The 43067-nt window shown below is 69.5% G+C and carries 42 protein-coding genes and 3 pseudogenes (1 of these 45 only partly in view); 26 read left to right on the plus strand and 19 right to left on the minus strand.

Annotation, left to right across the window (positions count from 1 at the left end; translation table 11 throughout):
* Positions 1 to 2619, plus strand: the 3' portion of a protein-coding gene (locus AB0333_RS13895) for an FAD-binding and (Fe-S)-binding domain-containing protein (protein WP_366219271.1). Its footprint begins 315 nt before the window's first position; only the last 2619 of its 2934 coding nucleotides appear in the window; the start codon falls outside the window, past its left edge; its stop codon occupies positions 2617 to 2619.
* Between the two features lie 22 nt (positions 2620 to 2641).
* Here AB0333_RS13895 and AB0333_RS13900 read toward each other — a convergent pair whose 3' ends face one another.
* The 4 genes from AB0333_RS13900 to AB0333_RS13915 form a co-directional block, all read right to left on the minus strand.
* On the minus strand, positions 2642 to 3685 hold the full coding sequence (locus AB0333_RS13900) for an LLM class flavin-dependent oxidoreductase (protein ID WP_366219320.1): 1044 nt from the start codon (positions 3683 to 3685) through the stop codon (positions 2642 to 2644).
* A 336-nt stretch (positions 3686 to 4021) separates the two neighbouring features.
* Positions 4022 to 5170 carry an NAD(P)/FAD-dependent oxidoreductase gene (locus AB0333_RS13905; protein WP_366219272.1) on the minus strand — a complete coding sequence of 383 codons (1149 nt, stop codon included), beginning with the start codon at positions 5168 to 5170 and terminating at the stop codon, positions 4022 to 4024.
* Positions 5163 to 5474, minus strand: a complete 312-nt coding sequence (locus tag AB0333_RS13910; protein ID WP_366219273.1) for a helix-turn-helix transcriptional regulator — start codon at positions 5472 to 5474, stop codon at positions 5163 to 5165. The genes AB0333_RS13905 and AB0333_RS13910 overlap by 8 nt, the downstream gene beginning before the upstream one ends.
* The gene (locus tag AB0333_RS13915; RefSeq protein WP_366219274.1) at positions 5474 to 5971 is read right to left on the minus strand and encodes a DUF2975 domain-containing protein; all 498 of its coding nucleotides are present in this window, start codon (positions 5969 to 5971) and stop codon (positions 5474 to 5476) included. The genes AB0333_RS13910 and AB0333_RS13915 overlap by 1 nt, the downstream gene beginning before the upstream one ends.
* 309 nt (positions 5972 to 6280) lie before the next feature.
* On the opposite strand from AB0333_RS13915, the gene AB0333_RS13920 reads away from it, so the two are divergent.
* Positions 6281 to 7087, plus strand: a complete 807-nt coding sequence (locus AB0333_RS13920; RefSeq protein WP_366219276.1) for an IclR family transcriptional regulator — start codon at positions 6281 to 6283, stop codon at positions 7085 to 7087.
* 34 nt (positions 7088 to 7121) lie between these two features.
* On the opposite strand, the gene AB0333_RS13925 is transcribed toward AB0333_RS13920, so the two are convergent.
* On the minus strand, positions 7122 to 9218 hold the full coding sequence (locus AB0333_RS13925) for an acetoacetate--CoA ligase (RefSeq protein WP_366219277.1): 2097 nt from the start codon (positions 9216 to 9218) through the stop codon (positions 7122 to 7124).
* A 401-nt stretch (positions 9219 to 9619) separates the two neighbouring features.
* On the opposite strand from AB0333_RS13925, the gene AB0333_RS13930 reads away from it, so the two are divergent.
* Genes AB0333_RS13930 through AB0333_RS13955 form a run of 6 tightly spaced genes read left to right on the plus strand, consistent with a single transcriptional unit; the run spans position 9620 to position 16933 of the window.
* Positions 9620 to 10171: a biotin/lipoyl-containing protein gene (locus AB0333_RS13930; RefSeq protein WP_366219278.1), complete on the plus strand. Its 552-nt coding sequence runs from the start codon at positions 9620 to 9622 to the stop codon at positions 10169 to 10171.
* Positions 10168 to 11586 (plus strand): biotin carboxylase N-terminal domain-containing protein, encoded by a 1419-nt coding sequence (locus AB0333_RS13935; RefSeq protein WP_366219280.1) that lies wholly within the window; start codon positions 10168 to 10170, stop codon positions 11584 to 11586. The genes AB0333_RS13930 and AB0333_RS13935 overlap by 4 nt, the downstream gene beginning before the upstream one ends.
* The gene (locus AB0333_RS13940; RefSeq protein ID WP_366219281.1) at positions 11583 to 13058 is read left to right on the plus strand and encodes a pyruvate/oxaloacetate carboxyltransferase; all 1476 of its coding nucleotides are present in this window, start codon (positions 11583 to 11585) and stop codon (positions 13056 to 13058) included. The genes AB0333_RS13935 and AB0333_RS13940 overlap by 4 nt, the downstream gene beginning before the upstream one ends.
* Complete coding sequence (locus AB0333_RS13945; protein ID WP_366219282.1) at positions 13055 to 13990, plus strand: HAD hydrolase-like protein; 936 nt, start codon at positions 13055 to 13057, stop codon at positions 13988 to 13990. The genes AB0333_RS13940 and AB0333_RS13945 overlap by 4 nt, the downstream gene beginning before the upstream one ends.
* Entirely contained in the window at positions 13987 to 15843 is a 1857-nt protein-coding gene (locus tag AB0333_RS13950) for a PEP-utilizing enzyme (protein ID WP_366219283.1), read from the plus strand. The genes AB0333_RS13945 and AB0333_RS13950 overlap by 4 nt, the downstream gene beginning before the upstream one ends.
* A gap of 10 nt (positions 15844 to 15853) precedes the next feature.
* Positions 15854 to 16933, plus strand: coding sequence for a PEP/pyruvate-binding domain-containing protein (locus AB0333_RS13955; RefSeq protein ID WP_366219284.1), 1080 nt, complete (start codon positions 15854 to 15856; stop codon positions 16931 to 16933).
* A gap of 88 nt (positions 16934 to 17021) precedes the next feature.
* Here AB0333_RS13955 and AB0333_RS13960 read toward each other — a convergent pair whose 3' ends face one another.
* From AB0333_RS13960 to AB0333_RS13970, 3 genes are read right to left on the minus strand one after another with little or no spacing between them, the layout of a single operon-like run.
* Positions 17022 to 18488 carry a permease gene (locus AB0333_RS13960; RefSeq protein WP_366219286.1) on the minus strand — a complete coding sequence of 489 codons (1467 nt, stop codon included), beginning with the start codon at positions 18486 to 18488 and terminating at the stop codon, positions 17022 to 17024.
* A complete protein-coding gene (locus AB0333_RS13965; RefSeq protein ID WP_366219287.1) occupies positions 18485 to 19255 on the minus strand; it encodes an ABC transporter ATP-binding protein in 771 nt (256 codons plus the stop codon). Before AB0333_RS13965 ends, AB0333_RS13960 begins: the two co-directional genes overlap by 4 nt.
* A gap of 53 nt (positions 19256 to 19308) precedes the next feature.
* A complete protein-coding gene (locus tag AB0333_RS13970; RefSeq protein ID WP_366219288.1) occupies positions 19309 to 20442 on the minus strand; it encodes an endonuclease/exonuclease/phosphatase family protein in 1134 nt (377 codons plus the stop codon).
* An 84-nt stretch (positions 20443 to 20526) separates the two neighbouring features.
* Between AB0333_RS13970 and AB0333_RS13975 the strand changes: the two genes are divergently transcribed.
* Entirely contained in the window at positions 20527 to 20973 is a 447-nt protein-coding gene (locus AB0333_RS13975; RefSeq protein ID WP_366219289.1) for a MarR family transcriptional regulator, read from the plus strand.
* Positions 20974 to 21013: 40 nt separating this feature from the next.
* Here AB0333_RS13975 and AB0333_RS13980 read toward each other — a convergent pair whose 3' ends face one another.
* The 3 genes from AB0333_RS13980 to AB0333_RS13990 all read right to left on the minus strand — a co-directional run bounded on the left by AB0333_RS13980 (position 21014) and on the right by AB0333_RS13990 (position 22602).
* Complete coding sequence (locus AB0333_RS13980; protein WP_366219290.1) at positions 21014 to 21286, minus strand: hypothetical protein; 273 nt, start codon at positions 21284 to 21286, stop codon at positions 21014 to 21016.
* 84 nt (positions 21287 to 21370) lie between these two features.
* Positions 21371 to 21772: a hypothetical protein gene (locus tag AB0333_RS13985; protein WP_211309035.1), complete on the minus strand. Its 402-nt coding sequence runs from the start codon at positions 21770 to 21772 to the stop codon at positions 21371 to 21373.
* Between the two features lie 101 nt (positions 21773 to 21873).
* Complete coding sequence (locus AB0333_RS13990; protein WP_366219292.1) at positions 21874 to 22602, minus strand: ubiquinone/menaquinone biosynthesis methyltransferase; 729 nt, start codon at positions 22600 to 22602, stop codon at positions 21874 to 21876.
* Between AB0333_RS13990 and AB0333_RS13995 the strand changes: the two genes are divergently transcribed.
* The 8 genes from AB0333_RS13995 (at position 22585) to AB0333_RS14030 (ending at position 29492) form a co-directional block, all read left to right on the plus strand.
* Positions 22585 to 23031, plus strand: coding sequence for a hypothetical protein (locus AB0333_RS13995; protein WP_366219293.1), 447 nt, complete (start codon positions 22585 to 22587; stop codon positions 23029 to 23031). The genes AB0333_RS13990 and AB0333_RS13995 overlap by 18 nt on opposite strands.
* Before the next feature lie 220 nt (positions 23032 to 23251).
* The gene (locus AB0333_RS14000; protein ID WP_366219294.1) at positions 23252 to 24364 is read left to right on the plus strand and encodes an iron-siderophore ABC transporter substrate-binding protein; all 1113 of its coding nucleotides are present in this window, start codon (positions 23252 to 23254) and stop codon (positions 24362 to 24364) included.
* A 47-nt stretch (positions 24365 to 24411) separates the two neighbouring features.
* Positions 24412 to 25560 carry an iron ABC transporter permease gene (locus AB0333_RS14005; protein ID WP_366219296.1) on the plus strand — a complete coding sequence of 383 codons (1149 nt, stop codon included), beginning with the start codon at positions 24412 to 24414 and terminating at the stop codon, positions 25558 to 25560.
* The gene (locus tag AB0333_RS14010; RefSeq protein ID WP_366219297.1) at positions 25557 to 26681 is read left to right on the plus strand and encodes an iron ABC transporter permease; all 1125 of its coding nucleotides are present in this window, start codon (positions 25557 to 25559) and stop codon (positions 26679 to 26681) included. The genes AB0333_RS14005 and AB0333_RS14010 overlap by 4 nt, the downstream gene beginning before the upstream one ends.
* A gap of 1 nt (position 26682) precedes the next feature.
* Positions 26683 to 27555 carry an ABC transporter ATP-binding protein gene (locus AB0333_RS14015; protein ID WP_366219298.1) on the plus strand — a complete coding sequence of 291 codons (873 nt, stop codon included), beginning with the start codon at positions 26683 to 26685 and terminating at the stop codon, positions 27553 to 27555.
* A gap of 78 nt (positions 27556 to 27633) precedes the next feature.
* Positions 27634 to 28311, plus strand: a complete 678-nt coding sequence (locus tag AB0333_RS14020) for a GNAT family protein (RefSeq protein WP_366219299.1) — start codon at positions 27634 to 27636, stop codon at positions 28309 to 28311.
* Between the two features lie 4 nt (positions 28312 to 28315).
* Complete coding sequence (locus AB0333_RS14025; RefSeq protein WP_366219300.1) at positions 28316 to 28687, plus strand: VOC family protein; 372 nt, start codon at positions 28316 to 28318, stop codon at positions 28685 to 28687.
* 145 nt (positions 28688 to 28832) lie between these two features.
* Entirely contained in the window at positions 28833 to 29492 is a 660-nt protein-coding gene (locus tag AB0333_RS14030; RefSeq protein ID WP_366219301.1) for an SDR family oxidoreductase, read from the plus strand.
* Between the two features lie 155 nt (positions 29493 to 29647).
* On the opposite strand, the gene AB0333_RS14035 is transcribed toward AB0333_RS14030, so the two are convergent.
* Positions 29648 to 31000, minus strand: coding sequence for an aromatic amino acid transport family protein (locus AB0333_RS14035; RefSeq protein WP_366219302.1), 1353 nt, complete (start codon positions 30998 to 31000; stop codon positions 29648 to 29650).
* A 237-nt stretch (positions 31001 to 31237) separates the two neighbouring features.
* Here AB0333_RS14035 and AB0333_RS14040 point away from each other — a divergent pair, with 237 nt between their 5' ends.
* The gene (locus tag AB0333_RS14040; RefSeq protein WP_115932412.1) at positions 31238 to 31603 is read left to right on the plus strand and encodes a YciI family protein; all 366 of its coding nucleotides are present in this window, start codon (positions 31238 to 31240) and stop codon (positions 31601 to 31603) included.
* Between the two features lie 51 nt (positions 31604 to 31654).
* Here AB0333_RS14040 and AB0333_RS14045 read toward each other — a convergent pair whose 3' ends face one another.
* Together AB0333_RS14045 and AB0333_RS14050 are read right to left on the minus strand one after the other, a co-directional pair.
* A complete protein-coding gene (locus AB0333_RS14045) occupies positions 31655 to 32413 on the minus strand; it encodes a Pr6Pr family membrane protein (RefSeq protein ID WP_366219303.1) in 759 nt (252 codons plus the stop codon).
* 5 nt (positions 32414 to 32418) lie between these two features.
* Positions 32419 to 32802, minus strand: coding sequence for a VOC family protein (locus AB0333_RS14050; RefSeq protein ID WP_366219304.1), 384 nt, complete (start codon positions 32800 to 32802; stop codon positions 32419 to 32421).
* A 168-nt stretch (positions 32803 to 32970) separates the two neighbouring features.
* On the opposite strand from AB0333_RS14050, the gene AB0333_RS14055 reads away from it, so the two are divergent.
* The gene (locus tag AB0333_RS14055; protein ID WP_366219305.1) at positions 32971 to 33555 is read left to right on the plus strand and encodes an NAD(P)H-dependent oxidoreductase; all 585 of its coding nucleotides are present in this window, start codon (positions 32971 to 32973) and stop codon (positions 33553 to 33555) included.
* A gap of 42 nt (positions 33556 to 33597) precedes the next feature.
* Here the strand turns inward: AB0333_RS14055 and AB0333_RS14060 are convergent, their stop codons facing one another.
* Complete coding sequence (locus AB0333_RS14060; RefSeq protein ID WP_366219307.1) at positions 33598 to 35514, minus strand: ABC-F family ATP-binding cassette domain-containing protein; 1917 nt, start codon at positions 35512 to 35514, stop codon at positions 33598 to 33600.
* 160 nt (positions 35515 to 35674) lie between these two features.
* On the opposite strand from AB0333_RS14060, the gene AB0333_RS14065 reads away from it, so the two are divergent.
* Positions 35675 to 36322 carry an NAD(P)H-dependent oxidoreductase gene (locus AB0333_RS14065; RefSeq protein ID WP_366219308.1) on the plus strand — a complete coding sequence of 216 codons (648 nt, stop codon included), beginning with the start codon at positions 35675 to 35677 and terminating at the stop codon, positions 36320 to 36322.
* Positions 36323 to 36418: 96 nt separating this feature from the next.
* Here AB0333_RS14065 and AB0333_RS14070 read toward each other — a convergent pair whose 3' ends face one another.
* From AB0333_RS14070 to AB0333_RS14080, 3 genes are all read right to left on the minus strand, one after another.
* Positions 36419 to 36664 carry a hypothetical protein gene (locus AB0333_RS14070; protein WP_366219309.1) on the minus strand — a complete coding sequence of 82 codons (246 nt, stop codon included), beginning with the start codon at positions 36662 to 36664 and terminating at the stop codon, positions 36419 to 36421.
* A 144-nt stretch (positions 36665 to 36808) separates the two neighbouring features.
* Positions 36809 to 37576, minus strand: coding sequence for an ATP-binding protein (locus tag AB0333_RS14075; RefSeq protein ID WP_366219310.1), 768 nt, complete (start codon positions 37574 to 37576; stop codon positions 36809 to 36811).
* Entirely contained in the window at positions 37576 to 37740 is a 165-nt protein-coding gene (locus AB0333_RS14080) for a hypothetical protein (RefSeq protein ID WP_366219311.1), read from the minus strand. Before AB0333_RS14080 ends, AB0333_RS14075 begins: the two co-directional genes overlap by 1 nt.
* 73 nt (positions 37741 to 37813) lie before the next feature.
* Here AB0333_RS14080 and AB0333_RS14085 point away from each other — a divergent pair.
* Positions 37814 to 38074: pseudogene (locus tag AB0333_RS14085) on the plus strand (transposase); the annotation flags it as partial.
* Positions 38075 to 38091: 17 nt separating this feature from the next.
* Here AB0333_RS14085 and AB0333_RS14090 read toward each other — a convergent pair.
* Entirely contained in the window at positions 38092 to 39243 is a 1152-nt protein-coding gene (locus AB0333_RS14090) for an IS30 family transposase (protein WP_366219312.1), read from the minus strand.
* Positions 39244 to 39299: 56 nt separating this feature from the next.
* Between AB0333_RS14090 and AB0333_RS14095 the strand changes: the two are divergent.
* The 5 genes and pseudogenes from AB0333_RS14095 to AB0333_RS14115 form a co-directional block, all read left to right on the plus strand.
* Positions 39300 to 40220, plus strand: a pseudogene (locus AB0333_RS14095) (IS3 family transposase); the annotation flags it as partial.
* Positions 40221 to 40313: 93 nt separating this feature from the next.
* The gene (locus AB0333_RS14100; RefSeq protein WP_366219314.1) at positions 40314 to 40709 is read left to right on the plus strand and encodes a transposase; all 396 of its coding nucleotides are present in this window, start codon (positions 40314 to 40316) and stop codon (positions 40707 to 40709) included.
* A 134-nt stretch (positions 40710 to 40843) separates the two neighbouring features.
* Positions 40844 to 41758, plus strand: a complete 915-nt coding sequence (locus tag AB0333_RS14105; protein ID WP_366219315.1) for an integrase core domain-containing protein — start codon at positions 40844 to 40846, stop codon at positions 41756 to 41758.
* Between the two features lie 37 nt (positions 41759 to 41795).
* Positions 41796 to 42874, plus strand: a pseudogene (locus AB0333_RS14110) (IS21 family transposase); the annotation flags it as partial.
* A complete protein-coding gene (locus AB0333_RS14115) occupies positions 42871 to 43011 on the plus strand; it encodes a hypothetical protein (RefSeq protein WP_366219316.1) in 141 nt (46 codons plus the stop codon). The pseudogene AB0333_RS14110 and the gene AB0333_RS14115, both read left to right, overlap by 4 nt.
* Positions 43012 to 43067 lie beyond the last annotated feature (56 nt).

Genomic DNA, 43067 nt, shown 5'->3' on the forward strand with positions numbered 1-43067 from the left:
GGCACCTCCATCGCGGGCAATGCCGTCGGCCCCGGGCTGGTCCTGGATGTGGGGAAGCATCTGCATCGGATCGTGGGGATCGACGCTCAGGCCCGCTCCGCCGTCGTGCAACCGGGGGTGGTGCTGACTGACCTGCAGGCCGCCGCGGCGCCACACGGACTGCGGTTCGGGCCGGATCCGTCCTCGGCGAGCCGCTGCACCATCGGCGGGATGATCGGCAACAACGCGTGCGGCCCCCACGGACTCGCCTACGGGCGGACCGCGGACAATGTCCGCCGCCTGCGCTGGCTGCTGCCGAACGGGCGGATCCTGGACGTGGTGCCGGGGCGCGATGCGGTGGAGCAGGTGCCCGGGCTGGAATCCTTCATCCAGCAGCATCTCGAGCTGCTGCGCACCGAGCTGGGCCGGTTCAACCGCCAGATCTCCGGCTACAGCCTCGAACACCTGTTGCCGGAGAACGGCCGCAACCTGGCCGCGGCGCTCGCCGGGACGGAGGGCACGTGCGGGGTGCTGCTCGAGGCGGAGGTGGGACTGGTGCCCCGGGCCCCGGCGCCCGCGCTGGCGGTGATCGGCTACCCGGACATGCCCGCGGCGGCCGACGACGTCCCCTCCCTGCTGCCCCATCGGCCGCTGGCGCTGGAGGGCCTGTCCGGCGAGATGGTCGAGGTGGTGCGGCGGTCCCCCGGCGGTGACGACGTGCCGGAGCTGCCGGCTGGCGGTGGCTGGCTGATGGTCGAGGTCGGCGGGGCGGACACGGCCGCGGCGGTGGCCGCCGCGGAGGCGATGGTCCGTGCCGCCCACGGCCTGGAGGCGGTGGTGCTGCCCTCCGGCCCGGAGGCCGCCCGGCTGTGGCAGATCCGCGCTGACGGCTCCGGGCTGGCGGTGCGGACGGCCGCGGGCGCCCACGCTTGGCCCGGCTGGGAGGACGCCGCCGTGCCCCCGGAGCACCTCGGCTCCTACCTGCGGGATCTGAAAGAACTCATGGACGGCCGCGGCCTCTCCGGCCTGGCCTACGGGCATTTCGGCGACGGCTGCATCCACATGCGCATCGACTTCCCCTTCGCCTCCGGCTCCTCCGAGTTCCGGGAGTTCATGGAGTCCGCCGCCACCCTGGTGGCCCGCTACGGCGGGTCCCTGGCCGGGGAGCACGGGGACGGCCGGGCGCGCAGCGAATTGCTGCCGGCCATGTACTCGCCGCAGGCCCTGGACGCCTTTGCCCAGTTCAAGGCGCTGTTCGACCCGGCGGGGCTGATGAACCCGGGGGTGCTGGTGGACCCGGACCCGATCGACGCGGCCCTGCGCCGCCCCGCCTCCTCCGAGGAGCGGGCCGCGGACGGCTTCGCCTTCGCCGACGACGACGGCTCGGTCGCCGACGCCGTGCACCGCTGCGTGGGCATCGGCAAGTGCCGGGCGGACCTGCGCGAGCAGGGCACTTTCATGTGCCCGTCCTACCTGGCGACCGGGGATGACAAGGACTCGACGCGCGGGCGCGCCCGGGTGCTCCAGGAGATGCTCAACGGCGGGGTCGTCACGCTCGGGTGGGAGTCCCCCGAGGTCCATGAGGCCCTGGACCTGTGCCTGTCCTGCAAGGCCTGCGCCAGCGACTGCCCCACCGGCGTGGACATGGCCACCTACAAGTCCGAGACCCTGCACCGGACCTACCGCGGAAAAGTGCGTCCGCTGGCCCACTACACCCTGGGGCGCCTGCCGTTCTGGCTGCGGCTCGCGGCACCCATGGCCCCCCTGGTCAACGCCGCCGGCCGGGTGCCGGTGCTGCGCCGGACCATGATGAGGCTGATGGGTGCGGACGCCCGCCGGTCCCTGCCGCTGTTGCCGCGTGCACCGTTCCGGTGGTCGGAGGCGGCCCGGCCGGCTCCGGGACACGACGACGGCCGGCGTCAGGTGGTGCTGTGGGTGGACTCCTTCTCGGACGCCCTCTCCCCGGAGATCCCCGCGGATGCCCTCAAGGTGCTGGACGCCGCCGGGTGCGAGGTGCGGGTGGTCGGGCAGTCCACCGGCGAGCAGGCCTGTTGCGGGTTGACGCTGATCTCGACCGGGCAGCTCACGGCGGCCAAGGAGACGTTGCGCCGGACCGTGGAGATCCTGCTGCCGCACGTGCGGGCCGGGCGGGCCGTCGTCGGGCTGGAGCCCAGCTGCATCGCCGCGCTGCGCTCGGACCTCGTGGAACTGCTGCCCGAGCACCCCGGCGCCCGAGAGGTGGCGACGGCCGTACGGACGGTGGCCGAGCTGCTGACCGACCTTGACTGGACGCCGCCCCGGGCCCAGGGTGCGGACGGCAGGCTCCTGGTCCAGCCGCACTGCCACCACCACGCGGTCATGGGCTATTCAGCCGACGAGGCGATCCTGGAGGCCCTGGGCTGTGACGTGGAGACCTCCAACGGCTGCTGTGGCCTGGCCGGGAACTTCGGCATGGAGCAGGGACACTACGAGATCTCGGAGACGATCGCCCGTCAGGGCATCCTGGCCAAGGCGGAGGCTAACCCGGACCGGGCCGTGCTGGCCGACGGCTTCTCCTGCCGCACGCAGGTGAAGGATCTGGCGGGTCTCGACAGCCGTCATCTGGTCCAGGTCATCGCGGCCGCGCTGCGGGGCTACTGACCCAAGCTGTCTACGGTCTCGGTCAGGAGCCGGCGAGCATGTCCAGGACCATCGGCTTGACCTTCGAGCCATAGAGCTCGATCGACTCCAGCATGTACTCGTGGGGCAGGTGACCGTTGCCGTACTTCATGCCGAAGCGGCCGGCGTCGAGCGTCCGGATGCTCAGGGCCACCTTGCGGGCCACCGTCTCCGGGGAGCCGAGGTGCAAGGCGCCATGAGTGATCTCCTGGCGGAACTGAGTGGGAGTCGGCGCAGGCCACCCACGCTCGGCGGCCATCTTGGTCATAGCGGCCTCCCAGTACGGGAAGTACCGCTCGGCGGCTTCCTCATCCGTGGCGGCGACGAAGCCGTGGGAGTGCAGGGCCACCCGGCGCGGTTCGAAGCCGCGGGCCTCGATCTCGCGGCGGTAGAGCTGCGCGAAGGGCCTGAACCGATCGGGGGTGCCGCCGATGATCGCCAACTCGAGCCCCAGCGCGTAGGTGGCCGCGCGCACCACCGAGGTCGGGGTGCCGCCCACCGCCACCCAGGCGGGCAGACCGAACTCGTGGGCCGTCGTCGGGAACACGGACTGGCGCTGCAGCGCGGCCCGGGTGTTGCCCTGCCACGTCACCGGCTTCTCGGTACGCAGGCGGGCGAAGAGATCCAGCTTCTCCTCGTAGAGCATCTCGTAGTCGGAGAGCTCATAGCCGAACAGCGGGAAGGACTCGATGAAGGAGCCGCGGCCCAGGGAGACCTCGGCGCGGCCGTTCGAGACGGCATCCAGAGTCGCGAAGCGCTGGTAGACCCGGACCGGGTCATCCGAGGACAGCACGGTGACGGCGGAGATCAGCTTGATGTGCTCGGTCTGTCCGGCGATCGCGGACAGGACCATCTCCGGCGAGGACACCGAGTAGTCGGGGCGGTGGTGTTCGCCGATGCCGATGACGTCCACACCGGCCTGATCCGCCAGCACGGCCTCGGCCACGACGTTGCGGAGTACCTGGGGGTGCTCAAGCCGCTGACCGTCAAGGTCTTGGGTGACGTCGCCGAAGGTGTGCAGGCCGAACTCGACCGTACCGGCGGGCACGGAGTCGGCGCGCTCGGTGGACGGGTTGGGCCGCGGGGCGGAGACTGCTCCAGAGTGTGCGGCGGGGTGTGCGGCGGGGTGTGCGGCGGGGTGTGCGGCAGGAGTGGGCTCGGGCTGGGGGCTGGGGTTCTCGGTCACATCAGGGTGAACACTGGACCCGACCAGTTACATTCCTTGAGATTTCAATGAACCTGCTCTGCCTCGGCAGCCCTGCATCGAGTCGGGAGTTGTGGTGGCGGTCCGGGACTGGATCGGCACCACAACTCCCGACTCAATTGGCCGGACACCGGATACGGGACACCGGCCACCGAACCATGGCAGGGGGCCAGGCAGGAGCTACGGCAGCGGGAAGGAGCCGTTGCCGAAGAGGATTCGCCGCGCCAGCGCCTGGCCCGGCGGGGTCCTCAACACGGCGAAGGCGCTCGAGGCGAGGGCCGGCGTGCGCAGCCCGTCCAGGCCCTTGCGCAGGAGCAGTCTCTTGCGGAATCGGGCCCGCAAGGCGTGACCGTCATAGGCCTTCAGCGCCGCCGGCCGGCTGGCTCGGAGGGCACCATCCAGGATCTCAGCGGCATGCCCGGACAGCCGCAGGCACGGATCGAGCCCTCCGGCGGTGAGCGGGGACACCGCACCGGCGGCGTCGCCCACGAGCAGTCCGGCCGGGGACGCGATCCGGGGCAGCACCCCGCCCACGGGGATCGGCCCGGCGCGCTTCTCCACCTGCTCCGGCCTTCCGACGCCTTCCAGCCCCGGCGCCCGCTCGCGGAATGAGCGCAGGGCGCTGTACAGGCCTCGTGGGAAACGGTGGGCATGGCCGGCGGTGCCCACGTGGACGTGTTCGCCGTCCCGCAGCACCCACGCGAGGTAGCCGGGCGCTAGCCTCGGATCGATCACGCAGTGAAAGGCGGGGTCCGAGCCGTCGGGGCGGTCGGCGAAGACCTCCTCGGCCCCGACCAGCAGGTGGCGGTTGCGGCTCAGCCCGAGTTCCCGCGCCACCCTGGACCGAGCGCCATCGGCACCGACCACAAAGCGGGCTCGGACCAGGAGTGGGCCCGCGGCGTCCTCGAGAAGGTATGTGCCCTTCCGCTCCAGGAGGCAACCGCCCTCCCCCTGGCCGGTGAAGCGCATGGACAGCCGCAGGTCGACGCCGGCGCGCACGGCATCGCGGGCGGCCGCCACATAGAGCGGCCCCATGTCCCCGACCCGGTACTCGTCCCGATCGCTGGTCAGTTCCACCGGGCCCGTCAGCCCGGGCGGATAGAGCACCATGCGGCGGATGGCCGGCCCCAGATGCTCCTCGGGCAGCGCGAAGTCCTCGAGGGTCCGGCGCACGAAGATGCCGGTGGTCCGGACGGTGCCCGTCAGTGTGGGGCGGCGCTCCGCCAGCAGCACCTGATGACCGGCGCGTGCCAACTGGGTGGCGCAATACAGTCCGGCCAGGCCCGCCCCGACCACCAGGACGTCTACGTCAGCGCTCCGTTCAGTCACCGCCATAGCCGTCCTCCCGCCGACCCTCGCGGCCCTCGCGGCCCTCACGGTCCCCGTCCTCCCCGCGGCCCTCGTGGTCGCCCTCCGGAGCATCCTGCCCAGCAGCCTCCCAGCGCAGGAGGTCACCGGGCTGGCACTCCAGCACGCGGCACAAGGCTGCCAGCGTGGTGAACCGGACGGCCTTGGCCCGGCCGTTCTTCAACACGGCCAGGTTCGCCGGGGTGATCCCGACGGCCTCCGCCAACTCGCCGGCCGCCATCTTCCGGCGGGCCATCATCACGTCCACGTCCACGATGATCGGCATCAGATCACGTCCGAGAGCTCGTCTTCGAGCCGCCTGGCCTGAGTGTCACGCTCCACCGCCTGGGCCAGCAGCCGCCGGGCGACGTTCACTGTCAGGGCCGCCGCGAACGCCAGCAGTGCCGCACCGCCGATCAGCAGGACGAGTCCGGGGGCGGCCGTTCCCCCGCTCAGGACCACGCCGATGACCACCAGGAGGACACCGCCGGCTGCCACGGCTCCCGTGATGACGTCGACATAACGGAACGCGGAGCGGGAGAAGATCCGACCGCGCAGCACCAGTGTCAACAGGCGCCAGATGCAGACCCCCACCACCTGGAGGCATGCCACACTCAGGGCCAGCGCGGCAATCAGAGGGATGGCATAGGCCATGGAGACGCCATGGAGGTCGATCCACAGCAGCGGCAGGATCACCGCCAGGACAACCAGGGAGCCAGCGGCGGCCAGGAGCAGCATGGTCCGCAGGATGACCACGAGTGATCGGGGGACGGCAGCGGGCAAGACGAACCTCCATCGATTGCGTTTCGATGCCAATCTATCGTTAAACGATAGCTAAGGCTATCGGTGGGCCGACGGTGAACCGATGACCTGGACCCAAGTGAGCATTGCCAAGGCACCGTCCACCTCGGAGGCGGGCAGGCCCGCCATTGCGGCCCCGAACGGGCCGAGATCCAGGTCGCCCTCGCACTGGTCGGCGTGACTTCGGTGTCCGAATTCGGCCCCGAACACGTCCGCCTGCTTCAGGGGCCGGCGGAGCCGTCAATGCCGCATCGGGCGCCTCCCCTGGAGCCACTCCTCTACCCTGAAAACGTGAATCACGCCGCGCCTGGACCTGACCCTGTCGGAGGGTCGGTCGCCGGGGACCGCTCCCCCGTCGAGTCGGTGGACCGCGCCCTGGTGCTCCTCGGCCTGCTACGCAGTCAGGGCTCCGTCTCCGTCACCACGGCCGCCGCCTATCTGGACGTGGCGCCCTCCACCGCACACCGGTTGCTCAACGCCCTGGCCTTCCGCGACTACGCCATCCAGGACCACCTGCGCAGGTACCGGATCGGGCCGGCGTTCTCGGATTCCCGGTCCCGGCCACCGGCAGTGGGCGGACTGCTCGCCGCAGCACAGCCGGCCCTGGAGCACGTGGTGGACAAGCTGGGGGAGACCACCCAGGTGATGGTGCTGCGCGGTGGGGACATCCAGTTCCTGGACGGGATCGAGTCCCCCCGCGGACTCCGGGTGGCCATGCGCCGCGGAGACACCATGCCCGCCTTCACCTCCGCTGGCGGCAAGGCCCTGCTCTCCCGGCTGCCCAACCAGGAGCTGGAGGAGGTCTACCGGGCCGGCGTGCCGGACTGGCCCACCGCGAAGATCCACTCCCTGTCCACGCTCAAGCGCCGGATGACGCGCATCCGCCATGATGGCTACGCCACCAACATCGAGGAGACGGAGCAGGGCGTGGTGGGCGTGGGCATCGCCGTAGTCAACTACCTCGGCCGGCCGCTGGCCGGACTCACGACGGCGACCCCCTCCCTACGGTTCAGCCACGCCGAGGTGCCCCGCCACGTTGAGGTGCTCCGGTCCGCCGCTAGGATCCTGGAGTCCCGGCTGGCCCGGAGCGAGAACTAGCCCCGATCGGCGACTGACTCCCTGACCGTCCCAGTTACCGCCCCAGCGCCTCCTTGACGCGGGCCACGGTGTCGTCCACCTGTTCGGGCCGGGCCACCACGCCCACGTCCATGACCTCGCCGCGCACGGCACCCTGGATGATGCGCTTGAGCGGGATCTCCAGGCGCTTGCCGGTGGGGTTGCGGGGGATGGAGGGCACGAACACCACGTGGTCCGGCACGTGGCGCGGGGACAACTCGGAGCGCAGGGTGGTCCGGATGGTTTTCTCCAGCGCCTCCCGGCGGGCCGCATCCTGGGCGGCCTCCCCGGCGGCGAAGTCCTCCCCCGCGTCCACGAGCAGCACGAGCTTGCCCATGCCGCTGGAGTCCTCGAAGTGCAGCACCATGGTGTCCTGGACCGACGGCAGCGCATCCAGCACCGCGTAGAACTCGGCCGTACCCAGCCGCACGCCGCCGCGGTTCAGGGTGGCATCCGAGCGTCCGGTGATGACCCAGCTGCCCCGCTCGGTCTCCACCAGCCAGTCGCCATGGCGCCAGGCGCCGGGGTAGGCGCCGAAGTAGCTTTCCTCGTACCGTTCGTTGTTCTCATCGCCCCAGAAGAATGCGGGCATGGAGGGCATGGGCTCCGTGCAGACCAGCTCACCGGCCTCGCCGTGCAGCGTCTGCCCCTCCGGGTCCCAGGCCGCCACAGCCACACCGAGCGGCCGGCAGGACATCTCGCCGGCCCACACCGGGGACAGCGGGCTGGCGCCCACGAATGCGGCGCAGATGTCCGTGCCGCCGGAGGTGGGGGCCAGCAGCAGGTCGGGATTGACCTCCTCCAGCACCCAGCCGGCCACGTCCGCGGCCAGCGGGGACCCGGAGCACTGGATTTCCCGCAACCGGGACAGGTCCCACGTCTTCCCCGGGGTCAGCCCGGCGTGCGCGCAGGCGCCCAGGTAGGCGGCGCCAGTACCCATGTAGGTCGCCCCCGTCTCGGCCATGGCGGCCCACTGGGACCATTCGCCGTCCGCGCTCGGGTAGTTCGGGTCGCCGTCCATCAGCACCACGGAGGCCCCCAGCAGCAGGGAGGACATGCCCATGGTCCATACCATCCAGCCAGTGGTGGTGAACCAGAAGGCGTTGTCCGCGTCGCTCATCCCGAAGTGCAGCCCGTGGGCCTTGAGGTGCTCGAGCAAGATCCCGCCGTGGCAGTGCACGATCGCCTTGGGGCGGCCGGTGGTCCCGGAGGAGAACAGCACCGTCAGCGGGTGATCGAAGGGCACCGGTTCCACGTGGATTTCCGGAAGTTGCCCGACGCCGGCCGGTTCCGTTCCCTGCGCGGCGGCCGGGCCGGCGTCGTGCGCCGTGGTGTCAGCCGCGGAACCGGTGCGGCCGGTGAACTCGGCCCAGGTCTCAGCGCCTTCGGGCGCGGTGGCCTCGGGGTCTAGATAGGGCAGCAGCACGGTCTCCGCCTCGGGCAGGAACCGGCGGATCCGGGCAAGGTCATCCGCGCGGGAGAGGTCCCGTTTGCCGTAGGTGTAGCCGTCGATGGCGAGCAGGATGGCCGGGTCCAACTGGGTCAGCCGGTCCAGCACGGACTGCGGTCCCATCTCCGGCGGCACGGCGCACCAGATGGCCCCCAGCGCGGTGGTGGCCAGGTAGGCGGCCAGGGTCTCGGGGATGTTCGGCAGGTACGCGCCCACCCGGTCGCCGCGCCGCACTCCGCGGGCCACGAGGCCAGCCTGGATGCGGGCCACCTCCTCCAGCAGCCGCGCCCCGGTCCATTCCACCAAGCCGTTGGTCTGGCTGCGGGAGGTGACCATGATGTCCCCGCTGCGGGCGCGAAGGCTCCGGAACACGTGCTCGGCGTAGTTCAGGGTGGCCCCGGGGAACCACTGCGCCCCGGGCATGGTGCGGTCGGTGAGCACCGCTGTGTGCGGGCTGTGCGAGATCACCTCGAACTCGTCCCAGACCTCCTGCCAGAACTCCTCGAGGTGCTCCACGGACCAGGCCCAGGCGTCCTCATAGTCGACAAAGCTCACCCCGCGCGTGGACTCAATTCCCTCAAGGAACCGTCCCATCCGGTGGTTCCGCCAATCGGCGCGGTCCGGGGCGGGGGTCAGGAGGGTCCCGGGTTCAGTGGTGGTCATGGTCGTCCTTGTCTTCCGTCGCAGTCTGGGTCTGGGTCGGGTGTTCTGGTCTAGCGGGGGCCAGCGGGCGGTCAGCGGCCGTGTGCTCAGGCGTTAGCGCGGGTCAATGCACACCGTGACGCTACTCACCCCCGCCCCGGTGAGCCACATCACGGGCAGGCATTCCGCCCTGGGGAATGACTGGGACCCCCGGTAACCCGATGGGGTCGAGCGAGCAGGTTCCAGCCCCTGGCTCCATCTCAGGGGGCGTGTTCATATTCCGCGGTCCGGAACTTGAGCCCCCACTGTGGTGCGGGTCACAACGACTGCCTACGCTCGCCACAACGTGATGACAGTCACTGCGCATTGCTCCAACCGACATGTTGACCGACGCACACCTCAGCCACGAAGGACGGCCCCGCATGAACTTCGACCTCGAGGAACTCGCTGCCATCATCGAGCAACTGGACCAGACCGAGTTCACCGACTTCCGTTTCGAGCACGGCGACCTGCGCCTGCATGTCCGCCGCGGCGGGTACGACGCCGGCCCCGGGGCCTTCGCTCCCGCCGCACCCGCCGCTGGGGCCGGGATCGCCGCAGCCCCGGCCCCAGCGGCCGCGCCGGCCACGCCCGCTCTCGCGGCCGCACCCGCACCGGCACCAGCTACCGCCCCTGCACCCGCCGACTCCACCGCCGGCGCGGGCCTGGACCCGGCCGCCCTGCCTGAGGGCCATATGGTCGTGAAGGCCCCGATGCTGGGCACGTTCTACGGCGCCCCGAAACCCGGTGCCGCGCCCTTCGTCCAGGTGGGGGACGCCGTCGGACCGGAGACCACCCTGTGCATCATCGAGGTGATGAAGCTGATGAACTCGGTTTCCGCCGGCGTCACCGGCGAGGTCGCCGCGGTGTTCCTCCATGATGGTGAGCTGGCCGAGTTCGACCAGCCGCTGTTCGCGGTGAAGGTGACCGCATGAGCGCCGCCGCCAGAACCCCGCAGCGAGTGTTCATCGCCAACCGCGGCGAGATTGCCGTCCGCCTGATCGAGGCCTGCGACCGCCTCGGCTTCGAGACCGTGCTCGGCGTCTCCGCCGCGGACCGGGACACCCTGGGTGCCCGCCGCGCCGGCCGCACCGTGGTGCTCGGCGGCCCGCGCCCCTCGGACAGCTACCTGAACATGGACGCCGTGCTGCAGGCCGCCGTCTCCACCGGCTGCACGGCCATCCACCCCGGCTACGGCTTCCTCTCCGAGAACCCCGAGTTCGCCCGGAAGTGCGCCGAGGAGGACCTCGTCTTCGTCGGCCCCTCCCCCGAGGCCCTGGAGTCCCTGGGAGACAAGCTCACCGCCCGCCGGCTGGCCGAGTCCGTGGACGTCCCGGTGTCCGCCGGCGGCACCGCCGAGAGCATCGAGGAGGTCCGGGCGTTGGCCGAGCGGATCGGCTACCCGGTGCTCGTCAAGGCCGCCTACGGTGGCGGAGGGCGCGGCATGAAGCTCGTGGAATCCGCCGGGGACCTGGAGGACGCCTGGCACCTGGCCTCCTCCGAGGCGGCCTCCTCCTTCGGCAACGGCCTGGTGTTCCTGGAGCGCTTCGTCACCGACGCCAAGCACGTGGAGGTGCAGATCCTGGGCGACCGCCACGGCCACCGCATCCACCTCGGCGAGCGCGAGTGCTCCGTACAGTACCGCTACCAGAAGGTGGTGGAGGAGGCCCCCTGCGTGGCCCTGCCCGAGGCCACCCGTGAGCTGCTGCACCGCAGCGCCCTGCGGATCGCGGAGGCCCTGGACTACGTAGGGCTGGGCACAGTGGAGTTCCTCTATGACGTGGCCCGGGACGAACTGGCCTTCCTGGAGGTCAACCCGCGCCTGCAGGTCGAGCACCCGGTCACTGAGGCCGTCACCGGCGTGGACCTGGTCCGGCAGCAGCTGCTGGCCGCCCTGGGCAGCCCGCTGGAGATCACCCAGGAGGACGTGTCCCTGACCGGCCACGCTGTGGAGTGCCGCATCACCGCCCAAGACCCGGCCCGCGGACTGGCTCCCTCGCCTGGCCGGGTCACCCGGTGGAGCCCCCCGCCGGCCGGCGGGGGGCGGCTCGACTCCCACATCTACGAGGGCTATCTCTTCCCGCCCTACTACGACGCGCTGATGGGCAAGCAGATCGTCTGGGCCCCGGACCGGGCCGCCGCGATCGAGCGCATGGGGCAAGTGCTGGACGCCTTCGTGATCGAGGGGGTCACCACCTCCCTGCCGCTGCTGCAGCGGATCCTGGCCCACCCCGGGTACCGGGACAACAGCGTGACCACGCACTGGCTCAACCACTCGCTGGAGGAGCTGGTCGCCGACCTGGTGGAGGACCGCGAATCCGACAGCAGCACCGAGAGGATGAGCGCATGAGCACCATCGACCTCGTGGACGTCTCCCTGCGAGACGGCAACCAGTCCATCTGGGGCGCCACCGGCGTCACCACCCGCATGGTCGAGGGCGTCATGCCGAACCTGGACCGGACCGGCTACCGCACCATCGAACTGGCCACCTCCACCATCCTGGCCACCGCGGTGCGCTATCACCGCGAGGATCCCTTTGAACGGCTACGCGTCGCCCGGGACCGGGCCCGGAGCACCCAACTCGGGTTCCTGACCACTGGCAAGCGGTTCATCACCTTCCACCGGACCCCGGACGCGGTGCTCGAGCTGGCCTACTCCGTGCTGGCCCGCAACGGGATCACCAAGATGTGGGTGATCGATCCGATGCATGACATGGAATCGGCCGCAAAGATCGCCGCCATGGCCAAGCGGGTCGGCTTCGAGGAGGTCATCGGGGGCATCTGTTACACCACCAGCCCGGTGCACACGGACGCGTACTTCGCAGACAAGGCCCGCCAGTTGGACGCCTCGGAGGACATCGACGGCTTCTACCTCAAGGACCCCTCCGGGCTGCTGACCCCGGACGTGGTCCGCCACCTCATTCCGCAGCTGCAGCAGGCCATGCAGCGCCACCCGCTGCGGGAGATCCACTCCCACGCCACCACCGGGCTCGCCCCGATCACCTTATTGGAGGCGGCCGACCTGGGCGTGCCCACCCTCCACTGCGCCCTGCCTCCGTTGGCCAACGGTGCCTCACACCCGGAGGCCCAGCGGCTGGTCGCGAACCTGCGCGCCCGCGGCCACGAGGTGGACGTGGACCTCGACGCCATGGCCCGGGCCAGCGCATACTTGCGGCGCCAGGCCAAGATCAAGAACCTGCCGGCCGGATCGCCGAGCGAGTACGACGAGGCCTTCTACCGCCACAACATCCCCGGAGGGGTGCAGTCCACCACCCGGCGCCAGTTGGCCGAGATCCGGCAGGAGCACCTCTTCGACGCCGTCATTGAGGAATCCGTCCAGGTGCGCGAAGATCTTGGCTGGCCGATCGTGATGACCCCCTTTGCCCAGTACATCGTCACCCAGGCCACCCTGAATGTCATGACCGGCGAGCGCTACAAGCAGGTCGCGGACGAGGTCATCGACCTCATCCGCGGGGACTTCGGCCCCCTTCCCGGCGAGGTGGACCCAGCGCTGAAGGACCGCGCCCTGAACACCGAGCGCGGACGGCAGCAGCCCGACGACGGCCAGTCCGTCACCCTCAAGGACCTCCGACACCGCTTCGGGGAGACCCTCAGCGACGAGGAATTGCTGCTGCGGGCGGTCATGCCGCACGAGCAGGTTGACGCCATGTACGCCGCGCAGAAGACGGCCCCGGCCCGCACCCTGAAGACGCTGCTGACCGCCCTGGACCGGTCGAAGAAGTCCACCTCGATCTCGATCAGCGACGGGAACACCTCCCTGTCCCTGCAGCGCGAGGCCCCCGGAACGGAGACCACCCCATGACCGATTCGACCTTCCTCCCCGGCTTCACGCCGAAACCCGAGGCGGTGACCGCCTCCCGCGGTTGGATGCTGGACGTGGACGGCTGCCTGGTGAGCACCTCGCGGGCCGGCGGCTCCGGCGGCCTGGCCATGCCCGGGGCCACCGCGTTGCTCGAGCACCTCCACGGCGCCGGGCACTCCGTGGTGATCTGCACCAACGCCTCCGAGCGCACCCCGGCGCACTACGCGGAGCACCTACGCTCCCTCGGCCTGGACGCCCGGGACGAGGACTTCATCACGGCCGGCTCGGCCGCCGCCGAGTACATCGCCCACCACCATCCCACCGCCACGGTCCTGGCCCTGGGGGCCGAGGGGATCACCGAGCCGCTGACCGGCCTCGGGCTCGACCTCGCGGAGCCGCAAGCCGCGCGCGATGGCCAACTGGCCGACGTCGTGCTGGTGGGGGCCCAGGATTCCTACACGCGGGACGAGCTCAACGCAGCCTGCCTGGCCGTGGACGCCGGCGCCCCGCTGTACACCACCGTCGCCTCGCCGTGGTTCCACGGCGGCCGCGGGAAATCCGTGGCCTTGTCCTCCGTGGTGGCCCACGCCATTGCCTGGGCCACCGGCGTGGATCCTCAGGTGCTGGGCAAGCCCTCCCCCGCCCTCGGCGAGACCCTGCAGAGACACCTCGGCGTGGAGGCCGGGGCCATCACCGTCGTTGGGGACGCCACCGCCGAGATCGACCTGGCCCGGGCCATGGGCGCGAACGCCGCGCTGGTACTCTCCGGCGCCACGGACGCCGCCCTGCTGGCCACGCTGGACGGCGAGCGCCGTCCGGATGTGGCGCTGGCCGGCGTCGCCGATCTGCTGGAGCTGTTGTCCCCCCACTCGTCGCCACGACCTGAATCCCCCACGTCTCATCCCCTGCCGTCCGAAGGAGCACGACCATGAGCACCGAGACCCCCGACAGCCGCTTCCCCTTCTTCCACGAGGCCGAGGTCCCCGCCGGGGGCGAGGGCTGGGAGGAGATGTACCCGTACTACATGGTCCCCAGCGAGGAGACCCGCGAGCACGACGACTCGTTGCTGTGGTTCGCGGACACCATGCACTGGTCCCGCGGCACCCACCCCTTCGACAGCATTGGTGCCGAGGCCGTGTACTACGGGGTCGGCACCTTTTCCACCCGGATCTTCGCCCTGCCGGTGTCCCTCGGCCTCGACGTACGGGTGTTCAACGGCTACGTATACATCGCCCCGCAGGGCATCACCGATCCGGCCCGCATCCAGGAACGCGCCGAGGTCTTCCAGAAGCGCGCCGGCTACTACTACCAGAACTGGGACGAGCTCTACGGGAAGTGGAAGACGAAGATGGAGGGCGCCATCGCCACGATGGACGAGATCAGCTTCCCGCCGTTGACCGAATACGAGCCGGATTCCGTGGTGGACGAGGCCACCGGGCGCTCCGTGTCCATGGATATCCTGGAGAACTACCACCGGCTCACCGACCAGTTCTTGGCCACCTGGCAATACCACTTCGAGTTCCTCAACCTCGGCTACGGCGGCTACATCACGTTCTTCCAGTTCTGCAAGCAGGCCTTCCCGCTGATCACCGACCAGTCGATCTCCCGGATGGTGGCTGGCCTGGACGTGCTCGCCTTCCGCCCCGATGACGAGTTGCGCCAGCTCGCCCGGCAGGCCGTGGAGCTGGACCTAGTGACCACGCTCCGGGAGGGTGGCGCCGGCTCCGAGGGCTCCGTGAAGGCCAGGGAACTGCGCGCCGTGCTGGAATCCACCGAGAACGGCCGCACCTGGCTCGCCGCCTTCGATGCCGCCCGGGATCCGTGGTTCGACTACTTCACCGAGTACGGCTTCACGCACGACCAGGAGACCTGGAACTCCGACCTGTCCATCCCGCTGGGCAGCATCTCCCGTTACGCGGACAAGATCGCCGCCGGGGAGGACATCGACCGGCCGATCGAGCGGCTGCAGGCCGAACGTGAGGAGATCGTCGGCGAGTACCGCGCCCTGCTCACCGCGGAGGAGGCCTCCCAGTTCAACGAGTTGCTGAACCTGGCCCGGACGGTGTTCCCGTACATCGAGGAGCACAACATCTACGTGGAGCACTGGGCCCACAACGTGTTCTGGGCCAAGGCCCGGGAGCTGTCCCGGTTCCTCGTGGACGCCGGGCTGTTCGAGGATCCCGAGGACATGTTCTACCTCAACCGCTTCGAGGTGGACATGGCCCTGGCGGACGTGGTGCAGTCCTGGGCGATCGGCGTCCCGATCCGCGGAAAGCAGCGCTGGCGGGCCGAGGTTGAGAGGCGCAGGCCGATGGTGGCCGCCCTGAAGTCCGTGACTGCCCCACCGGCCTACGGGATCCCGCCGGAGCAGATCACCGACCCGTTCGCCGTGATGAACTACGGCGTCACCACCGAGCGCGTCAACGAATGGTTGGGGGCCGGACAGGACGAGAACGGGCTGGCCGGGATCCCCGGTTCGCTCGGCATCGTCGAGGGACCCGTCCGGGTGCTGCGCTCGGAGAAGGACCTGCCTGACCTGCAGCCCGGCGAGATCCTGGTGGCCCCCATCACCGCGCCGTCCTGGGCCGCCGCCTTCGCCGTGGCCAGCGGCGTTATCACGGACATCGGCGGCATGATGTGCCACGCAGCCATCGTCTGCCGCGAGTACGGCATCCCCGCCGTGGTCGGCACCGGCTACGCCACCGCACGGCTCACCACGGGCCAGCGGGTCCGGATCGATGGTAAGTCCGGCAGCGTCACCTTCCTGGACGACGAGACCGAGTAAGGAACCTCCCATGTACACCCTGAATTTCACCCTTGACGAGTGCAAGGACGTCCGCCAGGTCGGCGGCAAGGCGGCCAGCCTCGCGGAGATGACCGCCGAGGGCCTGCCCGTGGCTCCGGGTTTCTCCGTGACCGCCGAGGCCTACCGGCGCTACCGGGAGGAGTCCGGCCTCAAGGACTTCACCACCGGCATCCTCAATGGCCTGTCCCCCGAAGCTGATCAGGCCGCTTTTGACAAGGCCGAGCGCACCATCACCGAGCGAATGAAACAAGTTGGGATGCCGGAGGACATCGCCGGTCCCATCCGGGAGGCGTACCGGCAGCTCTGCGCTGACACCGGAGTGGAGGATATTGCCGTGGCGGTCCGCTCCAGCGCCACAGCCGAGGACTCGGTGGACGCCAGCTTCGCCGGTGAGTTCGAGACCTGGGTGGACATCGTGGGCGAGGACGCCGTGGTCGACTACGTCCAGAAGTGTTACGTCAGCGTCTACTCAGGTCGGGTGCTCTCCTACCTGGCCCAGAAGGGCATCGACCCGCATGAGATCGAGATGGCCGTGGTGGTGCAGAAGACTGTCCGTGCCCGGGCTGCCGGCGTCATGTTCACTCTGAGCCCCACCACCGGCGACCGCTCGCGGATCGTCTTGGAGGCCAGCTGGGGCCTGGGGCTGTCCGTGGTGGGAGGTGAGGTCACCCCGGACCGCTACATGCTGGAGAAGATCACCCTGGACATCGTGGTCCGCGAAGCCGGGCACAAGCACATCGAGTACCGCCGCGGGGATGCCCCGCAGGAGGTCCCCGATGAGCGCCAAGACGTGCTGTGCTTGAGCGACGAGGAGGTCGTCGCCCTGGCCCACTACGGCAAGAACCTGGAGAAGGTGCACGGCGGGGCGCCCCAGGACATCGAGTTCGCCATCGACGAGGAACTGCCGGAGGGCCAGAACCTGATCCTGCTACAGCGCCGTCCGGAAACCGTCTGGTCCAACGCGGAGCGCAAGCCGAAGTTCGATGCCGCCGCAGGCATGATGAGCTGGATCACCGGCTCGATCTCCGGCGGCGCCGCGGAGCTGGGCGGCTCGGGCCACTCCCACTGATCCTGACGATCGTGTGGTGGCACCTTTGGGGCTGATTGGGATCCCCTCAGCCCCAAGAGGTGCCACCACAGCGCCCGGAGACCGGACATCAGCCCTCCGCCAGCACCCCGCGCAGCGTGGGCCGGGAGGCGGTGACGCCCAGGCGGACAAGCACCACGCCGAGCACCAGCACGGCCGCCACCAGGCCCATGGATAGCGGGCTGAAGATCACGGCGGCGCCGATCACGGGCAGGGTCGTCGCCACAGCGGCCACCAGGGTGAACACCAGCACGATCCACAGCGGCCCCATCACCGAACGTCGGCGGATGGCCTCCATGCTCGCCTCCGTCATGCCGAGCCGGCCCAGTCCCCGGTACATGTCCGCGCGGTCGAGCACCTGCGCGGCCTGGGTGATGCCCACGGAGCAAGCGGTCAGCACGAAGGCGATGAGCATGGTCAGCAGCACTCCGGTGCGCAGGTCGGCCACGAGAAGCAGGTCCTCGGTCCGCATCCCGTCGGCTGAGACGGAGTTGGCCAGCCCCATGCCCGCTCCCCCGACCACGCCGATGTACACGGTCACGGCCAGCCCGCCGATCTGCCGCCAGGCCTGCTGCGGGGATTCGAGCACGTTGCGGGCGGCCACGAGCTTCTCGGCGGTGTCTGCGCGGCGCCACGTCTGGCGCGTCACCACGCCCACCAGCCAGGGGCCGATGAAGTGCAGGGCGATCATCGGCAGGCTGAAGCCGACCAGCATGATGATCAGAAGCACCATCATGTTCGCCGCTCCGAAGGCGTTGAGCACCACCTGGGCCAGCGCCAGGCCCGCCACGGCCAGCACCACGCGGACCCAGTGGACCTTCGAGGCCTCCTGGCGGGTGCGCACCCCCAACGGGGTGATCTCGATCCGCCGCAGCCCGGCCATCGAGCTCGCGGCGGCCATCACCAGCAGGGCGCCGACCACGGCGACGAGCCAGCCGGTGCCGAGCCACATTCCCTCCAGCCCGATCGGCCGCCCCACGAACGGAATCAGCCCCACGAGCGGCATGAACACGAGGTAACCGAGCACGCCGAGCAGCAGCCCGGCCGCGGCCAACACCACGGACTCGACGACGGCCAGGGTGCGCACCGTACCCGTCCCGGCACCCAGCAGGCGCAGGGAGGACAGGCGTTCGTCCCGGCGCCGGGCGAGCAGTTTGGCCGCGGATCCGGCCAGGCCGGCCATCGGGAACACGAGCAGCATCAGCGCGAAGACGGAGAGCATCAGGTAGAAGCCGGCCAGGTCCCCCTTGATGGTCCAGAATGAGGCGGCACCGCCGGCCACGAGCAGGGCCAGCGTGCCGACGATCGCGAAGGCGGTGACCGGCAGCCCCCAGACCTGGCGGTCAGAGAACAGCTTGCCCAGGAACAGCTTCAGCACGGCGCCGGTTCCACGGGATGCCCCGCGGCCCGCGGCCGACAGCGGCCGGCCGGGGACCGCGGCGAGGTGACCGGCCGGCGTCGTGCCCGGCTTGTCCTGGCCGCCCAGCGGAGTGAATCCCACGCGGGGTCCGGAATGGGTGTGCGGGGAGGTGGTCATCGGGTGGCCTCCGTCCGGTAGGTCTCCGAGCTGGTTGAACTGGTCGCACCGGCCGCGCCAGGCGCGCCGGCCGCCGAATCGGCCACGATCCGCCCGTCCTGCACACGCACGAGGCGGGAGCAGCGGTCGGCGGTGGCTTGGTCGTGCGTGACCATGACGAGGGTGCGGCCGCGGCCGACGGTGGAGTCGAGCAGGGCTCCGAGGACGGAGGCCGAGGTGGTGGAGTCGAGGGCACCGGTGGGCTCATCGGCGAAGACGACCTGCGGATCAGCCACCTGGGCGCGGGCGATGGCCACCCGCTGGGCCTGGCCGCCGGAGAGTTCGCCGAGGCGGCGGGTCTGCATGCCGTCCAGACCGAGGGTGGCCAGCCACTGGGCCGCGTGGGCCTCGGCGGCGGGGCGGGGCACCCCGGAGAGCAGCAGCGGTAGGGCCACGTTCTCCTGGGCGGTCAGTTCGGGCAGCAGCAACCCGTCCTGAAACACGAACCCGAGCCGCTCGCGGCGGAGCCGGGCGCGGGCCTCTTCGTTCAGGGTGGTGATCTCGGTCGGCTCAGCGCCGGTCGCGGTGAACAGCACCGAGCCGGCGTCGGGCAACAGAATTCCCGAGAGCACGTGCATCAGGGTGGTCTTGCCGGAGCCGGAGGGGCCCATGATGGCCACGGACTCCCCGGCGTGCACGGTCAGGTCCACGCCGTCGAGGGCGCGGGTGGGCCCGTAGGCCTTGGTCAGGCTGCGGGCGGCGAGCAGGGGCGAGGGTCGATTCATCATGTCTCCACTCTCCCGCCGGGCACCCCCTGCCGGCATCGGACCAGGCTCCGAACCTAGGCCGCGGCGGGTCCACCTGTGGGATGACCCGGTTGGTTGCCCACAGACCCCTCGGTGACACGCTCTCCCACCACCGTGGTGAGGATGCCCCGGTGGTCCGTTCCGGGAAAGTCCAGCCGTTCGTAGTCCCGCGGCGCCAGCCCCCGCAGCAGGACATGGTCAATGGCCGTGAAGGGCGGCACCCACGACTCCACCGGCCAGGTAGGCCCCGGGAGCGGGCCGGCGGCCGCCGCCGCGGGCGTGAACCCATCCGCCAGGGCTCGGAACTGCGGATGGGCATGGCTCGCGTTGAAGTCCCCGGCCAAGATCAGCGGCAGGTCTGAGTGGGCGGCCTGCCAACGGTCCAGCCCGCGGAGCGTGTCATCCCACGAGGGGACGAAGTCGTCTCCGATCGGCGGCACGGGGTGGATGCCCACCACCCGCACGGCGCCCAGCTCCGGATGCTCGACCACCGCCACGGGTTGGTCGAAGTGACGGTGGGTGGCGAAGCGCGGCAGGACGCCCTCGGACCGCAGCGGGTGAGCGGACAGGATCACCGCACCGCCGGCCTTGCCCCCCTGGGGTTCGTCCGGGATGGTCTCGGTGCGGTACGGCAGTCCGTCCAGAGCCCCATGCTCCTGCAGAGCCGTGACCAGGCCCTCGTCGGCCTCCACGAGGACCAGGACGTCGACCCCACTGGCGCGGCCAACCTCGTCGGCACCGTGAGCACCGCCAGTTCCGCTGGCCCCGAGCGCCGCGGCCAGTGCGGCGGGGTCCACACCGCCGTACTCGGCATTGAGGCTCAGCACGGTCAACTCGCCTGCTTCAAGGCCAACCTCCGCGCCACGCTCGATGCCAGCCCCGAAGCCGGCCCCGAGCGCACCGAGAGGCACCAATGTCGGCAGCAGCCCCAGCACCGCCCCGGCGGCCAGTACGCCGGCCGACCACCACTGACGGAACACCAGCACTAAGAGGGCAACCACCCCGGCCACCGCGCAAAGAACCGGCACGAGCGACTGCAGGGCCGGTATGACCCACGGCCGAGTGATCGCCGGGTGGGGCAGTACCGCCAGGAGGGCCGCCAGCACCACGCAGGTGACCAAGACCGCCCAGCGAAGGCGCCGCCGTCGGGAACCATGCGGTCCTGCCACCAAGGGATCTCCTCTCACCGGTCGGATCCGCACTCACACGGGCACCGGGCGCTCGCATCCGGGCACATCAGGCATCCTAGAGGTATGGACGAACCGCTTCCCGTCACGGACCCCCTGGCTCTGGAAAGCCAGATCTGTTTTGCGTTGTCCGTGGCGTCTCGAGGCGTGATCGCCGCCTACCGGCCCGCGCTCGAACCGTTGAAGCTGACTCACCCGCAGTATCTGGTGATGCTCGCGCTCTGGCAGCACGCACCCCTGTCCCTCAAGGATCTGGCGGGGTTGCTGCATATGGAGCCGGCCACCCTGTCCCCACTGACCAAGCGCTTGGAAGCGCTGGGCTACGTCCAGCGGGCCAAGAATCCCGACGACGGCCGCGGCCTCGCCCTGTCCCTCACCGAGGAGGGCCGCGCGTTGCGCCAGCAGGCCGAACAGGTGCCGGTGGAGATGATGCAGCGGTTGCAGATGGACGAGGCCGAACTGAAGGACCTGCACCGGCTCATGAGGACCCTGATGCAGCGTATCCACCCGTGATCATGCGCGGCCCGGCTTCCCGGACCGGACCGGCGGCGGATCAGAGGCCGGTGAACGCCAGCAACTCGGCGGGCGGCTGCTGACCAGTGTTCCGGTAACCCTGCAGGAGTTTCACGGCACGTTCCTTCTGGAGCTGCTTGCGGGGGTCCAGCGTGCCCTGGCGACTGGCCGGGCCGAACGTGCAGGAGGCGATGTAGATGAACCGCCACTGGAACCGGAACCACGCCCCCAGGCCGGTCTTGTCCCTCACCACCGAGTAGGCCTTCTGGCGTGTGGGCGTGTTCGGGCGGTGCTGTGGGCTCTGCTCGGTCATCAGGTTCCCCCTGGTTCGGAATCCACCACGGTGACAGTGGCCGAGGCCAGTCTATTTTAGTTAGCGCACTAACTGAAATCTGGATCAGGTCTTGTCCCCGGTCTCGTTCGGCCGCATGACGGGCGGTTCCTCGCCGTCCTTCAGCATGAAGTATCGGTAACCCTCCTGGAAAGGTTTCGGCGGCTGACCGTGATGGCCCTGGCCGGAGGCGTCCCAGGACTCCGTCACCCCGTTCTCACCGGAAGCTCGGCGGATGGCCGGCGGCGGCTCCTCCCCCTGCTCCCGATAGGCGGCGGCCACCCGCTGGGCCCGCTCCACCCGCAGTGCCTCCCGCGGGTTCAGCCCCGCCTGCCGGCTCGCCGGGCCATAGACGTCATTGGCCGCATAGCGGATCCGCCACAGCAGGCGGTACCCGAGGGACAACCCGGTGTTGTCCTTCTCCAGCAGGTGGATCTTCTGGTTCTCGTGGATCTCTTCGTCTCGCATGGCATTCCTCCAAGGGACTGCCGATGCCGGAGCACCGGCGTACTCCCAGCCTAGGACCGCCCCTGCAGAAGGTGAACGGCTGGCCTGCCGAGTGAGGCTGCTCAGAGGGGTTTGGTGGCCCAATGGATCGCGAGCGTGCCGAACAGGTGGGTCTCGTGACCCACCCCCTCAAAGCCCGCGCCCTCGAGCAGTGCCTGGACCTGGGCAGGGGTCTTGAAGCCCCGACTGGTGGCGGAGAGGTACTCGTAGGCGTCCGGGGTGCGGGTGATCAGCCGGGAGATCCGCGGCACCACATACTTGATGTACGCCGTGGAGAACGGCTTGATGATGTTGTCCGGCGCGGGAGAGGTCTCCAGGGCGACCATCCGGCCGCCGGGCTTGAGCACGCGGAACTGCTCGGCCAGCGTGGTGGGGATGTCCGCCACGTTGCGCAGCAGGTAGCCGTGGGTGACGGCATCGAAGGTGTTGTCCTCGAACGGCAGGTCCATGGCATCCGCCTCGACCCAGTCGATCTGCTCCCCGCCGGGGCGGCGCTTGCCGACCTCCATCATCTCGGGGGCGAAGTCGGCGCCGGTCACCTGGGCGCCATAGTGTGAGCGCAGGACCTCCAGGGCGATATCCCCGGTGCCGGTGGCTAGGTCCAGGACCACCGGGGCGTCCGGCAGCCCGGCCTTCGCCACGGTGCGCCGGACGAAGCGCGGCTCCTGGCCCCAGGTCATGACGAGGTTCATCAGGTCATAGCGGCCGGCGATACCATCGAACATCGAGGAGACCGCGGCCCCGTGGTCGTCGGGGCGGGGATTCTCGGCGGATTGCTCGTTCGTACTCACCCGCTCCACGGTAGTCGGTCCACAACGGGCGTCAGACGAAAGAAGGCAGCCATCAGGTTCACCGGAAGAAGTCTTGGGAAGCTCGGCAACCGGAAGCTCTATGAGCGCCTGTCCCGTCTGCTCGAGGAGCCCTCCCCGGACGCCGACAAGGTCCGCAGGCTCCGGGAGGAAGTCGCCAGACGAGATCCCGCGGAGTACGAGGCGGCCGAGATCGAGGCTCTGGCCAGCCGCTTCGAGCGGCACACGGTGATGGAGTCGGACGACATCCTGCTCCTGGAACTGAAGTACTGCGAGGACTATCTGGCCAAGCCCGCACCGGAGACCACAGCACGAGAGCGGGCCCTCCGGCGAGCCAAGCTCGCGGTGGTCAGGGACGAAATGAAACGACGACCGTCATTAGCGCGATACTCCGCCGACCCGAGGACGTGATCCACCCCTTGACGGGCGTGCAGTCGAGGTCGCGTGCCCAGCGACTGCACCGGAAACCTGGGAGGGTTCGCACATCCGGTACGGTCGCTGGGCACGTCCACCGTTGACCCAACTGCAGTGTGCTGCCGCCCCGCACGGCGGCTGCACATGTTGTTAGGCTAGGCTAACCTCCTGTAATTAGGCAACACCCTCGTTTGCCAATGACTCGAAAGGCCGCCTCGTGCCCTCTGCACCCCTCTCCCCCACCACTGGCGCTCCGACCGCCCGCCGGACCACCCGCCGTCGGGCCCTGTCCCTGGGTTTCCTGGCACTGGGTGCCGCCCTGCTCGCCGGGTGTTCCACGGGCCCGGCCGGCGGTTCGGGCTCCGAGGGCTCCGGCTCTCCCGATGCGTCCGCGACCTCGGACGCCACCTTCCCTCGGACGGTGGAGCACGTCTATGGCGAGACCGAGATCCCGGCCCAGCCCCAGCGCGTGGCCACCGTGTCCTGGGTGAACCAGGACGTCGCGCTGGCCCTGGGCGTGGTGCCCGTGGGCGTGGCGGCCACCGAATACGGCGGCAATGCCCAGCAGTCCACCGACTGGTTCGATGCAGCCCTGGAGGAGGCCGGCGGAGAGGCCCCGGAGCAGTATTCCGAGGCTGACGGCATCAACTTCGAGGCCCTGGCCGCCACGGAGCCGGACGTCATCCTCGCCGCCTACTCCGGCATCACGCAGGAGGAGTATGACAAGCTCTCCGAGATCGCCCCCGTGGTGGCCTACCCGGAGGACACCGCGGCGTTCACCACGGCCTGGCAGGATTCCACTCGGCTGATCGGGGAGGCCCTCGGCAAGGAGGACCAGGCCGAAGAGGTCATCGCGGACGTCGAGGGACAGGTCGCCCAGGCCGCGGAGGACTACCCTGCGCTGGCCGGCACCACCTTCCTGACGGGAACGGTGGACCCGGCCGCCGCCGATCAGATCTACCTGTTCACCGCCGCGGACAACCGGCCGAAGTTCCTGAGCTCGCTCGGCATGGAACTGGCCCCCGTGCTCGCGGACAACGAAGAGGCCCAGGACGCCTTCTATCTGACCTGGTCCCCCGAGCGGGCGGACGAGCTCGACTCGGACATCTTCATCACCTCGGCCACCGATGAGTCGGTGACCGAGGCCATCGCCTCCGACCCGCTGCTGTCCAAGATCCCGGCCGTGCAGGATGAGACGCTCGTGGTGCAGACCGACCAGCAGGAGGTCCTGTCCACCTCGGCCGCCTCGCCACTGTCCATCCCGTGGGCCCTGGAGAACGTGGTCCCGGACATCGCCGCCGCGGCCGAGCAGGCCGACAGCGCGGAATAGTCTGGCGAGAACAAGCCCAGTGATCGCCGTCCGATGACAGAAAGCGCATGAGACCCTCCCTCCAGCGCCCCTCCACGGAGCCCCCGCAGTCCGGCGCCAGCACCCCTGGCTCGCTGGAGCGGCGGTCCGCGCCCCCGGCACGACGCCGGCCGGTCACCGCTTCGCCTGTCCTCGCACTCCCGTTCCTCGCCCTCCCGGCACTGGTGCTGGTGTTCGCCTGCCTGGCCGCGCTGGCCTTCGGGGCCCGCCACGTGGACCCGGGCACCACGCTGGAGGCCCTCGGCGCGTTCCTCACCGGCCGGGGTGACGCGGCGGCGGCGGACATCGACGCCGCGGCGGCCCTGTCCCGCATCCCGCGCACCATCACCGCGGTCCTCGTGGGCGCGGCCCTGGCGGTGTCCGGGGTAGCCCTGCAGGGAGCCACCCGCAACCCGCTCGGTGATGCGGGCCTGCTGGGACTGACCGCCGGCGCCTCCCTGGCGGTGGCTCTGGGCCTGGGCATCGGCATCTCGGCCGGCCTGGCGGGGGTGATGGTGCTGGCGATCCTCGGGACGCTCGTGGCCTCCGCGGTGGTCTACACCGTGGCCTCGGCCGCTTCCCGGCTGGGGGGCGGCACGGGCGGCACCCCCGGGCCCCTGTCCCTCGTGTTGGCCGGGGCGGCCGTCACCGCGGGCTGCACCGCCGTCACCAGCGCCCTGTTGATCCTCTCCCCCGCGGTGCTGGAGCGCTTCCGGTTCTGGACCGTCGGCTCCGTGGCCAGGTCGTCGTTGGAAGACGCCGCCTGGCTGGCGCCCGTGATCGCCGTGGGCATCCTGATGGTCTTCGTGGCCGCCCCCGGGCTGGATGCGCTGGCCCTCGGTGACGAGCTGGCCCACGGGCTCGGATCCCGCCCCGAACGCCTGCGCATGGTCCTGCTCAGTGCCACCGTGCTGCTGACCGCCGCCGCGACCGCCCTGGCCGGGCCCGTGGTGTTCGTGGGATTGCTGGTCCCCCATGCCTTGCGCCGGTTCCGCCCGGCCTCCACGCGCGTGCTCGTGCTGGGCTGCGCCCTGTGGGGGGCCGTCCTGCTCGTTCTCGCCGACCTCGCCGGGCGGCTCGTGGTGGCGCCACAGGAGATCCACGTGGGCGTGACCACGGTGGTCATCGGCGTGCCCGTGTTGCTGCTGTTGCTGCGCCGGAAGGCGGTCTCCCTGTGAGCGCGCCATCCCTCGAGACCACGGCCGCCGCTCCCGCCCCTGAAGCAGTGGCCGGGCCCTCCCCGGCCGCGGTGGCCGCCGTGCGGTCCCTGCATTCCCGAGCCCGACGCCGGCTGCTCACCGCCACGCTCTGCCTCGCCGCGGCCTTGGCGCTGGCCATGGGGGTGCGGGTGCTGCTGGGCCACTACACCGTCACCATCCCCGACTTCTTCGCCATCCTCGGCGGGGAGGCCATCCCCGGCGCCTCGTTCATCGTGATGCAGGAGAAGCTGCCCCGGGCCGTGGCCGGAGCCCTGGCCGGGGCGGCGTTCGGCGCCGCCGGCGCCCTCTTCCGGCGCACGCTGCGCAACCCCCTGGCCAGCCCGGACATCATCGGCGTGACCCAGGGTGCCGCCGTCGCCGCCGTGACCGTGCTCGCGTTCGGCGGAGTACGCGGCACGGGCATGGCCGCCGCCGCCCTGATCGGAGGGCTGGTGGCGATCGCCATCGTCCTCGGCTTCTCGATGGCCGGGCGTTCCTCGGCCGGCGCCGGCTCCGGAGGGTTGGCCGGCGCCCTGGGCGGGGCCACCTTCATCGTGGCGGGCATCGCCGTGGCCTCCCTGTGCCAGGCCATCCTGTCCGGGGCGATGCTGGCCCTGTCCCAGCACGACCTGCAGGCCGCGGCCGTGTGGACGGCTGGCTCCCTCAACGCGGTGACGTGGGAGCGGATCACCCTGCTGGCCGTCCTCATGATCGTGCTGGTGCCCCTCGCCAGCATCCTGCATGCCCGGCTGGCCCCGGCCGACCTGGGCGGCGAGCTGGCCCACGGCGTGGGCTCCCGGCCCGGCCGGACGGGCCTCTGGTCCCTCGTGATCGGCGCCCTGCTGGCGGCGGCGGCGACGGCGGCCACCGGCCCGCTCGCGTTCGTCGCCCTGCTCTCCACCCCGCTGGCCCGGGGTCTCACCGGGGGACGGCCCTCGCTGCCGGCGGCGGCCCTGTGCGGCGCGGTCATCGTGGTGGTCGCGGACTTCGCGGCCGCCGAGGCCTTCGGCGGGGTTAGGTTGCCCACCGGCGTACTCACCGGGGCGGCCGGGGCGCCGCTGATGCTGTGGCTCCTGATTCGAAGCGGACGGAAGGCTTGAGATGACAGTAGAACCGGCGATCCGCCTGCGCGGCGCGAGCCTGGCCTATGGCCCGCACACGGTCGTGGGGCAGGAGAAGCCCGTGGACCTGGATGTGCCGGCCGGCCAGACCACGGCCATCATCGGCGCCAACGGCTGCGGCAAGTCGACCCTCCTGAAGGGGTTGACCCGGCAGCTGCCCCTGGTGAGCGGATCCCTCGAGGTCCTCGGCCGGGACGTGGAGGGGTGGAATCCCCGCAGCTACGCCCGCACCGTGGCGTTACTGCCCCAGTCCCCCGTGGTGCCGGAGGGCATGACGGTGGAGCAACTCGTGGACCGCGGGCGCCACCCGCACCGCGGCTGGTTCGGGGCCCGGACGGCCCAGGACACCGTGGCGATCGCCCAGGCCCTCGAGCTGGCCGACCTGGTGGGGCTGGCCGGCCGGGACGTGGCCGAGCTTTCCGGCGGTCAGCGCCAGCGGGCCTGGCTGGCCCTGGTGCTGGCCCAGCAGACGCCCGTGGTGCTCCTCGACGAACCCACCTCCTACCTGGACCTCTCCCACCAGGTGGAGTTGCTGGACCTGGTGCGGGACCTGCCGGACCCCAGGTCAGCCGGTGCCGGCGAGCGGCCCCGGGCCACCGTGGTCGCCGTGCTGCACGAGCTGAACCTCGCCGCCCGCTCCGCCGACCACATCATCGCCATGGCCCACGGTCAGGTCGTGGCCGAGGGGACACCGGAGGAGGTCCTGACCCCGGCGAACCTGGAGGGCATCTACGGACTGGATGCCGACGTCGTGAAGGATCCGCTGCTGGGCCACCCGGTGGTGCTGCCGCGGACGGCGGCGAACCGAGCCGCAGCCGAGAAGGTGGGGACCGGGACCGCGCAGCTGCCCTGACAGCCCGCCCGGCAGCGGTCCGCAGACCGCCAGCGACCACCATGACCAGAGTCCCGTCAGCGCTGGCATGATGGTGCCGTGACACCGGCACCCGACTTCTCCCGCAAGCAGGCACAGGCCGGCGAACTGGTGCGGCTGATTCCGGCCCGGCGGGAGCATGCCGCGGTGCTCCACCCGCTGCTGGCGGACGCCGAGGTGTCCCGGCTGACCGGGACGATGCACTCCTCCACCGGGCCGGCGCACCCGGGGTCAGCGCACCCAGGGCCAGAAGGTGGCGGAGCCCTGGCGGACCCCGGAGGGCAGGTGCCCTGGTCGGTGGACGAGCTCGCCGAGATCTACGCGCGCTGGTCCCGGGCGGAGGACCGGATCGTGTGGGTCATCGAGGAGGTGGCCACCGGCCGGATCGTCGGGGAGTCCGTGCTCAACGACCTCGATGAGGACAACCTCTCCTGTGGCTTCCGGATCTGGATCTCCGGCGCTCGGGACCGTGGCCTCGGCAGCGAGGCCGTGGAACTGATTCTGCGGCACGCCTTCGAGGACCAGGGGCTGCACCGGGTGTCGCTGGAGGGCTACGCTTTCAATCCGCGGGCCCGCCATGTCTACGAGAAGGCCGGTTTCCGCCTGGAGGGCACCCTGCGCGAGGCGCTGCTCTTCGACGGCGGATGGGTGGACGCCCACGTGATGGGGATCTTGGCCGAGCAGTGGCGGTCTCGGCAGGGAGGGGTTCCCACGGACCCGCCTCCTGCCGGACCATAGCTCCATGGCACACGGAGACATCACCCACGTCGACATCCCGGTCACCGACCATCAGCGCGCCACCGAGTTCTACGGCTCGGTCTTCGGCTGGAAGATCGAGACCTACCCCGGCTTCGAGGACTACCCCATGTGGCGGGCCCCCAACGAGGTCAGCGGCGGCGGTCTGGCGCCGCGCAGCGCCGACTTCACCCAACCCCGCTCCACCGTGGAGGTCGACTCGATCGACGAGACCCTGGCCACCGTCACCGCCCTGGGCGGCACCGTGATCGCCCCGAGGTCCCCGATCACCGAGACCAGCTGGTGGGCCGTGTTCCGGGACCTCGATGGCAACGAGATCGGACTCTACGAGGGCGTCACCGACACGTCAGCCACCTGAGTCACCTGCGGCAGCTGAGACACGGAGACGCTCGAGTTTTCCGGCGGATCGATTGCGCCGCCAGCCGAACGCGCTGGCGCGCCCTCCAGGTGCAGTGCAACAGTGGCCGTGGAAGCACTGACACCCGAACGGAAGGACCAGATCCATGGCGAACTACCTGATCATCGGCGGACACGGCAAGGTGGGCCTGCGGACCGCACCCCTGCTGGCGCAGGAGGGGCACACGGTCACCTCGGTCATCCGCAACTCGGAGCAGACGGCGGAAATTGAGGCCGCCGGCGCGAAGGCCCTGGTGCTGGACATCGAGACCGCCTCACTGGAGGAGCTCGTCCGGGCCTTCGAGGGCCAGGATGCCATCGTCTGGTCCGCCGGCGCCGGTGGCGGGAGCCCCGAGCGCACCTATGCCGTGGACCGGGACGCCGCGATCCGCTCCATGGACGCCGCCCTCCAGGCCGGCGTGAAACGCTACGTCATGGTGTCCTACATGGGCGCCACCACCCAGCACGGCATCGCCGAGGACGACCCATTCTTCCCCTATGCGGAGTCCAAGGCCGCCGCGGACGAGTACCTGCGCAACTCCGGGCTCGACTGGACCATCCTCGGCCCGGGGAAGCTCACCCTGGACGAGCCGACCGGCATGATCGCCGTCGGCAGCGGCACCGCGGACGGCTCCAATCGGGATACCTCGCGCGGCAACGTGGCCCAGGCGGTCCGAGTCGCCCTGGCCACCCAGAACTCGATCGGGAAACAGATCGACTTCGTGGACGGTGAGGAGCCGGCCTCCGCCGCCTTCTCCCAGCTCTGAGGGCGTGTCCGGCCAGCTCTGAGCACCTGACTCACCCTCACTGAGGGGCCTTCTCAAACCCGGGCACGACGCGCGGGCCGGCACCTGCCAGCGTAGGTGCCGGCCCGCGCGTCGTGCTCCGGGAAACCGGGCGGCCGGAAGCCGAAACCGGGAGACTAGCGGAACAGGCTGATGAGGATGCCGCCCACGGCGACCACGCCGGCGATGACCACGAAGACGTTCGACGCCTTGCCGCGGAATCGCGCGAGGGCGGGCACCTTGTGAATGGCGTACATCGGCATGAGGTAGAGCACGGCGGCGATCACGGGGCCGGCCAGCGACTCGATCAGCGCCAGGATGCTGGGATTCAGCACACCGGCCAGCCACGTGGTGACGATCAGGAAGACGCTCACGCCGATCGTGATGCCGCGGTCGCTCAGGCGCTTCTGCCGTGGGTCCACCATGGTGCGCACGATCGCCGTGGCCCCCTCGGCGGCGCCGAGCCAGTGGCCGAAGAAGGACGAGGCGATCGCCGTGATGGCCACGGCGGGGCCGAGCCAGGCGATGAGGGGCAGGCCCATCACGTTGGCCAGGTGGGAGAGCACCGGCAGGTTGGCCTCCTTGGCCTCCTGCAGCCCCTCGGGGCCGAGGGCCAGCACACAGGACCAGACGAAGCCCATGGTGAAGACGACCAGCAGAACCGCGGTGATCCGCAGGATGGAGGACGCCTTCTGCATGGATCCGGCACCGTAGCGTTCCCGCAGGGACACGGAGAACTGGGAGATCGCCGGGGAGTGGTTGAACGCGAAGACCAGCACCGGGATCATCAGCCAGAGGGACATCGCGAAGTCGCCGGGAGCGGGCAGCGCACCGAAGCCGTCGAAGGACCACTGGGGGATCAACAGCAACGTGACCGCGAACAGCACCGCGATCAACGGGTAGACCAGCCACTGGGTGACCACGAGCATGACCTTCTTGCCGGCGACCATGACGGCCGACATCGCCAGGACCAGCACCCCGGACAGCAGCCACCGCGGCCAGGGGTCCAGGCCGAGCTGGTTCACCATGAGGCTCTCCACCGTGTTGGTGATGCCCACCCCGTAGATCAGCACGATCGGGTAGATCGCCAGGAAGTACAGGACGGTGACCACTCGGCCGGCGGTCTCGCCGAAGTACTCGCGGACCACGCCGGTGATGTCCTGTTTCGGGTTCGGCGAGGCACACACCATGCGGGACAGCGCCCGGTGGGAGAAGTAGGTCATCGGCCAAATCAGCACGGTGGCGATGAGCAGCGGCCACAGCCCGCCCAGTCCGGCGTTGATCGGCAGGAACAGGATGCCGGCGCCCACGGCTGTGCCGAACAGGCCGATCGTCCAGCTCGCGTCGAACCGGTTCCACCGGGGCGTCGTCGCCGTCGCGGTGGTGGACGCCTGATCTGCGGGCGACTCGGGAGCCTGGTCTGCGGGCGACTCCGGCACAGATCCGGGCGTCGCCTCGGCTGCTGACTCGGGGGAAGGGCGTGAAGTCATGCACATACTCCTGGTTCGGCGCGTCGCGATCGGCTGCGCTGGGTGACCGCCCGGGGGTCTAGCGGTTCTCGGCTGGTCCCAGCCGTCCACCTGGTGCGGTGGCAGAAAGGGCCCGATAGAGTGTAAGCCCGCTCACAGGCTGGCGCGAATCGGGGCAGTGCGGCTCACCGTTCAGTTCACTTTTCAGCTCACCGTTCAGTTCTGTGTGCGGATCTCGACAGGCAGAAGGAGAAGGCCATGCCCGAGTACCTGATTTCCGTGTGGCACTCTCCCGGTGTCCAGCACCGGGAGACTGGTCCCTACGCGTCCGAAGAGGAGATGCAGGCAGCGTTCCAGGCCGTCGGCGAGTTCAACGAGGCACTGCGGGCCGAGGGCGCGTGGGTGTACGCCGGCGGTCTCGTCGCCCCGGAGGAATCCGTGGTGGTGGACGGCACCCGCGGTGCCGAACTGGTCATCACCGACGGCCCGTTCACCCAGGCCCAGCAGCACATGGGCGGGTTCTGGGTGGTGGACGCCGCCGGACCGGAACAGGCCGAGGATCTGGCCGCCCGCGCGTCGAAGGCCTGCGGCAACAAGGTGGAGCTCAGACCGTTCCAGACCTGATTCCGCATCACGAGCACGGTCGATGTCGGCGGGCCCGGCGTTTCTCGACCATCATCGTGCCCGTGACGAGATCAGGCGTGACAGCAGCCGGTCGATGGCCCACATCAGTGCGGCCAGTACGAAGAAGAACCCCAGGATGGCCACCACGTAGACCGCCACCCCGTCATAACCCATGCGTGGCACATCGAGGATGCTGTAGGGGTACCAGTCGAGCGCCGGCCCCCGCGCCAGGGTGAACGCCAGCCAGGCGAGCGGGATGATGGCCGCCAACCCGATCCGCTTCCACGTGACCTGCCCGCGGGGGTCGAACACCAGCCACACCAGCGGTGTCAGGATCGGCGTGATGATGTGCTGGATCGTGTCATTGACGTGCTCCACGGGCGTTCCGGGCGGGGCATCCCGCAGCAGCACGTTGAACACCACGCCGGTGATGACGATGCAGACCACCGCCGCGATCCGCAGCGCGTGGAACAGGTTCGAGGTCCGGTGCGGGCGGATCGCCAGCAGCAGCGAGGTCAGGCCGACGAGGAAGTTGGCCAGGAACGTGAAGTACGTCGGCTGGTTGAGCAGGTGCTCCCAGCCGCCCTCGAACCCGCCGGAGAAGCCCGCGTCGGCCGGCAGGTCGGAGTCCTTCCAGGACCCGATGTAGAAGGAGAGCCCGTTTCCCGTGAAGGACAGCAGCGCGGCGAGGGCGAAGACCACGCGCCCGACGCCGGCCCACCAGCCGGGTGCGCGCCGCGCCGTCGCGTCAGTCGAGTTGGTCGCCTCGGCGCCCGGTTCCCGGGCTGCGCTCTCGGATGCCACTGCCACGGCCGTCAGTCCTGGTGCAGGCAGATGATGTTGCCCACCGTGTCATTGATCAGCGCGTCCGTGCCGCCATACTCCTGCTGCTGCGGCTCGGAGATCACCTCGGCCCCCCGGGCCCGGATCCGCTCGAACTCCTCACTGCCACCGGTCAGGGTCAGGACGAAGGCGGGCTTCCCGGCCAGGCGGGTCTCATTCTGGAAGGCCACCGCCGCACCCTCGGCGCGGCCGAGAACCAGGGCGGCGCCGGCGTCCGGCCCCGGGGCGCGCAGGGCGAGCCAGCGGAAGTCCCCGCTGGCAAAGTCCGTCTCCACCTCGAAGCCGAGGACCTCGGTGTAGAACTCCTTGGCGGCATCCTGGTCATGGACGAACACATGGGCCTGGTCGATCTTCATGGGGGCGCCTTTCGGGAGACGATGAGCTGAGAGGGATGGAGGCGTGGGGGGCGTGTGGGGCGGCGTATGACCGCCCCCTGCCCAGTATGGCCCGGCCCGCCTACGCTGGGGAGGGCCGCGGCCATCTCGCCGCACCTGCCACGAGCACGCACCACTGGAGGGCACCACATGAAGATCGGCATCGTCATCGGATCTGTTCGCGAGGGCCGCCTCGGCGCGTCCATCGGCGCCTGGGTGGCCGAACGGGCCCGGATGCAGGTCGACGCCGCGGACGTGGAGTGGGAGGTCCTGGACGTCAAGGCGTTCAACCTGCCGATCATGGCCGATGAGAACTGGGCCCAGGACGAGAACGGGCCGGCCGAGGTGCACCGGTGGCGGGACGCCGTGGCCGATTGCGAGGGCTTCGTCTTCGTCACCCCCGAGTACAACCGCAACATCCCCGGGGCCTTCAAGAACGCCTTCGACCTGCTGAGCCGGCAGTGGAGGGACAAGACCCTGGCCATCGTGGCCTACGGCGGGCTCGGCGGGGTCCGGGCGAACGAGGCCTGGCGGGTCACCACCGCCGCGTACAACATGCACGTGGTCGGAGACTCGGTGAACCTGATCCGCCGGGTCGATTTCCCCGGCGGGAAGCTGGCGCTGACCGACCACCATGACGCCTCCCTGGCCAAGGTCCTGGCCCGCCTGGTGTCCCTCACCCGCGCGGTCACCACCGAGCGGGACCAGGCAAAGTCCGAGACCAGTACCCCCTGAGCCAGGCTCACTGTCCCGACCGAGGCATCCACGTCACACGAATTACCCCTGTTCCGCCCGGGGCGAGGGCAATTCGTGAGACTCAGTTGCCGACGGCGGGGCGAGCTCCAGCCTCTCGCCCTGCCAACCCTCGCGGAGCCAGCGGTCATGGCTGGCCACGACGACGGCGCCCGGGTACCCCGGGATGGACGCCTCCAGCTGCGTGGAGAGCAGCAGGGAGAAGTGATTGGTCGGCTCGTCCAGCAACAGCACGTCGGGAGGGTCGGCCAGCAGCACGGCCAGGTCCAGTCGACGCCGCTGCCCCACCGAGAGGTCCCGGACACGGCGCTGTTCGTCTCGCCCAGCGATCAGGCCGAAGGTCCCCAACGGCACCCTCTGCGCGGTGGCGTCACCCACCGCCCATCGATATGACTCCGCGGCGGTCTCATCTTCGGCTCCCCGCTCGGCTTCGGTGAGATGCTCCGCGTCCTGACCCAACAGGCCGACCGTGAGCTGGCCGATGGTGGTGACCGAGCCGGCGTCGGGCATCAGGTCCCCGGCCAGGATGCGCAGCAGCGTGGACTTCCCGGCCCCGTTGGGCCCCGTGATGAGCAGGCGCGAGCGCGCGCCGAGCTGCACCGAGACCGGCGCCAACCGGCCGGTCAGGGCGACCTCGGTGGCCACCAGCACCGGCTCCGAATCCGACGCCGGCCGGCCGGTTACCTGCCCGCGTGCCGTGGCCAGCCCGCCGAAGCTCACGACAGCGGGCGGTCTGCGGACCTGTGATTCCTCCAGCCGGGCCAGCGCCGTGGCCGCCTCGTTGACGCGCCGGGAGACGACTTTGGCGTTGCGGTCCGCGTAGAACTTCTGGGCCATCTTGCCCTCCGTGGGAGGCGGGCGGTCTGCGTTGCCCACGGTGTGGTTGTCCTTGGCCTGCCGCCGCAGCCGCTTCAGCTCGGCTTGCTCGTCGCGGTACCGGCGCTCCCACCGTTCCCGCTCGCCGACCCGGTGCAGCAGGTAGTCCGTGTAGCGCCCGCCATAGCGGGTGAGCCCGAAACCGGAGCCCGTGCTGCCGGCGTCCGAGGCGCCGGGAACGTCCCGGTGGAGCTGCGGGGCGGGGTCGAGGTCGAGCAGGGTGGTGGCCACCTCGTCGAGGAACGCCCGGTCATGGCTGGCAATCAACACGGGCCCGGTCCAGCCCTGCAGCAGGTCCACGAGCAGCGCGGTGCCACGGGCGTCGAGGTGGTTGGTGGGCTCGTCCAGCAGCAGGGTGTCCGGGCGCCGCAGCAGCAGCCAGGCGAGGGCGAGCCGGGACAGTTGACCGCCGGAGAGGCTCGAGGCCGGGCGGGTTCGCGGGATACGTGTCAGGTCGAGTCCGTCCACGAGGCGGTCCACCTGCTGTTCCACATCCCACGCGCGGGTGCGGACGGCCTCGGCGAGGGCGCGGTCGTAGGCGGTGGCGACCTCAGAGGGGCTGGCGATGTCGGTCGGGGTGGCGGTGTCGGAGGGGGTGGCGGTGTCGGTCGGGTTGCCGGTGTGAGCGGCGTCGGCCGGGTCGGCGAGCGCCTCCGCGAGCCGGGTCACCTCTTCCGCGACCGCGCGGACCGGGGCTGTGGCCTCGTCCAGCACCTCATGCACGGTGAGGCCCAGGGCGAAGGGTGGCTGCTGGTGGAACAGCCCGACGCTGCCGGGGACGGTGACGCGGCCGCCGTGGTCGTCGTCCAGGCCGGCGATGATGCGCAGCAGGGTGGACTTGCCGGTGCCGTTCTCGCCGATGAGGCAGGCACGTTCGCCGGAGGCCACCGTGCAGGAGACATCGGTCAGCACGCGCCGGTCCGGGAAGGACTTGGAGACGCCATCGAGGGTGAGGTGGTCCGCACCGCCGAGGGCGGAGGCGACCGGGATGAGGGCCCGGCGACGGTCGGACGACAGGCCAGAAGAGCGCAGATCAGCGGAGGGCAAGGAATGGGGTCGGGTCATGAGAGGAGTCCTGGAAAGCACCTGCAGGGCCCCGCCGGGCAGTGCCTCGGGCGCGGGAGGGGCTGGACTCAACGCTTCATGACGTCAAGGCTACCCGGAGCACCGGCTGGATGTCACTGGGCTCTGGCCAGGAGCCGGCAGTGATGACCATGCTGGAGCCATGACTGATTCGACTGCCGACACTGCCTCCACCTCCACCCGGGACCTGACGGCCCTTGCCCTGGTCTGCACGCTGACCCCGTCCCCGGAGCCCTCCAGCAGCGAGCTGATGGCCCGGCACGTCCTGGGCGAGCTGGAGAGGAACGGTGTAACCACCTCCTCCGTCCGGGTGGTGGACCATGACGTGAAGCCCGGGGTCCAGGTCGACATGGGCCCAGGCGACGCCTGGCCCGCGCTTCACCAGCAGGTCCTGGACGCGGACATCCTCGTGCTCGCCACTCCCATCTGGATGGGCCACCCGTGCAGCATCGCCCAGCGGGTGATCGAACGGCTCGACGCGGACCTGTCCGAGACCGACGACCAGGGCCGGCCGATCATGTACGACAAGACGGCGATCGTGGCCGTGGTCGGCAACGAGGACGGCGCCCACAAGACGATCGCCGACATGACCCAGGCCCTCAGCGACATCGGGTTCAGCATCCCGGCCCAGGCCGGAACCTATTGGGTCGGCGAGGCCATGCAGACGGTCGACTATCAGGACCTCGACCAGGTGCCCGAGAACGTCGCCTCAACCACGGCCGGCGCAGCGCGCAACGCGGCGCACCTCGCCCGGCTGCTGCGTGCGGAGCCGTATCCGGCTGGTTCCTGACGCCGTAGTCGCACGATTCGCGGCCGTTTAGCGCGAGCCAGACCACCATCACCACGGCCGCGGTGGGCGGCGTGAAGGACACGGGCCCGTCGTGGCTCAGCCGCCGAGCCAACTGATGGCGGCGGCCAGGAGGAAGCCGGCAGAGGTGATCAAGCCGGTCCAGGCGTGGGTGATCTCGAAGGCCTCGGGGATCATGGTGTCGGCGATCATGGTGAGGATCGCACCGCCCGCGATGGCGGTGATGGCAGCAATCAGCGCGGGCGGGGCCGCGCCGAGTAGCAGGTAGCCAGCGGCTGCAGACAGGGCGCTGATGATCGTGATTCTGCCCCAGACTCCGAACACGTATCCAGGGCCGCGGTCGGCCTTTTTTGGCAGATAGCGTCAGTTGGAACTGCTGGTCTGGGTAGTTGGTACGGGGGTTCCAGGGACCTGGTACCGGCCCTCGTGGGTGTCGCGGAGGGCCGGTACCGAGGTCCCTGGAGAGTCTTACTCCCAGTGACTGGGTTGTGCCCGGGCACTGTCGTCGCGGAGCCTGCACATGTCCACGTCGCCGAGGTTGAGCTGGCGGGCGTTGTTGGCCAGCCGGTTCACGATCGAGTCGGCCGCGACCCGGTCTGGCAGTGCCTCCACCCAGTAGGCCGGTCCGGATTGCGAAGCGATCAGCGTGGGTAGGCGGTGTTCCCGGTTGGCCAACACCGCGAAGAGGTCGTTGGCCGCTTCAGGGTCGATGCCCACGGTGAGGAAATCATCGATGACCAGCAGGTCCACATCCGAGAGCTCGTTGAGGACCTTCTGGTGGCCGATGCCGTCACCGCGGGCGATGACCAGCCGGCGAGCCAGCTCATCCATCCGGGTGAAGGCAACGGTGTGTCCGCTCTGGCAGGCGGCGATCCCGATCGCGCAGGCCAGGTAGGTCTTGCCCCCGCCGGTGGGTGAGATGACCAGCAGGTTCGTGGGGTCCTGGCGCCATTGGTGAGCGGCGTAGCGCTTCATCCGCACCGGGGTGATCCCGCGTCCCTCCTGGTAGTGGATCTCAGCGACCGAAGCCTGCGGGATCGGGAACCTCGCCGCCCGGATCAGCTTCTCGATCCGGTGGGCCCGGCGCTGTTCCAGGGCGTCGTCCACGGCGGTGAGGAAGATCTGCTCCGAGGTGAGCTCGTCATTGGCCTCATCGGTGACGAGTTCCTCGAACCGTACGGCCAGGTGCGCGATACGCAGAGCACGGAACTTCTCATGGTCAACACTGGTGAACATCAGCCCTGAACCTCCTGGCCACCGCTCCGGTAGTGATCGGCCGAACGCACATGTACCGCGGCCTCGATATCAGGTCCGGGATCGACGCCGGAGGCGGGTTTGCGGGTGGCCGCGGCCGGTGACAGTGTTCTGGGTTTCTTGGCGTCGGAGTCGATGGTGGCCATGATCTGACATGCTCTGGAGATTTCGGACAGTGGGCCCTCTTAAAATGAGGGTCTACTGAAAGTAGAGGTCAGCATGGCCGCATCACGCAGACGCTTCACCCAGGAGTTCAAGGACGAGTTGTGCCGGGAGGTCATCTCAACGTCCAAGCCCATCAAGGACGTGGCCCTCGCCTATGGCGTTGGGCCCGAGACCTTGCGGAACTGGTTGGTCAAGTACCGGGAGGCCAACGGAGGAACCGAGACTGAGTTGACGGTCTCTGAACGGGCCCGACTCAAGGAGCTCGAGCGGGAGAACCAGGAGCTGAGGGCGGAGACGGCTTTCCTGAAAAAAGCCAGCTTAGACTCAAACCGTCAACGCAACAGTGCCTCGTATCGTTCGGCCGGTGTGTCGTAGTCAAGAATCTTCCGGGGCCGGTTGTTCAGCTTCTCAGCGATCCGGTTCAAGTCGGTCTGGGAATATCCGTTCATGCTGGTCTTCTTCGGGAAGTACTGACGCAGCCACCGGTTGGTGTTCTCGTTGGTCCCACGTTGCCACGGTGAATGCCGATCGGCGAAGTACACGCTGATCCCCGTAGCGGCGGCGACGTCCTTGTGTCCGGCCAGTTCCATTCCGCGGTCCCACGTCAGGGAACGGGCCATGGCTTCGGGCAGGACCGACAGCTCTCGGCACAGGCCCTCGGTGACTGAGGACGCATGACGCGAGGCGACGTGGACCACGCAGGTGAATCGGCTGGTGCGCTCGACTACCGTGGCGATTTGCGATTGCTGGGACCCGATCATCAGGTCGCCTTCCCAATGACCTGGCACCGTGCGGTCGGCGACTTCGTCAGGACGGTCATGGATCGACACGGCATCCTTGATCTGGGAGCGCCACTGCCCTGTCGTGGTGTTGTTCACTGCCCGCCGGATCGGCCTACCGGTGCGCAGATGCTGCTGCAACGATTTGTCCAGCACGCCCCAGGACTGGATGTACAGCGACCGGTAGATCGCCTCATGCGAGATCTGCATCTGCGATCCGGCGGCATACTGCTTCTTCAGCCGGCCGGCAATCTGCTCCGGTGACCAGTCCTCATCCAGCCGGGCGGCGACATAGCCGCGCAGCACCGGATTCTTGGCCAGTTTGGACTTTTGTGGACGGCGTGCCTTGCGCCAGGCCCGATCATCGGCGTCGATGGCCCGGTAGCGGGCCCGGCCCTTGTTCTGGGCGACCTCCCGGCTGATTGTCGAGGCCGGCCGGCCCAGCTGACGACCGATCTGGCGGTACGAGTCGCCTGCTGCCAGACCGCGGGAGATCTCCTCGCGCTCGACCAAGCTCAGCGATCCACATCGGCGTTGCTGGGGCGGCTGATAGATTCCGCCCTTGGGCCGCAGGATCGAGAACACCGACCCCGGCGGCGAACCGACCGAACGCGAGATCTCGCTGATCGACGAACCCGCTTTCCACATCTCCCAGACCCGCTGCCGTTCCTCCGGCGGCAGACCCGGCCGGCCGATCTTTGCCATCGTCTACCTCCACCACAAAGCCGATTGGTGTTGCGTTGACGGTTTGAGTCTAAGAGCGCTTACTTCGCGAGGGAGCAGCGGTAGTGAGCAAGTATGAGTACATTGAATCCCAGAAGCACGATCCGCAGAACGTCCACCCGGCGGTGAAGATGTGCCGCTGGTTGGCTGTCTCAACGTCCGGTTTCTACCATTGGGCCCAGCGCCCTCAATCGGCCACCGCGGCCCGCAGACAGGCCTTGACGGGGCGAATACGGCACTTCTTCGAAGCCTCTGACGGGACCTACGGGTATCGGCGGATCCACGCCGATCTGGTGGAGGCCGGCACCGAGTGTTCCCCGGAGTTGGTGCGTCAGGTCATGCGCCACGAGTCCCTGGTGGCCTGCCAGCCACGCCCGTTCCGGGTCACGACCCAGGCCGACGCCGACGCGGCAAAAGACATGCCCGACCTGGTCAAGCGGGACTTCACCGCCGAGCGGCCTGGGACGAAGTTCGTCGGCGATATAACCTACATCCACACCTGGCAGGGGTTCATCTACCTGGCCACCGTGATCGACTGTTGCTCGAAGAAGGTCGTGGGGTGGTCGATCGCCGATCACATGCGCACCGAGCTCGTCGAAGACGCCCTGAGGGACGCCGCCGCGACGACCGTGATCGAGCCTAACGCGATCTGGCACTCTGACCGGGGCAGTGTCTATACCTCGGCCGACTTCCGGGCCCTGGTAGCCAGTCTGGGGATGCGTTCCTCGATGGGCAGGACCGGGGTGTGCTGGGACAACAGCATGGCGGAATCGTTCTTCGCGAGCCTGAAGAACGAGCGCGTTTACCGCACCGTCTACGCCACCAAGGCCCAAGCCCGGCGCGATGTCATCGCTTACATCGAGGGGTTTTACAACAGCCGGCGCCGCCACTCAGCGCTCGGCTACCAGCGTCCCAACGAAGTCCACTACAGTTACCAGCAGTCGGCAACGGCAGCGTAGAAATCAATCGAATCCGCTGTCCGAAATCACCACAGCCCCTAGCTGCCAGGATGGTTGTGAACCGGTTGGTTCCCCGACAGATGGAGCAGGTTCATGACTGTGATCATTCCCCCGAGGCAGTATTCACGTGAGGAGCGTCAGCAGCTGGTGCTGGAGTACCTGGAGCAGCCATTCGGTTCCAAGGCGCAGTTCCTCCAGGGCCACCAGATCGCCCAGCACCGGATGTACCGGTGGCGCAAGGCGTTGGCGGACGGTGATCTGGACACCGGGCAGGTGCCCCGGAAGACTGGGGTGATGACCCGCCGTGAAGCCGCCGAGGTGCGCCGCCTGCAGGCCGAGATCGACCGGCTCAACGAGCAGCTGGCCTCCGAGCGCAAGGTGGTCGATGCCTTGGGAAAAGCTATATCGGTCATGCACGATCTTGGCGTGGCCGACGACGCGGAGGACCAGGATGGGACGAGGAAGAACAAGCCCGGCACCAGCAGCTGATCGCCGCTGAGCAGGAACTGGTCGACGAGCTCAAGGCCGCCGGCCGGTCCCAGAACCAGACGCTGGCGCTGATCGGGCTCTCCAAGGCCTCCCATCACTACCGGGCCAAGCCGCGGCCGCCGGTGCCGGATCCGATGGCCCACGCCGATCGAGACCAGCCCCACGCCCTGGATGCCCAGGAGCGCGGCCAGGTGCTCGGGCTGGTGACGGCTGGCCGGGATGCCGGGCTCAGCGTGGAGCAGGTCCACCTGCGCCACCTGGACGCCGGCCCGGTGCTGGCCAGTGCGGCGACGTTCCACCGCCTGGCGGCCACCACGGGGCCACCGCGGCCGAGACCGACCCGCCCGTCGCCGCCGCGTTCGACCAGCACGCCCCAGCTGGTAGCGGTCCGGCCCGATGAGGTGTACTGCTGGGACATCACGTTCTTGCCCGGGTGGCTCTCACGCCAGCACTACGCCCTGTACTCGGTGATCGACCTGTTCTCCAGGGACATCGTGGGGCACACCGTGCAGCCCGGTGAGGACCAGCAGATCGCCGCAAGGCTGCTGGCCGGGGTCATCGACGCCGCCGCCGGAACGGTGCGGAAAGTGCACTCGGACAACGGGGCTGCGATGAAATCACACACGGTGGCCAAGGTCCTGGCCGATCGGGGTGTGGAACGGTCCCTGATCCGGCCCGGAGTGAGCAATGACAACGCCTACATCGAGTCCTGGTTCGGCACTGTGAAGTACTCCCACGCCTACCCCGGGGCCTTCGAAGACCTGGACGAAGCCAGCCAATGGGTCACCGGATGGGTGGAGAACTACAACCACCACCACCGGCACACCGGCATCGGTGGCTACACCCCGGCCAGCGTGCACGACGGGACCTGGACCGAGGTCGCCAGGGCACGCCAGCAACACCTCGACGCCCACTACCAGGCCCACCCCCGACGCTATCGCCGACCGCCGAAGGTGCAGACCCCGCCGCAACGGGCCACGATCAACCTCGCCAACGACGGCAGCCGCCTCGAGATCCCCTCAACCCTTCAAGCACTCATTACCCAGTAGAACGGTTCACAACAGGTTGACAACCGTCGGCAGCTCACTGTTCGTGGGGTGCCTGCCGTATAGCCGGTACTCCTTCGTCGAGCCGACCCTGGACTTGAAGCAGGACACCTGCTGCGCGCCCACGTGGGCATGTTCGAGTACTTCGGCGGCAGCGTGCCCAGGATCGTGCCCGACAACCTCAAGACCGGGGTCATCAAGCACCCGAAGGAGGGCGAGATCGTCCTCAACGACGCCTACCGGGAGATGGCCGCTCACTACTCGGCGGCCGTGCTGCCGGGCAGAATCCGGGCACCGAAGGACAAGGCCAGCGTGGAAAACACGGTCTGGCATGTCGCGATGCGCGTCATCGCCGACCTCCGGGACCAACAGTTCGCCACGTTGCCGCAGCTCAAGGTGGCCGTCACCGACCGCGTTGACGCCTACAACGCCGAACCGTTCCAGAAGCGCGCCGGCTCCCGGCTCAGTGTGTTCGAAGCGGAGGAGAAGGCGCTGCTGCGCCCGCTGCCGGCCGTGGCCTATGAGATCAGCCGGTGGGTCTACGGCCGCAGGGTGGCCCGCAACGGGCACGTGGCCTTCGCCCGGAACTTCTACTCGGTGCCCTACACACACGTCGGGGCCAAGGTCGACCTGCGGGTCACGGACACCATGCTGGCGGTCCACCGCGGCCAGCAGAGACTGGCCAGCCACCTGCTGGTCCCGGAGAACGTGGTCAATGAATACCGCACCCACGACGCCGACCTGCCAGCCGGACCGAAATATCGGGAGTGGGACCAGCACCGAGTCAGAGAATGGGCCGCGCGCGTGGGACCATCGACGGTGACCGTGGTGGACAGGGTCTTCGAATCCGTTCCAGTGGCCGAGCAGGGCCTGAACCCGGCGCTGGCCGTGTTGCGGCTGACCCGCCGGTTCTCCGCCGAACGGGTGGAGGCCGCCTGCAGTATCGCGTTGGCCGGCCCGATCCGCTCCCCGCGATATGCCCACCTGCGACCGATCCTGGACACCGGCCAAGACAGACCAGGAGCGCTCACCAGCAGCCCGCCCGGGACCCCGCCGGCGGAGGAGACCGGTGGTTACGTGCGTGGGGCCTCCTACTACGCGGCAGGAGGCGCCCGGTGACCCGGATCGATACCGAGACCAAACGCAAGCTGCGCGAGATGGGAGCCACCGCCCTGCTGGAGTCCCTCGAAGCCCGGGACGAGACCCTCATGCTCGGACTAGGTGCGTGGGTCAGTAATCGTGGGGTCGATCTTTAAAACGCCGGCGGATTGACCGGGCTGTCTCCTGGCGGGCTGGGAGAATCGGGTGATGG

Source organism: Citricoccus sp. NPDC079358, from assembly GCF_040702545.1.
Classification (GTDB): domain Bacteria; phylum Actinomycetota; class Actinomycetes; order Actinomycetales; family Micrococcaceae; genus Citricoccus.

Bases quoted from the DNA above. Each gene is read 5' to 3' on its own strand.
- AB0333_RS13910 (WP_366219273.1), bottom strand. From the start codon at position 5,474: ATGCCGATCATCGTGGACGTGGACGTGATGATGGCCCGCCGGAAGATG.
- AB0333_RS13925 (WP_366219277.1), bottom strand. From the start codon at position 9,218: ATGACCACCACTGAACCCGGGACCCTCCTGACCCCCGCCCCGGACCGC.
- AB0333_RS13930 (WP_366219278.1), top strand. From the start codon at position 9,620: ATGAACTTCGACCTCGAGGAACTCGCTGCCATCATCGAGCAACTGGAC.
- AB0333_RS13935 (WP_366219280.1), top strand. From the start codon at position 10,168: ATGAGCGCCGCCGCCAGAACCCCGCAGCGAGTGTTCATCGCCAACCGC.
- AB0333_RS13940 (WP_366219281.1), top strand. From the start codon at position 11,583: ATGAGCACCATCGACCTCGTGGACGTCTCCCTGCGAGACGGCAACCAG.
- AB0333_RS13945 (WP_366219282.1), top strand. From the start codon at position 13,055: ATGACCGATTCGACCTTCCTCCCCGGCTTCACGCCGAAACCCGAGGCG.
- AB0333_RS13950 (WP_366219283.1), top strand. From the start codon at position 13,987: ATGAGCACCGAGACCCCCGACAGCCGCTTCCCCTTCTTCCACGAGGCC.
- AB0333_RS13955 (WP_366219284.1), top strand. From the start codon at position 15,854: ATGTACACCCTGAATTTCACCCTTGACGAGTGCAAGGACGTCCGCCAG.
- AB0333_RS13960 (WP_366219286.1), bottom strand. From the start codon at position 18,488: ATGACCACCTCCCCGCACACCCATTCCGGACCCCGCGTGGGATTCACT.
- AB0333_RS13965 (WP_366219287.1), bottom strand. From the start codon at position 19,255: ATGATGAATCGACCCTCGCCCCTGCTCGCCGCCCGCAGCCTGACCAAG.
- AB0333_RS13975 (WP_366219289.1), top strand. From the start codon at position 20,527: ATGGACGAACCGCTTCCCGTCACGGACCCCCTGGCTCTGGAAAGCCAG.
- AB0333_RS13980 (WP_366219290.1), bottom strand. From the start codon at position 21,286: ATGACCGAGCAGAGCCCACAGCACCGCCCGAACACGCCCACACGCCAG.
- AB0333_RS13985 (WP_211309035.1), bottom strand. From the start codon at position 21,772: ATGCGAGACGAAGAGATCCACGAGAACCAGAAGATCCACCTGCTGGAG.
- AB0333_RS14005 (WP_366219296.1), top strand. From the start codon at position 24,412: ATGAGACCCTCCCTCCAGCGCCCCTCCACGGAGCCCCCGCAGTCCGGC.
- AB0333_RS14015 (WP_366219298.1), top strand. From the start codon at position 26,683: ATGACAGTAGAACCGGCGATCCGCCTGCGCGGCGCGAGCCTGGCCTAT.
- AB0333_RS14025 (WP_366219300.1), top strand. From the start codon at position 28,316: ATGGCACACGGAGACATCACCCACGTCGACATCCCGGTCACCGACCAT.
- AB0333_RS14030 (WP_366219301.1), top strand. From the start codon at position 28,833: ATGGCGAACTACCTGATCATCGGCGGACACGGCAAGGTGGGCCTGCGG.
- AB0333_RS14035 (WP_366219302.1), bottom strand. From the start codon at position 31,000: ATGACTTCACGCCCTTCCCCCGAGTCAGCAGCCGAGGCGACGCCCGGA.
- AB0333_RS14040 (WP_115932412.1), top strand. From the start codon at position 31,238: ATGCCCGAGTACCTGATTTCCGTGTGGCACTCTCCCGGTGTCCAGCAC.
- AB0333_RS14050 (WP_366219304.1), bottom strand. From the start codon at position 32,802: ATGAAGATCGACCAGGCCCATGTGTTCGTCCATGACCAGGATGCCGCC.
- AB0333_RS14055 (WP_366219305.1), top strand. From the start codon at position 32,971: ATGAAGATCGGCATCGTCATCGGATCTGTTCGCGAGGGCCGCCTCGGC.
- AB0333_RS14060 (WP_366219307.1), bottom strand. From the start codon at position 35,514: ATGACCCGACCCCATTCCTTGCCCTCCGCTGATCTGCGCTCTTCTGGC.
- AB0333_RS14065 (WP_366219308.1), top strand. From the start codon at position 35,675: ATGACTGATTCGACTGCCGACACTGCCTCCACCTCCACCCGGGACCTG.
- AB0333_RS14075 (WP_366219310.1), bottom strand. From the start codon at position 37,576: ATGTTCACCAGTGTTGACCATGAGAAGTTCCGTGCTCTGCGTATCGCG.
- AB0333_RS14080 (WP_366219311.1), bottom strand. From the start codon at position 37,740: ATGGCCACCATCGACTCCGACGCCAAGAAACCCAGAACACTGTCACCG.
- AB0333_RS14090 (WP_366219312.1), bottom strand. From the start codon at position 39,243: ATGGCAAAGATCGGCCGGCCGGGTCTGCCGCCGGAGGAACGGCAGCGG.
- AB0333_RS14100 (WP_366219314.1), top strand. From the start codon at position 40,314: ATGACTGTGATCATTCCCCCGAGGCAGTATTCACGTGAGGAGCGTCAG.
- AB0333_RS14105 (WP_366219315.1), top strand. From the start codon at position 40,844: ATGGCCCACGCCGATCGAGACCAGCCCCACGCCCTGGATGCCCAGGAG.